Origin of the sequence: Phocaeicola fibrisolvens (genome assembly GCF_025567125.1) — a bacterium.
GTDB classification, from domain to species: domain Bacteria; phylum Bacteroidota; class Bacteroidia; order Bacteroidales; family Bacteroidaceae; genus Phocaeicola; species Phocaeicola fibrisolvens.
The window spans coordinates 1-57671 of the sequence record NZ_JAOQJI010000019.1 but is presented as its reverse complement, the minus strand read 5'-3'; the positions used below and the strand labels follow the sequence as shown (position 1 = coordinate 57671).

General features: G+C 45.5%; 47 protein-coding genes, 1 other RNA gene and 1 pseudogene (1 of these 49 running past the window's edge). 26 read left to right on the top strand and 23 right to left on the bottom strand.

Annotation, left to right across the window (positions count from 1 at the left end):
- From topA to OCV81_RS09610, 8 genes are all read left to right on the top strand, one after another.
- A protein-coding gene (gene topA / locus OCV81_RS09645; protein WP_148329824.1) for a type I DNA topoisomerase crosses the window boundary here: on the top strand, positions 1-413 show its end. It extends 1918 nt beyond the left edge of the window; only the last 413 of its 2331 coding nucleotides appear in the window; its start codon lies beyond the left edge, outside the window; it ends in the stop codon at positions 411-413.
- Complete coding sequence (locus tag OCV81_RS09640) at positions 410-934, top strand: shikimate kinase (protein WP_148329823.1); 525 nt, start codon at positions 410-412, stop codon at positions 932-934. Before topA ends, OCV81_RS09640 begins: the two co-directional genes overlap by 4 nt.
- A 31-nt stretch (positions 935-965) precedes the next feature.
- Positions 966-2858 carry a biosynthetic arginine decarboxylase gene (gene speA / locus OCV81_RS09635; protein ID WP_148329822.1) on the top strand — a complete coding sequence of 631 codons (1893 nt, stop codon included), beginning with the start codon at positions 966-968 and terminating at the stop codon, positions 2856-2858.
- Between the two features lie 15 nt (positions 2859-2873).
- A complete protein-coding gene (gene argB, locus OCV81_RS09630; protein ID WP_022354891.1) occupies positions 2874-3647 on the top strand; it encodes an acetylglutamate kinase in 774 nt (257 codons plus the stop codon).
- A 64-nt stretch (positions 3648-3711) separates the two neighbouring features.
- On the top strand, positions 3712-4221 hold the full coding sequence (locus tag OCV81_RS09625) for an RNA polymerase sigma factor (protein ID WP_148329821.1): 510 nt from the start codon (positions 3712-3714) through the stop codon (positions 4219-4221).
- A complete protein-coding gene (locus OCV81_RS09620; protein ID WP_148329820.1) occupies positions 4211-4690 on the top strand; it encodes a hypothetical protein in 480 nt (159 codons plus the stop codon). Before OCV81_RS09625 ends, OCV81_RS09620 begins: the two co-directional genes overlap by 11 nt.
- Positions 4691-4938: 248 nt before the next feature.
- A complete protein-coding gene (locus OCV81_RS09615; RefSeq protein WP_022354888.1) occupies positions 4939-5217 on the top strand; it encodes a LysO family transporter in 279 nt (92 codons plus the stop codon).
- Complete coding sequence (locus OCV81_RS09610; protein WP_148329819.1) at positions 5214-5816, top strand: lysine exporter LysO family protein; 603 nt, start codon at positions 5214-5216, stop codon at positions 5814-5816. Before OCV81_RS09615 ends, OCV81_RS09610 begins: the two co-directional genes overlap by 4 nt.
- Positions 5817-5922: 106 nt before the next feature.
- Here OCV81_RS09610 and OCV81_RS09605 read toward each other — a convergent pair whose 3' ends face one another.
- Positions 5923-8388, bottom strand: a complete 2466-nt coding sequence (locus OCV81_RS09605; protein ID WP_148329818.1) for a bifunctional UDP-N-acetylmuramoyl-tripeptide:D-alanyl-D-alanine ligase/alanine racemase — start codon at positions 8386-8388, stop codon at positions 5923-5925.
- Positions 8364-9350: a GSCFA domain-containing protein gene (locus tag OCV81_RS09600; RefSeq protein WP_148329817.1), complete on the bottom strand. Its 987-nt coding sequence runs from the start codon at positions 9348-9350 to the stop codon at positions 8364-8366. Before OCV81_RS09600 ends, OCV81_RS09605 begins: the two co-directional genes overlap by 25 nt.
- Positions 9351-9434: 84 nt before the next feature.
- Between OCV81_RS09600 and dxs the strand changes: the two genes are divergently transcribed.
- From dxs to OCV81_RS09585, 3 genes are all read left to right on the top strand, one after another.
- The gene (gene dxs / locus OCV81_RS09595; RefSeq protein WP_148329816.1) at positions 9435-11342 is read left to right on the top strand and encodes a 1-deoxy-D-xylulose-5-phosphate synthase; all 1908 of its coding nucleotides are present in this window, start codon (positions 9435-9437) and stop codon (positions 11340-11342) included.
- The gene (gene trkA / locus OCV81_RS09590) at positions 11339-12676 is read left to right on the top strand and encodes a Trk system potassium transporter TrkA (RefSeq protein ID WP_022354883.1); all 1338 of its coding nucleotides are present in this window, start codon (positions 11339-11341) and stop codon (positions 12674-12676) included. Before dxs ends, trkA begins: the two co-directional genes overlap by 4 nt.
- Positions 12677-12744: 68 nt before the next feature.
- On the top strand, positions 12745-14115 hold the full coding sequence (locus OCV81_RS09585; RefSeq protein WP_148329815.1) for a FimB/Mfa2 family fimbrial subunit: 1371 nt from the start codon (positions 12745-12747) through the stop codon (positions 14113-14115).
- Positions 14116-14176: 61 nt separating this feature from the next.
- Here the strand turns inward: OCV81_RS09585 and OCV81_RS09580 are convergent, their stop codons facing one another.
- Positions 14177-14758 carry a DUF3109 family protein gene (locus tag OCV81_RS09580; RefSeq protein WP_022354881.1) on the bottom strand — a complete coding sequence of 194 codons (582 nt, stop codon included), beginning with the start codon at positions 14756-14758 and terminating at the stop codon, positions 14177-14179.
- Between the two features lie 160 nt (positions 14759-14918).
- On the opposite strand from OCV81_RS09580, the gene OCV81_RS09575 reads away from it, so the two are divergent.
- A complete protein-coding gene (locus tag OCV81_RS09575; protein WP_148329814.1) occupies positions 14919-15521 on the top strand; it encodes a ribonuclease HII in 603 nt (200 codons plus the stop codon).
- A 72-nt stretch (positions 15522-15593) separates the two neighbouring features.
- Here the strand turns inward: OCV81_RS09575 and OCV81_RS09570 are convergent, their stop codons facing one another.
- From OCV81_RS09570 to OCV81_RS09550, 5 genes are read right to left on the bottom strand one after another with little or no spacing between them, the layout of a single operon-like run.
- Complete coding sequence (locus tag OCV81_RS09570) at positions 15594-15815, bottom strand: immunity 17 family protein (RefSeq protein ID WP_022354879.1); 222 nt, start codon at positions 15813-15815, stop codon at positions 15594-15596.
- Position 15816: 1 nt separating this feature from the next.
- Positions 15817-16245 carry a tRNA (adenosine(37)-N6)-threonylcarbamoyltransferase complex ATPase subunit type 1 TsaE gene (gene tsaE, locus OCV81_RS09565; protein WP_148329813.1) on the bottom strand — a complete coding sequence of 143 codons (429 nt, stop codon included), beginning with the start codon at positions 16243-16245 and terminating at the stop codon, positions 15817-15819.
- A gap of 55 nt (positions 16246-16300) precedes the next feature.
- Positions 16301-17122 (bottom strand): metal ABC transporter permease, encoded by an 822-nt coding sequence (locus OCV81_RS09560; protein WP_148329812.1) that lies wholly within the window; start codon positions 17120-17122, stop codon positions 16301-16303.
- Positions 17123-17139: 17 nt separating this feature from the next.
- The gene (locus OCV81_RS09555) at positions 17140-17559 is read right to left on the bottom strand and encodes a hypothetical protein (RefSeq protein WP_022354876.1); all 420 of its coding nucleotides are present in this window, start codon (positions 17557-17559) and stop codon (positions 17140-17142) included.
- Between the two features lie 7 nt (positions 17560-17566).
- Complete coding sequence (locus tag OCV81_RS09550) at positions 17567-18799, bottom strand: 3-phosphoshikimate 1-carboxyvinyltransferase (RefSeq protein ID WP_148329811.1); 1233 nt, start codon at positions 18797-18799, stop codon at positions 17567-17569.
- A 350-nt stretch (positions 18800-19149) separates the two neighbouring features.
- Between OCV81_RS09550 and OCV81_RS09545 the strand changes: the two genes are divergently transcribed.
- From OCV81_RS09545 to OCV81_RS09535, 3 genes are all read left to right on the top strand, one after another.
- Positions 19150-20319 (top strand): site-specific integrase, encoded by a 1170-nt coding sequence (locus OCV81_RS09545; RefSeq protein WP_036858670.1) that lies wholly within the window; start codon positions 19150-19152, stop codon positions 20317-20319.
- A gap of 546 nt (positions 20320-20865) precedes the next feature.
- Entirely contained in the window at positions 20866-22674 is a 1809-nt protein-coding gene (locus OCV81_RS09540; RefSeq protein WP_148329810.1) for a reverse transcriptase/maturase family protein, read from the top strand.
- Entirely contained in the window at positions 22658-25402 is a 2745-nt protein-coding gene (locus OCV81_RS09535) for a hybrid sensor histidine kinase/response regulator transcription factor (RefSeq protein WP_148329809.1), read from the top strand. Before OCV81_RS09540 ends, OCV81_RS09535 begins: the two co-directional genes overlap by 17 nt.
- Before the next feature lie 13 nt (positions 25403-25415).
- On the opposite strand, the gene OCV81_RS09530 is transcribed toward OCV81_RS09535, so the two are convergent.
- Together OCV81_RS09530 and OCV81_RS09525 are read right to left on the bottom strand one after the other, a co-directional pair.
- Positions 25416-26990, bottom strand: a complete 1575-nt coding sequence (locus tag OCV81_RS09530) for a phosphatase PAP2 family protein (protein ID WP_262640301.1) — start codon at positions 26988-26990, stop codon at positions 25416-25418.
- Between the two features lie 214 nt (positions 26991-27204).
- A complete protein-coding gene (locus tag OCV81_RS09525; RefSeq protein ID WP_148329808.1) occupies positions 27205-28206 on the bottom strand; it encodes a malate dehydrogenase in 1002 nt (333 codons plus the stop codon).
- A gap of 508 nt (positions 28207-28714) precedes the next feature.
- Between OCV81_RS09525 and cls the strand changes: the two genes are divergently transcribed.
- From cls to OCV81_RS09505, 4 genes are all read left to right on the top strand, one after another.
- Positions 28715-30007, top strand: coding sequence for a cardiolipin synthase (cls, locus tag OCV81_RS09520; protein ID WP_239464887.1), 1293 nt, complete (start codon positions 28715-28717; stop codon positions 30005-30007).
- 104 nt (positions 30008-30111) lie between these two features.
- Entirely contained in the window at positions 30112-31242 is a 1131-nt protein-coding gene (gene holB, locus OCV81_RS09515) for a DNA polymerase III subunit delta' (RefSeq protein WP_148329807.1), read from the top strand.
- 6 nt (positions 31243-31248) lie between these two features.
- On the top strand, positions 31249-32655 hold the full coding sequence (locus OCV81_RS09510) for a PSP1 domain-containing protein (RefSeq protein ID WP_022352691.1): 1407 nt from the start codon (positions 31249-31251) through the stop codon (positions 32653-32655).
- Complete coding sequence (locus OCV81_RS09505; protein WP_262640300.1) at positions 32642-33214, top strand: gliding motility lipoprotein GldH; 573 nt, start codon at positions 32642-32644, stop codon at positions 33212-33214. Before OCV81_RS09510 ends, OCV81_RS09505 begins: the two co-directional genes overlap by 14 nt.
- Here the strand turns inward: OCV81_RS09505 and rodA are convergent.
- The 6 genes and pseudogenes from rodA to OCV81_RS09475 all read right to left on the bottom strand — a co-directional run.
- Positions 33173-34627, bottom strand: coding sequence for a rod shape-determining protein RodA (rodA, locus tag OCV81_RS09500; protein WP_022352693.1), 1455 nt, complete (start codon positions 34625-34627; stop codon positions 33173-33175). The genes OCV81_RS09505 and rodA overlap by 42 nt on opposite strands.
- Positions 34608-36458, bottom strand: a complete 1851-nt coding sequence (gene mrdA, locus OCV81_RS09495) for a penicillin-binding protein 2 (protein ID WP_022352694.1) — start codon at positions 36456-36458, stop codon at positions 34608-34610. Before mrdA ends, rodA begins: the two co-directional genes overlap by 20 nt.
- Positions 36458-36955 carry a rod shape-determining protein MreD gene (gene mreD, locus OCV81_RS09490; RefSeq protein ID WP_022352695.1) on the bottom strand — a complete coding sequence of 166 codons (498 nt, stop codon included), beginning with the start codon at positions 36953-36955 and terminating at the stop codon, positions 36458-36460. The genes mrdA and mreD overlap by 1 nt, the downstream gene beginning before the upstream one ends.
- Positions 36956-36982: 27 nt before the next feature.
- Entirely contained in the window at positions 36983-37834 is an 852-nt protein-coding gene (gene mreC / locus OCV81_RS09485; protein WP_148329804.1) for a rod shape-determining protein MreC, read from the bottom strand.
- Positions 37835-37922: 88 nt separating this feature from the next.
- The gene (locus OCV81_RS09480; protein ID WP_148329803.1) at positions 37923-38945 is read right to left on the bottom strand and encodes a rod shape-determining protein; all 1023 of its coding nucleotides are present in this window, start codon (positions 38943-38945) and stop codon (positions 37923-37925) included.
- A gap of 79 nt (positions 38946-39024) precedes the next feature.
- Positions 39025-39609: pseudogene (locus OCV81_RS09475) on the bottom strand (IMP cyclohydrolase); the annotation flags it as partial.
- A gap of 241 nt (positions 39610-39850) precedes the next feature.
- On the opposite strand from OCV81_RS09475, the gene OCV81_RS09470 reads away from it, so the two are divergent.
- Positions 39851-42148, top strand: coding sequence for an inorganic phosphate transporter (locus tag OCV81_RS09470; RefSeq protein ID WP_148329801.1), 2298 nt, complete (start codon positions 39851-39853; stop codon positions 42146-42148).
- Positions 42149-42232: 84 nt separating this feature from the next.
- Here the strand turns inward: OCV81_RS09470 and OCV81_RS09465 are convergent, their stop codons facing one another.
- Positions 42233-42781: a beta-class carbonic anhydrase gene (locus OCV81_RS09465; RefSeq protein ID WP_148329800.1), complete on the bottom strand. Its 549-nt coding sequence runs from the start codon at positions 42779-42781 to the stop codon at positions 42233-42235.
- Positions 42782-42940: 159 nt separating this feature from the next.
- Here OCV81_RS09465 and OCV81_RS09460 point away from each other — a divergent pair, with 159 nt between their 5' ends.
- Positions 42941-44119 carry a phosphoribosylaminoimidazolecarboxamide formyltransferase gene (locus OCV81_RS09460; protein WP_022352701.1) on the top strand — a complete coding sequence of 393 codons (1179 nt, stop codon included), beginning with the start codon at positions 42941-42943 and terminating at the stop codon, positions 44117-44119.
- A gap of 100 nt (positions 44120-44219) precedes the next feature.
- Positions 44220-44616: a transfer-messenger RNA gene (gene ssrA / locus OCV81_RS09455) on the top strand.
- A gap of 584 nt (positions 44617-45200) precedes the next feature.
- On the opposite strand, the gene alaS is transcribed toward ssrA, so the two are convergent.
- Positions 45201-47819 carry an alanine--tRNA ligase gene (gene alaS, locus OCV81_RS09450; protein WP_148329799.1) on the bottom strand — a complete coding sequence of 873 codons (2619 nt, stop codon included), beginning with the start codon at positions 47817-47819 and terminating at the stop codon, positions 45201-45203.
- A 133-nt stretch (positions 47820-47952) separates the two neighbouring features.
- Between alaS and OCV81_RS09445 the strand changes: the two genes are divergently transcribed.
- Together OCV81_RS09445 and OCV81_RS09440 are read left to right on the top strand one after the other, a co-directional pair.
- Positions 47953-48918 carry a M23 family metallopeptidase gene (locus OCV81_RS09445; RefSeq protein ID WP_148329798.1) on the top strand — a complete coding sequence of 322 codons (966 nt, stop codon included), beginning with the start codon at positions 47953-47955 and terminating at the stop codon, positions 48916-48918.
- 16 nt (positions 48919-48934) lie between these two features.
- On the top strand, positions 48935-49282 hold the full coding sequence (locus OCV81_RS09440; RefSeq protein ID WP_022354504.1) for a MerR family transcriptional regulator: 348 nt from the start codon (positions 48935-48937) through the stop codon (positions 49280-49282).
- A gap of 64 nt (positions 49283-49346) precedes the next feature.
- Here OCV81_RS09440 and OCV81_RS09435 read toward each other — a convergent pair whose 3' ends face one another.
- From OCV81_RS09435 to OCV81_RS09415, 5 genes are all read right to left on the bottom strand, one after another.
- The gene (locus tag OCV81_RS09435) at positions 49347-51626 is read right to left on the bottom strand and encodes a RelA/SpoT family protein (RefSeq protein ID WP_148329797.1); all 2280 of its coding nucleotides are present in this window, start codon (positions 51624-51626) and stop codon (positions 49347-49349) included.
- Between the two features lie 76 nt (positions 51627-51702).
- On the bottom strand, positions 51703-52974 hold the full coding sequence (locus tag OCV81_RS09430; protein ID WP_148329796.1) for a lytic transglycosylase domain-containing protein: 1272 nt from the start codon (positions 52972-52974) through the stop codon (positions 51703-51705).
- Between the two features lie 3 nt (positions 52975-52977).
- Complete coding sequence (locus OCV81_RS09425) at positions 52978-53763, bottom strand: DUF5683 domain-containing protein (protein WP_262640299.1); 786 nt, start codon at positions 53761-53763, stop codon at positions 52978-52980.
- A gap of 12 nt (positions 53764-53775) precedes the next feature.
- The gene (locus OCV81_RS09420; RefSeq protein WP_148329795.1) at positions 53776-54672 is read right to left on the bottom strand and encodes a ParB/RepB/Spo0J family partition protein; all 897 of its coding nucleotides are present in this window, start codon (positions 54670-54672) and stop codon (positions 53776-53778) included.
- Between the two features lie 6 nt (positions 54673-54678).
- Positions 54679-55446 carry a ParA family protein gene (locus tag OCV81_RS09415; RefSeq protein ID WP_022354499.1) on the bottom strand — a complete coding sequence of 256 codons (768 nt, stop codon included), beginning with the start codon at positions 55444-55446 and terminating at the stop codon, positions 54679-54681.
- Between the two features lie 215 nt (positions 55447-55661).
- Here OCV81_RS09415 and surE point away from each other — a divergent pair, with 215 nt between their 5' ends.
- Both surE and lpxB read left to right on the top strand, forming a co-directional pair.
- A complete protein-coding gene (gene surE / locus OCV81_RS09410) occupies positions 55662-56435 on the top strand; it encodes a 5'/3'-nucleotidase SurE (RefSeq protein ID WP_148329794.1) in 774 nt (257 codons plus the stop codon).
- Positions 56432-57586, top strand: coding sequence for a lipid-A-disaccharide synthase (gene lpxB / locus OCV81_RS09405; RefSeq protein WP_148329793.1), 1155 nt, complete (start codon positions 56432-56434; stop codon positions 57584-57586). The genes surE and lpxB overlap by 4 nt, the downstream gene beginning before the upstream one ends.
- The last annotated feature ends 85 nt before the right edge of the window (positions 57587-57671 follow it).

The following is a 57671-nucleotide window of genomic DNA, read 5'->3' as shown; positions in this document are numbered from 1 at the left end:
AGGCGTTGGAATTGTTCAAACTGCCCCGCGTATTGGGTGAACTGGAGGGCAAAGCCGTATCGGTGGGCGTAGGACGTTTCGGCCCATACGTCCGTCATGACAAGGAGTACGTGTCTATCCCGAAAGGTATGGACCCGATGACTGTCACGATGGAAGAAGCAGAGCAGATGCTGCGCGAGAAAAAAGAGAAAGATGCCCAAAAGGTCATCAAGCAATTCCCGGAAAATCCCGATATGCAGGTGTTGAACGGGCGCTACGGACCTTATATCGCTTATCAGAAGAAGAACTACAAGATTCCGGAAAATGTAAATCCGGCTGACTTGAGTCTGGATGCTTGCTTTAAGGTAATTGATTTGCAGAACCAGAAAGCCGAGATGCGTAAGACGAAAACTACGGCACGGAAAAAGAAATGAAAAGAGTTTTCTTGATAGGTTACATGGGGTCGGGAAAGACTACGCTGGGAAAAGCTTACAGTGTGGCTGCCGGCCTGCAGTTTGTCGACCTCGACTGGTACATCGAAGAGCGTATGCACAAGTCCATTTCCGATTTGTTTGCGGAAAGGGGAGAGGAAGGGTTCCGGCAACTGGAGCGGAAGATGCTTCACGAAGCAGGTGAATTTGAAGATGTGCTGATTGCCTGCGGAGGAGGTACTCCCTGCTTTTTCGACAACATGGATTATATGAACAATACAGGCGAGACAGTATTTCTGGACGTATGTCCGGAGGTACTGTTCCGTCGTTTAAAGATAGCAAAGGCCAAACGTCCGTTGTTGGCGAACAAAACGGACGAAGAACTGATGCAGGTCATTGTTTCGGCATTGGAAAAGCGGCTGCCTTATTATACGAAGGCAAAGTGGCGTTTCAATGCGGAAGAACTTGAAAGTTATGCACAGATTGACAGGGCGGTAAACCGCTTGAAGAACTTGATAAATTAAAGAAGTATAAATCTAGACTTTATGTAGTGAAATGAGAAAATGGCGTATTGAAGACTCTGAAGAGCTCTACAACATCACGGGGTGGGGCGTTTCATACTTTGGTATCAATGACAAAGGTCATGTGGTAGTAACTCCACGCAAGGACGGGGTGGCCGTCGATTTGAAGGAACTGGTGGACGAGTTGCAGTTGAGAGATGTGACGGCTCCTATGCTGGTCCGTTTCCCGGATATCCTGGACAACCGGATTGAGAAAATATCCAATTGTTTTCGTCAGGCTTCGGAAGAATATGGTTACCAAGCCCAGAACTTCATCATTTATCCGATTAAGGTGAACCAGATGAGGCCGGTGGTGGAGGAAATTATCAGTCATGGAAAAAAGTTTAATCTGGGACTGGAAGCGGGTTCCAAGCCGGAACTCCATGCCGTAATTGCTATTAATACGGATTCTGATTCGCTGATTATCTGTAACGGTTATAAGGACGAGAGTTACATTGAACTGGCCTTGCTGGCACAGAAGATGGGTAAGCGGATTTTTTTGGTGGTGGAAAAGCTGAATGAGTTGCGTCTGATTGCCAAGATGGCCAAGCAGCTGAACGTGCGTCCCAATATCGGTATCCGGATTAAACTGGCTTCTTCGGGAAGTGGAAAGTGGGAGGAAAGTGGAGGTGATGCCAGCAAGTTTGGCTTGACATCCAGTGAACTGCTGGAAGCTCTCGATTTCTTGGAAAAGAAAGACTTGCAGGATTGTTTGAAGCTGATTCATTTCCACATAGGTAGTCAGGTGACTAAAATACGCCGTATCAAGACGGCTTTGCGTGAGGCGTCCCAGTTTTATGTGCAGCTGCATCAGTTGGGTTTCCCGGTAGAATTTGTGGACATCGGTGGCGGACTGGGCGTGGATTATGATGGCACCCGTTCTTCCAATAGCGAGAGCAGCGTGAACTATTCCATCCAGGAATACGTGAACGACTCCATCTCCATCATGGTGGATGCCAGCAACAAGAACAACATTCCGCATCCGAACATTATCACGGAAAGCGGCCGTTCGCTGACGGCTCATCATTCCGTCCTGATTTTTGAGGTACTGGAAACCGCTTCTTTGCCTTCCATGGACGAGGATTTCGTGGTAAGCAAGGACGACCATGAACTGGTGCAGGAACTGTATCAAATCTGGGACAACTTGAGCCAGAGCCGGATGCTGGAAGCATGGCACGATGCACAGCAGATTCGTGAGGAATCGCTCGACTTGTTCAGTCACGGCATCGTCGATTTGAAAACGCGGGCACAGATTGAACGGATGTACTGGTCGGTAACACGTGAAATCAACCAGATTGCTTCGGGACTGAAGCATGCGCCGGATGAATTCCGGAATCTGGACAAACTGCTGGCCGACAAGTATTTCTGTAACTTCTCGTTGTTCCAGTCGTTGCCAGACTCCTGGGCCATCGACCAGATTTTCCCGATTATGCCGATTCAGCGTCTGGACGAGCGTCCCGACCGTACGGCCACGCTGCAAGACATCACCTGCGACTCGGACGGAAAGATTGCCAATTTCGTGACCAGCCGGAACGTGGCCCACGATTTGCCGGTACATACCATCAAGTCGAAAGAGTCTTATTATATCGGGGTATTCCTGGTAGGAGCTTATCAGGAAATCCTGGGAGATATGCACAATCTGTTCGGGGATACGAATGCCGTACATGTGAGTGTGGACGACAAGGGTTACAGCATCGATCAGGTGATTGACGGAGAAACGGTGGCCGAGGTGCTCGACTATGTGCAGTATAATCCGAAGAAACTGGTGCGTACACTGGAAACTTGGGTCACTAAGTCGGTGAAGGAAGGACGTATTTCCTTGGAAGAAGGAAAGGAATTCCTGGCCAACTACCGTTCCGGATTGTACGGTTATACTTACTTGGAGTAAAATAGGGAGATAAATATGAAAGAGAAACTGACAGTCATAAAGGTAGGAGGAAAGATTGTAGAAGAGCCTGATACATTGAATCAGCTGTTGAACGACTTTTCTTCCATGCCCGGTTATAAGGTGCTGGTACACGGTGGAGGCCGTTCGGCTACCCGTATTGCCGCCCAATTGGGTATTGAGAGCCGGATGGTGAACGGTCGCCGTATTACCGACGCCGATACCTTGAAAGTGGTGACCATGGTCTACGGAGGCTTGGTCAACAAGAATATCGTGGCCGGTTTGCAGGCAAGAGGGGTGAATGCTGTCGGATTGACGGGAGCCGATATGAACGTCATCCGTTCTGTGAAACGTCCGGTAAAGGATATCGACTACGGGTATGTGGGCGACGTGGAAAAGGTGGACGGAGCGGCTTTGACCGACCTGATTCACCGTCAGATAGTGCCTGTCATGGCACCGTTGACGCACGACGGCCACGGCAACCTGCTGAACACGAATGCCGACACCATTGCCGGAGAAACGGCAAAGGCCCTGGCTGAGTATTTTGAGGTGACACTGGTCTATTGTTTTGAAAAGAAAGGCGTGCTGCGCGACGAGAATGACGATGACAGCGTGATTCCGGTACTGACCCCCGACTTATTCAAGCGCTACGTGGACGAGGGTGTCATACAAGGAGGCATGATTCCCAAGCTGGAAAATTCTTTTTCAGCCTTGGATGCCGGAGTGTCGCAGGTTGTAATCACCTTAGCATCAGCCATTCACAAGGACTCGGGAACCATTATCAGAAAATAATTGAAAAAAATCGACGGGTGGGTGTAACTTTTAGGTAACTCACCCGTCATTATTATAGAAAGCAATGCAAGAAATCAGTTTTCGTGACGATATCCTACCGCTGAAGGACAAGCTTTTCAGACTGGCCCTGCGCATTACGTTCAATCGGGCGGAAGCGGAAGACATTGTTCAGGATGCACTGATTAAAGTGTGGAGCAAACGCGAGGAGTGGGCGCAACTGGAATCCATCGAAGCCTATTGCCTGACGGTTGTCCGCAATCTGGCCATCGACCGGAGTCAGAAAAAAGAGGCGCAGAACTTGGAGCTGACTCCTGAAACGCAGGAAATGCCGGATGCATTGACTCCTGAAAGCCAAATGGAACGCAACGAACAGTTCCGGCTGGTGCACAGGCTGATAAACGAACTTCCTGAGAAGCAGCGAACCATCGTACAGCTCAGGGATATTGAGGGTAAGAGTTATAGAGAAATTGCGGATGTGCTGGGGGTGACAGAAGAGCAAGTGAAAGTGAACCTTTTCCGCGCTCGTCAGCGTATCAAACTAAAATACAGCGAAATTAACGATTATGGACTATAAGTACATTGAACAACTTCTGGAACGCTATTGGAACTGTGAAACTTCAGTTGAGGAAGAACAGATTCTCCGGATTTTCTTTCAGCAGAAAGAACTTCCCGCTCATTTGCGCCGTTACCGTTCTTTGTTTACTTATCAGAAGGAAGCGGGCGAGATGAAGCTGGGTGAAGATTTTGACAAGCGGGTGCTGGCAGAAATCGAACGTCCGGTAGTAAAAGCCAGACGTCTGACCTTGCATACACGTTTCATGCCGTTGTTCAAGGCAGCTGCCATGATGATTTTGCTTTTCACCTTAGGCGGTGTGGTAAAACATGCTGCGGGTGACGACGGTGCTTCAGGTATCGTATATGTACATGATCAGTTCGAGAATCGTCAGGCTGACCCACAGGTGGCTTATGAGGGCGATTCAGTAAGGACACTGATGAAAGAAACGTCTCCTAAGCCTCGGCTGGAGGAGAACAACAACAGATAAGAACATTTTCATTTGCTTTTATATAAATAGTTAGTGCTTATTAAAACTTAAAACAACAACGAGGCTGTGAAGTTTCAATTCTCTCAAAATTAAATTTACTAACTCAATAAAAAAGGATTACCGCGTGAGCAGTAATCCTTTTTTATTGGCCTTTTGTGTGGAACCTTCGGAAAGATCTGTTCTTCCGCAGGTGAGGAATAAGTCGACTTTTTTTCGTTATTTTTGCAGCAAATTTTGAGACTACTGACATGTTTACAGTGATAGGTGTGATGTTGGGCGGAATAGCCGTAGGCTCTCTGCTTCGTCGTCAGGAATTTTCATGGATAGGTAAAGTGATTACTTGCCTGATTTGGGTATTGTTGTTTCTGCTGGGAGTCGAGGTGGGAGGTAACCGCCGGCTTGTGGAAGGACTACCCACATTGGGAGGAGAAGCTTTTATCGTTGCGTTAGCTTGTGTGCTGGGCAGTTGTGTACTGGCTTGGGCATTGTGGCATTGGCTGTATAAAAGGAAAGGAGGAAACACATGAAGGGAAGTTTGATTATTGTAGGCTTCTTTGTGTTGGGAACTTTTTGCGGGGCATTTCATCTGCTTCCTTTCGATATAGGTGAGAGTCGCGTCAGCTTCTATGTGTTGTGCGGCCTGATGTTTAGTGTGGGATTGAGCATTGGGAATGATCCTCAGACATTGAAAAATTTTCGTGCATTGAATCCTAGGTTGGTTTTTCTTCCCATAGCTACGATATTGGGGACTTTGGGAGCGGCGGCATTGGTAAGCCTTCTGTTGCCTCACCGCAGTGTGGCCGATTGTATGGCGGTAGGGTCAGGCATGGGATATTATTCTTTGTCCAGTATTTTTATTACGGAGTATAAAGGTCCGGAGTTGGGCACGGTGGCCTTGTTGTCCAATATTTTCCGTGAAATCATGACGCTGTTGTGTGCCCCTTTACTGGTCCGTTGGTTTGGCAATCTGGCGCCTATAGCCTCGGGCGGAGCCACCACCATGGATACCACATTGCCTATCATTACCCGTTGCGCAGGACAGCAGTTTGTTGTAGTTTCGATTTTCCATGGCTTTGTGACCGATTTCAGTGTCCCGTTTCTGGTCACCTTCTTTTGTTCGATCTGAGCCATGGCATGAGTTCAAAATCGCTTGTAAATAAAGCACAGCCTCCGGCAAAGGAATGAAGTCCTGTGCCGGAGGCTGTATATTTTCGGTATCTATCCGATTTCAATCAGTCCTGATAGTACACTCTCTTTACACGGTTGGAAACGCTTGTCAGAATCTCATACGGAATGGTATCGAGAATATCCGACAAGACAGTGACTGGAAGCTCATCGCCGAAAATGATGGCTTTATCGCCTTCCTTGCAGTCGATGTCTGTGACATCAATCATGCACACATCCATACAGATGTTTCCCACGTAGGGTGCCTTTTGTCCGTTGACCAAGCAATAGCCATGTCCGTTGCCCAGATGACGGTTCAAGCCGTCGGCATATCCGATAGGAATGGCAGCGATGCGGGAATCGCGTGTGAGAATTCCTTTCCGGCTGTAGCCTACGGTGTCGTCAGCAGGCACATCGTGAATTTGCAGGATGGTGGTCTTCAGGGTGGTGACATTGTGCAGCATCTTGTTGGTAAACGGGTCGATGCCGTAGAGTCCGATTCCCAGACGTACCATGTCAAACTGTGCACCCGGATAACGTTCGATTCCTGCCGTGTTGCAGATATGACGGATAATCTTGTGTTTGAAACCTTGCTGAAGTACGGTAGAAGCGGCTTCGAAGGTCTCTATCTGATGACGGGTGAAGGCATCAAACCGTTCTGCGTCACTTCCTACCAGATGTGAGAATACGGAACGGGGAATGACCGCACTCTGCTTTTGCAGGCGTTGTACCAGTTGAGGCATTTCCTCAGGGGCAAATCCCAAGCGGTGCATGCCCGTATCAATCTTGATGTGAATCGGGAAATTGCTCACTCCTTCCCGTTCAGCTGCCTTAATCAGTTCCTCCAGCAGATGGAAACTGTATACTTCCGGTTCCAGGCGGTAGTCGAACATGGTCTTGAAGGCCGTAATTTCCGGGTTCATAATCATGATGGAGCTGTTGATGCCGGCTTTGCGCAAATCGGCTCCTTCATCGGCTACGGCTACAGCCAAATAATCCACTCGCTGGTCTTCCAGTGTCTTGGCAATTTCGAAAGAACCGGCTCCATAGGCTGAGGCCTTTACCATACAAACCATCTTGACTCCCGGTTTCAGCTTGTTCCGGTAATGGTTCAGGTTGTCTACCAGTGCGTTCAGGTTTATTTCCAGGATGGTTTCGTGCACTTTCAATTCGAGTGCGTCGGTAATGTCATCGAAATGGAACACACGGGCCCCTTTTATCAAAATGTCTTCGTTGTGCAATTGGTGAAGCAATCCCGAGTTCAGAAGTTCGGCGGTGTTCGGAAAGAAATCTTTTTGAATTTCAAATCGATTGGCTGCTGCGGAGATTTCTTCGCCCACTCCGATGATATGGTCTACTTTCCGGCTGTGCACCAAGTCGGCTACCTGCCTGTAGAGCAGTTTGCTGGTCTGTCCACTCTCCAGCATGTCCGACAGAATCAATGTGCGTTTGCGGTTTTTGTCCTCCGAGCGTCTCATCATGAAATCCAGAGCGATGTCGAGCGAAGCAAAGTCGGAGTTGTAGCTGTCATTAATCAGTGTACAGCCGTTTTTCCCTTCTTTCACTTCCAGACGCATGGCAATGGGTTCCAGATGGAGCATACGCTCTGCGATGGTTTCGGGTGGTACCATCAGGTAGAGGGCTACGGCCAGACAGTGGAGTGAGTTTTCGATGGAAGCATCGTCAATGAACGGAATCCGGTATTCTTTGAAGAATCCCAGGTAGCGGTATTTGATGGTAGTACCTGTATCGTCTTTCAGTATTTTTTCGATGAAGAGCGGACGTTCGGAGTCTTTGGTCGACCAGGCAATTTCACGCGCTGTAAACAATGATTTGGTGACACAGCTGGCAATGAGTTCGTTGTCGCCGTTATACACAATGACGTCACAGTCCTTAAAGAGCTGAAGCTTTTCCATGCATTTGTCTTGCAGGGAAGAGAAATTTTCCTGATGTGCACCCCCGATGTTGGTCAGGATACCGATGGTCGGTTGGATGATGGGGCGCAAGGCTTCCATCTCACCCATTTCGGAGATACCGGCTTCGAAGATGCCCAGCTCGGTGTGCTCGTTCATGAGCCATACGGAGAGAGGCACACCGATTTGGGAGTTATAGCTTCTTGGAGAACGGGTAATGACACGGTCCGGACTGAGCAGCTGGTACAGCCATTCTTTGACGACCGTTTTTCCATTACTTCCCGTGATGCCGATGACCGGCACCTGAAACTGTTCCCGGTGCTTGGAAGCCAGGCGTTGCAGACTTTTCAGTGGGTTGGGTACAATCAGAAAATTGGCATCCTGGTAGGAGGAAGCCGTTTGAGGTATTTCATTCACGACGAAATTGCGTACTCCCTTCTTGTAAAGGTCTGGGATGTATTTATGTCCGTCGTTACGTTTTGTCTTCAAGGCAAAAAACAGAGTTTCTTCCGGAAAACACAGCGACCGGCTGTCTGTAAGTATCCAGTCAATGGTGGCGGGGGCGTTTCCTTTGCGTTCAGCCCCCAGGATGGAGGTTATTTCTTCAATTGTGCTTGACATAACTTTATTTCCTTTTGAACGTCTAAGTACGGGAATTTTTCTTTTAACTCCTCTATCTTTAACAGAATTTGACTTAAAAAGGCTTGATGGGCTTCCGTTTCGGGGTTGAAAGGTCTATGAGCCAGTCCACGTCGTATTTTTTCCCATTCTTTCATGAAGGAGAAAGTGGAGGAACTGAAATAGCAATTGCCGAAGCATTCCCAAACGTATTGTATGGCAAGCGGACTAGGATGCATCATGTCGTCGGCATAGAAACGATAATCCCGCAGTTCGTCTATCAGGATTTCATAAGAAGGGAAATAGTGGCAGAAATCCAGTTCCCGGCAAATCTGGTCGGCAGCCAGCAGGAGGTTGGCTTTGCTGAGTTGGTTGCCATGCAGTCCGTCTTTGAGGTGCCGTATGGGGCTGACTGTAAACAGGCATTGCAGGTGAGGGCGGAGGGAGCGCAGTTGTTGTAGCAATGGCAGATAGGCCGTAGCGATTTCATCGGCGCTGATCATGTGTCGTTCAAACAGGCGAGCCGGCAGTTTATGGCAGTTGCCTACGATTTTTCCATCTTCTTTCCAGGTATAGACAAATGAGGAGCCCCATGTGAAGATAAGCCAGTCGGCATGAAGCAGGTGCTCGTGGCCGGACATGATGCGCTGATTGATTTTATCCAGGCATTCCGTGACATCGGCAGACGAGAAAGAACTGTGGTGCATCAGGCTGTACCATTGTCCTTGCTCCTGATGCAAATCTTGTTTCTGATACGGTAAGCCATCCAGCAGTCGTTGGATGGAAGAAGCGATGGATATCGGATTGTATAACACTCCGAAAGGATTGACGTCACAGGTAAATTTATTCTCGCTCAGCAAGTTCCCGATGTGTTCGGAAAAGCAGGAACCCCACATCATCAGCTGGTCGGCGTGATGTATTTCGGGTCCTTTGAGGGGTAGTTCTACTTTGGTTCTGAATTCCATGACAAGAGAAAATTTACTGCAAATGTAAGTACATTATATATATTTGTGCTATTTTTGTACGATTAAAGTTAATGTGGAACAAGGATGGAACAGCCAACTTCATACGATTTGCTGAATAAGATAGATAGCCCTGAAGATTTACGGAAACTTTCTGTCGAGGCGTTGCCAGAGGTCTGTAGTCAACTTCGAAATAAAATTATTGATGAATTATCGCGTAATCCTGGCCATTTCGGCTCCAGTCTGGGAGTAGTGGAACTGACCGTGGCGCTTCATTACGTGTATCAGACTCCCTACGACCGCATCGTGTGGGATGTGGGGCATCAGGCATACGGACATAAGATTCTGACAGGTCGTCGTGACCGTTTTTATACAAACCGGAAGTTGAACGGATTGTGTCCTTTCCCTTCGCCAGCCGAGAGTGAATATGATACATTCACTTGTGGGCATGCGTCTAATTCCATCTCAGCCGCATTGGGAATGGCCGTGGCAGCCGCGCGCAAAGGAGAAGAAAACCGCCATGTGGTAGCTGTCATTGGAGATGGTTCCATGAGTGGGGGACTTGCATTCGAAGGGCTGAATAATGCTTCTTCCACTCCCAATAATCTGTTGATTATTTTGAATGACAACAATATGGCCATCGACCGGAGTGTGGGAGGAATGAAGCAGTATCTGTTGAACCTGCATACTTCGGAAGGATATAACCGGTTGAGAAACGTATTGTCACAGAAGCTCTATAGCTGGGGAATCTTGAATGATGAACGTCGCAAAAGCCTGATTCGTTTTAATAACAGCCTGAAATCAATGCTGATGCAGCAGCAGAATATTTTCGAGGGACTGAATATCCGTTATTTTGGTCCTGTAGACGGACATGATGTAACGGCATTGACAAGGGTCCTGAGGGAGATAAAAGATATGAAAGGGCCGAAACTTCTGCACATTCATACCCGTAAAGGAAAGGGATTCAAGCCAGCGGAGGAGGCGGCTACTTTATGGCATGCTCCGGGAATTTTCGATAAGGAGACGGGGGAACGTATTGTTGTAGACACCAGTGGTATGCCGCCTTTGTTTCAGGATGTATTTGGCAATACGTTGCTGGAGTTGGCCCGTAAGAACGACAAAATTGTAGGAGTAACCCCTGCCATGCCTTCTGGCTGTTCGATGAATATCATGATGAAGGAGATGCCCGACCGGGTTTTCGATGTGGGTATTGCTGAAGGGCATGCCGTGACTTTCTCCGGAGGAATGGCGAAGGAAGGTCTGCTGCCGTTCTGTAATGTGTATTCTTCTTTCATGCAACGGGCCTACGACAATATCATTCACGACGTGGCTATTCAGAAACTTCATGTCGTGCTTTGTCTGGATCGTGCGGGACTGGTGGGAGAAGACGGTCCTACGCATCATGGGGCTTTCGACATGGCGTATTTGCGTCCGATACCGAATTTGGTGATTGCTTCTCCTTACGATGAACATGAACTGCGCCGGCTGATGTATACGGCTCAGCTTCCGGATATCGGACCGTTTGTGATTCGTTATCCACGCGGAAGGGGAGTGTTGGTTGACTGGAAATGTCCGCTGGAACCTGTGGAAGTAGGAAAAGGACGCCGGTTGAAAGAAGGAACAGATTTGGCTGTGATTACAATCGGACCGATAGGCAACAAAGCAGCGTCGGCGATAGCCCGTGCCGAAAAAGAACAGGGCATGAGCATTGCTCATTATGATTTGCGCTTCTTGAAACCGTTGGATGAAGATTTGTTGCATGAGGTAGGACAGAAATTCAGTCGCATTCTGACCGTAGAAGATGGAGTACGGAATGGAGGAATGGGCAGTGCCATACTTGAGTTCATGAGCGACCATGGTTACCATCCGTCTGTAAAACGACTGGGACTTCCTGACCGTTTTGTACAGCATGGTCCGGTCAACGATTTGTATGCCATCTGTGGCATTGATGAGGAAAGTATATATCACACAATCACTCAGATAATAAAGATATGAAGATTATTATTGCAGGGGCCGGAGCTGTAGGTACCCATCTGGCGAAACTGCTGTCGGGTGAGAAGCAGGATATCATCTTGATGGATGAGGACGAGAGCAAACTGAGCGCCATGGGAAGCAACCTGGACCTTATGACTGTCAATTTGTCGCCGACGTCAATCAACGGATTGAAAGAGGCCGGAGTGGCAGGAGCCGACTTGTTTATCGGGGTTATGCCCGATGAAAGCCGTAACATGACGGCGTGTATGCTTGCTACCAGTCTGGGAGCCAAGAAAACGGTGGCGCGAATAGACAATTATGAATATCTGCTTCCCAAACATAAGGAATTTTTTGCCAAGCTGGGGGTTCATTCCTTGATTTATCCGGAAATGCTGGCCGCACGTGACATTGTCGACGCTGTAAAGATGAGTTGGATTCGTCAGTGGTGGGAGTTTGCCGGAGGAGCGTTGGTGCTTTTGGGAACGAAGTTGCGTGAACAGGCAGAAATTCTGAATGTACCTTTGCATGAACTGGGAGGGCGAAATATACCGTTCCACATCGTGGCCATTAAGCGAGGGAATGAAACCATTATTCCGCGTGGAGACGATGTGATAAAGTTGAATGATATCGTTTATTTTACGACTACGAAGAAATACATTCCTTATATCCGTAAGATTTCCGGGAAGGAGAATGAGGCCGATGTGCGGAACGTGATGATCATGGGAGGAAGCCGGATTGCCGTACGTACCGTGCAGTACATGCCGGAATACATGAAGACTAAAATTATAGAAAGCGATATTGCCCGCTGTAACCGGTTGACGGAACTGGTGGACGACGGAGTGATGGTCATTAATGGCGATGGACGCGATATGCAGCTGTTGCTGGAGGAAGGCATCAAGAATACGGAAGCCTTTGTCGCGTTGACCGGTAATTCGGAAACCAATATTCTGGCATGTCTGGCAGCCAAGCGCATGGGAGTGACTAAGACGGTGGCTGAAGTAGAAAACGTGGACTACATCAGTATGGCCGAAAGTCTGGATATCGGAACAGTCATCAATAAGAAGTTTATTGCAGCCAGCCATATTTATCAGATGATGCTTGATGCAGATGTGTCGAATGTGAAATGTCTGACCTTTGCCAATGCAGATGTGGCCGAGTTCACGGTGAAGCCGGGGGCCAAGATAACCAAGCAGGCTGTAAAGGATTTGGGACTTCCCAAGGGAGCGACTATCGGAGGATTGATCCGGAATGGAGAAGGTATATTGGTAACCGGTAATACCATGATTCAGGAAAATGACCACGTTGTGGTATTCTGTCTGGGAATGATGATCAAGAAATTGGAAAAGTATTTCTAAAATGTAGTTTTTAGAAGGAAAAAAAGTGGACAAAGAAGTCTGGATACGTTATTCAAAATAAAAATGTTATGGAATTTCGTATTCAGACTTATTTGTTTATGCTTGTCACAGTGTGCTGCTCTTTTTTCGGTGCAGGATGTGGGGCTTATCATGTAGAAGAGGAAGCGGGTGGAGAAAATGCCGGCGGACCGTATGAAATGGGTGTAGAGGTGTCGAATGCCCATCTTTTTACTTCACTTTATCCTTTGGAAATGTATTTGCTGGATAAACAGGGCAAGCTGGCCCGTGAAGAACATATTTCCTTTCCGGAGGAATGGCCCGAGGTACAGCAGGAAAGTGGTGAGTATACACTTTCTCTTTTTTCCGGGCTTTCTGCTGCCTACTTACCTCCAATGGTGTTGGATGCCAAGCAATTTTTTCGTTTCTCACAAGGTAATTATGCCGACGTTCCTTTGTTGGTCGGGAAAAACATCGTCAATCTGAAAAGTGATATGAAGGTATCTGTATCAATGTCTTATGCGGTGGCTGCTGTTTATTTATCTTTGGGTGGAATTCCTGAAGGCGCCATCGCCGTAGAGGCACGTATCTCACCGGTGAGTTCCGGGATTTCTCTGGAAGGAAACTTGAGCAATGACGGACAGTTTGCAACGGTGGAATGTCGAAATGAAAAAGGAGTATGGAAAGCTGGACCTGTTTATGTGTTTCCTGCCGAGAGTACACGGACCCATCTTTCTGTCAATGTTACCACCGTATCGGGAGAAACGACGTATGGATATTTCTTTAATTGTCCGTTGGAAGCAGGAAAGCCCTATCGGCTGGTCAGTACGGGAGATGGCAATGTGTCATTGGGAGGACACTCACAGATAGAAGGATGGACCCCGGAAGTCTCTGTGGAATTTCCGTTTGAAAACATGACACAGGAGGAGGGTTGGGAAGACCCAAAGCCCGAACAGCCGGATAAAGGAGAAACGGGCGGAAGTGGAGATACCGTTACAGATGAGGATACGGAAGTGATTACGGCTACTCAGTTGCCGGAAAGTGAGAGTATATGGGGGCCTTTCTTTGTGTGGAAGGCAGAACCCTTGTCGGGCGAAGCAGTAGTTGCTACTCTGGTGTCTCCTCGTCAGTGGCTGGTAAAAAAGGCTGAGGCTGCTTCTATTTGTACTTCGTATGAGGAAGATGGCATTCGCGGTTGGCGCACTTTTACTACGGAAGAAGCCAAGGAGTTTCGGGAACAATACAGTTCTACAATCGTGTCGCTTAGTGAGATGCTCAGGAAAAATGGACTGGATGCTTTCAATAAATATGATTGTCGCTATCTATGCAATGATTGTAAATCTACCTTTTGCTTTTATAATAATAAAATTCTCAGTTCAGGGGCTACGGTGGAATATGCCTTGCGCCTGGTGAAGAGAGTTTACGTGAAAAAGACAAAATAAAAGACGGCAAAATCCCGCTACAGGTATCTTTGGAAATTCTGTGGCGGGATTATTTATCGATTTAAATCAAATGCTGGGCCTCTAATTCCTTGGCGACGTTTTCCAGCTCCTCATACCAGTCTGATCCGAATTTCCGTATCAGTGGTTCTTTCAGAAATTTGTAGACAGGAAGGTTTTCCTTCTTTCCCAGTAACACGGCAGCCTTGCATACGTCCCAACGGTGGTAATTCAAAGCTTTGTAAGGTCCGTAGTCGCTGACCCGGATGGGGTAGAGGTGACAGGAAATCGGTTTGTAGAAGTTGCATTTCCCTTCACGGAATGCTTTTTCAATGGCACAGTAGCAAAAGCCTTTTTCATCGTAGCAGGTAAATACGCAGTCTTTCCCGTTGACGATGGAAGTAACCAGGTCACCGTCTTGGTCCGTATAGACCACACCTTGGCGGTTGATGACTTCCTGTGCTTCCGGCGAAAGGCTGTCCCATATCACGGGAAGCACTTCTTCCAGTTTTTCCACTTCTTCCAGCTCTACGGGAGCACCGGCATCTCCTTCGATGCAGCATTCTCCTTTGCAGGCATTCAAGTCGCACAAGAACTTTTCCCGGAATACGTCCAGGCTCACTATTACATCATCAATCTGTACCATAGGTTTATTCTTTAATGCTGCAAAGATACGAATCTTCTGTTACATCCTGTCATGTCCGTTCGAAAATCGGTGGATAACCTCGGGATAACTTCTGTTTTCCAGAAGCGGCAGGTTGGGAAAAATGTACTACCTTTGCAGTCCGAAAAAAAAGGAGGTAGATATGCTGTTACCCTATTTGCATAAAGAATTCATTGAGGCCGGATGTGATGAGGCTGGACGTGGGTGTCTGGCTGGAGCGGTCTATGCGGCAGCTGTTGTTCTGCCTCCAGGATTTCGCAATGAGTTGCTGAACGATTCCAAGAAACTGACGGAGAAACAGCGTTATGAATTGCGTACGGTCATTGAGCAGGAAGCCACGGCTTGGGCTGTAGGCGTGGTATCGCCGGAAGAGATTGATAAAATCAACATCCTGAACGCTTCTTTCCTGGCTATGCACAGAGCCATTGCCCAGTTGAAGGTGGTTCCTCAGCACCTGTTGATTGACGGTAACCGCTTCAATCCTTACCCCGGTATCCCGCATACCACTATTGTAAAAGGAGATGGGAAATACCTGTCCATTGCGGCGGCTTCCATTCTGGCAAAGACCTATCGTGACGATTACATGAACCGTTTGCACGAAGAATACCCCATGTACGACTGGAAGAGCAACAAGGGGTATCCCACCAAAAAACACCGTGCCGCCATTGCCGCTTACGGCACTTCTCCCTATCATCGCATGAGCTTCAATTTGCTGGGCGACGGCCAGCTTTCCTTCGATTTTTGAGGTGTGGAAAACAAAACAGCCTGTTAATAACCTGTCGAAGTTATTAACAAGCTGTTGAAAACTCTGTTCGTTTTACACCATTCCCTGAATGGACAGGAAAAAGAATACGCCTGTACCTATCATCAGTAGGCCAATCAATGCATAGAACCAGCGGGCTTGTTTCCGTCCTACATTTCTTACGATAAACTGTGTGTTTTGTGCCGTGAAGAACCAGTTCCAGTTGCAGATGGCTGCCAGTAAGGACAAGAGCCCCACCAGCACAAACAAGGCTTGTATGAAATAGTGTATTTCCATATTAATCGTTGTTCTCGTCGAAGCGTACCGTGCGGGTACCGTCTTCGTTTTCGTCGATGTGTACGCTGACCGCATCGCCCGGAAGCAGTTCTTCAATCAGTTCCGGCCATTCGATGAAGCAGAGTGCGCCGCTGTAGAAGTAGTCTTCATAACCCATGTCGTACACTTCTTCCAGTTTCTTGATGCGGTAGAAGTCGAAGTGATAAATCAGCTCTCCGTTTTCATCGGAGCGGTATTCGTTGACAATGGCGAATGTCGGTGAGTTGATGACATCCGTCACACCCAGTTCTTCGCATACGGCCTTGATAAAAGTTGTCTTTCCTGCCCCCATTTTTCCATAGAAGGCAAAAACCGTGTTGTCACCCATGGCTGCGATAAACTTTTTGGCAGCTTCGTGGATGTTTTCCAGTGAATCAATTTTAGTTTCCATATACTGTGGTTTTTTAACTTGAATTCTTTTGTTACAAAATTAGGATAAATCTCCCTCAGTTCATCCGTTTTTTGCGGAGCATGCAAAATAATTTAGCTCCTACATAAATGAGGATGGACACGAAAATGATGGCCGCTCCCGAAGGCACCCGCAGTTGATAAGACAGCAGCAGGCCGCCCAAGCATCCCAGGTAACCGATGCCGATGGAAAGCCAGATGATACGTTTGAAGCTGTACGTAAAGAGGTTGGCCGTCATCTGCGGAAGGGTCAGCAGGGAAATGGCCAATACGATACCCACCATCCGGAGGCAGGCCACGATGGTCAGTGAGATGAAAGCCATCAGGGTATATTCGAAGGCGCTCACGGGAATGCGCTGGGAACGGGCAAATTCCCGGTCGAAGGCAATGGCCGTGATAGGCCGGAGAAACAAGGTGAAAAAGACGATGAGTGTCAGGCTCAATATCACCAGTAGAAGAATGTCTGCTTGCGTGATGGTCAGGATGTTACCGAACAGGAACGAAGAAAGGTCGGGCGTAAATCCGGGGGCCAGAAAGCTGAAGATGATACCCACCGCCATGCCGAATGTCCAGAACACGGCGATGGCCGAGTCTTCCCGCATGTCGCTGCGTTTGCTGAGCCATTCCACGCCGAAGGCCGACAGCACCGAGAATATAGCCGCACTCAGAATCGGTGAGATACCGGCGTAGAGTCCGATACCGATACCTCCGAACGAGGCATGCGTGATACCCCCGCTGATGAATACCAGCCTTCGCGTTACGATGTACGTACCGATGATGCCGCAGGCAATGCTGGCAAAAAGACTACCCAGCAGGGCATGCTGGAAAAAAGTATAATGCAACAATTCGAGGATATTCATGGGCAAGTGAGGGAGGGTTAATGGAAACGGCGTTCTCCGACTATCAGGAACAACTCGTCTTTCAGTTCATCGGGAATTTCCACGCCACGGAGCTGCAGGCTGCGGCACCATCCGGCCACTTCCTCTTCTTTCATGGTGTACATGATTTCCCGGAATTCATCAATCTCTTCTTCCGTATAGGTATCCGACGGATGACCCTTGAAGCGGTCCAGTTCTTCGTCGTCGTAATACTCAATCTTTTTGCTGACGGCTGCCAGCAGACTTTCTTTTTCGCAGACCTGATGCTGTCCGCAGCATTCCCCGTCCACTGTCTTGACTTCCGGGGCTTCCGTCAGTTCTCCGCGGTCAATCTTCTTTTGCACGGAACGGTTATAAAAGTATCCGGCCACCAGTCCGAAGAGAACGACTCCAATTAATATGATGACTAAAATCCACATGATACAATCAGTTTTGAGTAAGATGAAAACCTGCCTGCTGCAAATCTTCCCAGAACCGGGGATATGATTTGGAGACTACCTGTGGGTTGCGCACACACAGCGTGCCTTGGCGCAAGACTGCCGGTGCAAAGGCCATGGCCATGCGATGGTCTTCGTACGTGTCGATGACAGGTGGGTTTTGCGGTTCGCACCGTTTGCCCGTCCAGGAAAGTATAGAACCTTCGCTCTCTTCCAGCACGTAGCCCAGTTTGCGCATTTCTGCGATTAAGGCCGCCATGCGGTCAGTTTCCTTGATTTTCAGGCTTTGCAGTCCCGAAAAGCGGAAAGTGACTCCCAGCATGGCACAAGTGACCACGAAAGTCTGTGCCAGGTCGGGCTGGTTCACAAAATTGTACTCCAAGTGTTTCACGCAAGAATGTGTCTGGTAGAGCGTGACAGTCTGTCCTTCTCTTTTCGTGCCCACGCCCAGCTGTTCGAACAGTTCCGCTACCTTGGAATCACCCTGCGGACTCTGTGCGAAAAGTCCCGGGAGGCTCACCGTGGCGTCCTTTGTTGACAAGGCTACAATCTCATACCAGTAGGATGACGCACTCCAGTCGCTTTCTATATAATAAGGTAAAGCCTGATAAGCAACAGGAGCTACATGAAGGCTGCAATCGGAAGTCCATTCCACTTCTGCTCCGAAATCCCGCATCACTTTCAGTGTCAGGTTGATGTAGGGGCGTGATACGATTTCCCCGCTGAGGGTCAGGTCCAGTCCTTTCTCCAGCATCGGGCCAATCATCAGCAAGGCCGAGATGTATTGGGAACTCACGTTTCCCGGAAGAGTCAGACAATTTCCTTTCAACGTTCGTCCGGAAATCTTCAAGGGAGGATAGCCTTCGTTCTCCACGTATGCGATGTCCGCTCCCAAACTTCGCAGGGCCTCCACCAGAATCTGGATGGGGCGTTGCCGCATCCGTTCCGTACCGGTCAGGATATGGGTGCCGGGGGTAACGGAAAGATAAGCGGTCAGAAAACGCATGGCAGTTCCCGCCGCCATGATGTCAATCACTTCCGGCATGTGAGCCAGCGCTTCGGTCATGACATGCGTATCGTCGCAGTCGGACAAGTTCTCCAGTTTACACTGACTGTGAGCCAGTGCATGAATAATCAGTGCCCGGTTGCAGATACTTTTGGAGGAAGGCAACTGAATGGTAGCCTGTATGTGGTCCGGAGGGGTGATGGTTATGCACTTCATGTTGAATCAAATCTTTGAATCGCAAAGTTACTACAAAAAAGTGAAATGCGGAAAGATATAGTGATAGAATTGAGTTACAAGGGTTTTGGTTGAAGTGGCGATAATCCGTGAAGCCATTACAATCCCTGCCGAAGCCAAATCCTGACGCCGCTACGTTACTTGTTCGTAACCATGCCCGAAAATGCGACAAACGGGTACGAATAGCGAAACAAGGCTCTAAGGAATAGTGAGTTATCCATAACTCATGCGAAAAATCAGGTTACGGAAAAAGATTGCGCCGTTCCTCCCCGTTTTGCGTACCAACACCGGACTCTTCACCAACTAATTTTGAAACCCAAAAATTAAGGACAATGAAGAGTACATTTTCAGTAATCTACTACCTCAAGCGTCAGGTAGTGAAAAAGGACGGGACAGTTCCCGTCATGGGACGCATCACGGTGGACGGCAGCCAGACACAGTTCAGCTGCAAACTGACTGTCGATCCGAAACTGTGGGACACCAAAGGTGGACGTGTCACGGGCAGAAGCACGGCGGCACTCGAAACGAACCGTATGCTTGACAAGATGCGGGTACGCATCAACAGGCATTATCAGGAAATCATGGAGCGTGACAACTTCGTCACGGCGGAGAAGGTGAAGAACGCCTTTCTCGGACTGGAACACCGCTACCACACGCTGATGCAGGTGTTCCGCCAGCACAACGAGGACTACGAGAAGCAGGTGGAGGCAGGCATGAAAGCCAAAGGCACGCTGCTGAAGTACCGCACCGTTTACAAGCACATGCAAGAGTTCCTCGACATCCGCTACCATGTGAAGGACATCGCCCTAAAAGAGCTTACCCCGGCTTTCATCTCCGACTTCGAGATGTTCCTGCGCACGGACAAGCACTGCTGCACCAATACCGTGTGGCTGTACGTCTGCCCGTTACGGACGATGGTATTCATCGCCATCAACAACGAGTGGCTGACGCGCGACCCGTTCCGCGAGTATGAAATCAAGAAGGAGGAAACAACACGCAGTTTCCTGACCAAAGATGAGATCCGCCTGCTGATGGAGGGGAAACTGAAAAACGCCAAACAGGAATTGTACCGCGACCTCTACCTGTTCTGCGCCTTCACGGGGCTGTCGTTCGCGGATATGCGCAACCTTACGGAAGAGAATATCCGCACCTACTTCGACGAACACGAGTGGATAAACATCAACCGCCAGAAAACGGGCGTGGTGTCCAACATCCGCCTGCTCGACATCGCCAACCGCATAATCGGCAAATACCGGGGACTGTGCGGGGACGGCAGGATATTTCCCGTTCCGCATTATAACACGTGCCTTGCCGGTATCCGTGCCGTCGCCAAGCGTTGCGGCATCACCAAGCATATCACGTGGCATCAGAGCCGCCACACGGCAGCCACGACGATATTCCTCTCCAACGGTGTTCCCATCGAAACGGTCAGCTCCATGCTCGGACACAAGAGCATAAAGACGACGCAGATTTACGCAAGTGCGCCCAGATTGGTCGCTTGATAAATACTTCTGTAGTAAGAAGTTAGGATTGGGTTCAATATAATCCTATCGTCAATCAGCTTATCCGACGGGGAAACCTAACGGGGAGTGTAGCATGCTGATTAAAGCCCTGAGTCTACTAATAGCCAAGTAGCGACTGAAGGGCAAGACGAAACGACATATATAAGGATGAAGCCTTGATTGGTTGAACGATAGTTCGGTGGTACCACATCTTGCAATAGCGGAAGGCTTTTATATACGCTATTTCATAGTACTCTGGCTATTTTGTGCGTTAGTGCAGAGCATTAAGAACCGACTATGACACAGCCGCAATAAGCGGACAAGAACGAAAGTCGCATCCGACAATATGTCACGATAATAGTTATCAAGTGAAACTAACTGGGGATTGCCTAAGTCAGAACGCCTCAAAGGCTATGAGAGCTGGTCTCTGAATATCTGATATGGCAACGGAGTTCCCATAGTAGTCCGAGCAAGTTAACGGCTTGTACATGGCGAAGGGGAACAGTCCATAACTTTAGTACAAACAAAGGAAAACGTGAGAGACGTATGAGAAATCCCGAGCAAGTATTAAACATTTTAGCTGAACACAGCAACGAGTCAGGTTACAAATACGAACGACTCTATCGTATTCTGTTCAATGAGCAGATGTTCTTAGTCGCATATCAGCGCATTCATGCAAAACCAGGCAATATGACACCCGGTACTGATGGACAGACGGAGGACGGCATGAGCATTGACAAGATACACGCATTAATAGACAGTCTCAAAAGCGAAGTCTATAGGCCTAAACCGGCAAAGAGGGTTTACATACCGAAGAAGAGCGGAAAGTTACGTCCGCTCGGTATCCCTACGTTTGCAGATAAATTAGTGCAAGAGGTAGTGAGAATGGTTCTCGAAGCCATATACGAAGGATATTTTGAACGGACTTCACATGGTTTCAGACCACACAAAAGCTGCCACACGGCACTTAAGAGTCTACAGAATAATTTCAACGGAACAAAGTGGTTCATTGAGGGAGACATAAAAGGTTTCTTTGACAATATCAACCATGGCGTGATGATAGAAATTCTGAGGGAACGCATATCTGACGAGCGTTTCCTTCGGTTAATACGTAAATTTCTCAACGCTGGATATTTGGAAGAATGGCACTTCAATAGAACTTATTCGGGTACGCCTCAAGGTGGAATTATCAGTCCAATACTGGCTAATATCTACTTGGACAAGTTCGATAAGTATATGAAGAAGTATGCACAAGATTTCCATAAGGGTAAAGTTAGACACCGCAACAAGGATATCGGCAGACTGAACAATCGAGTTCACTATCTAAAGAAGAGAATGAAGGAGGTGACGGACGTTGATAAATTGGAAGCAATGCGGGAGGAAGTTCGTAATAAGCAACAGCAAATACTGACTATGCCGAGCGGTAACGATATGGATGAGAATTTCCGTAGATTGAATTATGTACGCTACGCTGATGATTTCCTTATAGGGGTCATTGGAAATAAAGCAGAGTGCGAGAAAATCAAGGCGGATGTCACACAATTTATGCAAAAGAAGCTAAAATTGGAAATGTCACAAGAAAAGACCTTGATAACCAACGCACAAGACAGTGCAAAATTTCTCGGCTATGAAATATCAGTCCGTAAAGATTACACAACGCAGAAAAATGCAAGAGGAGAAACTCGTAGACATCGTAATGGTAATGTGATACTACACGTATCACGAGAAGTAATAAAGAAGAAGTTACTGAGTCTTGAAGCCATGAATGTGAAAACACAAAATGGCAAAGAAGTGTGGAGGTCTAAAGGTAGAACATACCTGATAGACAATGAGCCACAAGACATAGTAGCACGTTTCAACACAGAAATCAGAGGATTCTACAACTACTACTCCATTGCAAACAATGCATCGGCACTTGGACGTTCATTTGGATGTATCATGAGGTTCAGTATGCTAAAGACATTTGCGCAAAAACTTAACAGTTCCGTCAGAACCATAACAGACAAGTATCGTGAAGATGATAAATTTGTGGTGTGGTATACGGACAAGAAAGGCGAACGCAAACCAAGGGTGTTTTACAATGAGGGCTTCAAGCGTATTACCGACTTGGGAACTCAAAAATGTGATAACTTGCCCTACCTGTTCAACACTCCATCTATGAGTCTGGTCGAAAGACTGACTGCAAATAAGTGTGAGTTGTGCGGAAAAGAAGGAAATGTTGTGTCACACCACGTCAGGAAACTCTCAGATTTAAGAGGCAAAACCGAATGGGAACGTAAAATGCTCAAAATGCATAGAAAATCTTTAATCGTCTGTGCAGAATGTCATAACATGATTCATGCGGAGAATAGCTAAAATGCCGTTATGGGCGGAGAGCCGTATACATGGAGACGTGTACGTACGGTTCGGAGGCAGGCTGTCGGAAACCTACCACCGTAAGGTGGCATGGCGCCGACAGCCGAGCCTACTTTATAAAGATTCCAGACAGAAAATATGGATTGGTACTACTGCCGGATTGAATTGTTACAATTCGCAAACGGATGATTTTGAACGAATATATGAGCTGCATGGAGCCAGAATTTCGTATATATTTGAGGAAAAAGGGGAAAAGTTGTGGGTATGTTCGCTTAACCGAGGAGTATATTGTCTGGATTATCAGTCTGGGAAATGGATGCATTATTTTCATCAATTGAAAAATGAAGAAAGTACTTTGCTGACGAATCAAATCATTACCGGTTGTTTGGATATGCAGGGATGTCTTTGGCTCGGTACGGATGGAGACGGCTTACTTAGGTATGATCGGAAAAAGGATGTATTCGTACGTGAAGGATTGCCGGAGCACATACGTGTGATTTATAAGATATTACCGGATAAAGATAAATTGTGGTTTACTACCAATAATGGCATGTATTGTTATCAGCCTCTTACTTCTTCTTTGAAGTTTTATAATAAGAAAGATGGTTTACAAGAAAATTTGTTTCTTCCTAATTCCGGAATCCAGTTGTCTGACGGAACAATAATGGTGGGAGGAGTAAATGGATTCAATGAGTTCCGTCCTGATAAGATACAAGTTGATACACAGATTCCTACCGTCATTCTGACTGATTTTCAGCTATTCAATAAACCGGTGGTTATTGGAAGTGAAGACTCTCCATTAAAAGTTTCCATCACTTATGCAGACCGTCTGGTGTTGGACTATTCTCATTCCATGTTTAGTTTTTCGGTAGCTGCCTTGAGTTATATTAATACCTCAAAGAACAAGTATCGCTATCGTTTGGAGGGGTTTGAAAAAGATTGGACGGAAACGAATGATGCTCCTCATGTGACGTACACAAATTTACCTGCCGGGGATTATGTATTTCAGGTGAGTGCGTCTAATTCTGATGGGATGTGGAATGAAAATGCCATAGCCTTTCCTATTAAAGTGCTGCCTCCTTGGTGGGCTTCTTCATATATGATTGCTGGATATATATTGTTAGGGATAGCAGGTCTGGTTTATGCTTATTATCGGATGAATAAAATACATCGTCGGCGCATGACCTTATTGACAATTAAAAAAGACCGTGAGATTTATCAGAGTAAGATTGAGTTCTTCACGGGCATCATGCATGAAATACGTACTCCGTTGACATTGATTTTGGCACCACTGGAAAATGTGATGAAGAGTTCTGGAACAGTGAAGGATGTACTTCCTCAATTACAGGTAATAGAACGAAACGGGAAACGTTTGCTTACGTTGGTGAATCAGTTGATGGATTTTCGGAAGGCTGAATCGGGAGGAATGAATGTGATATTGGCTGAAACTAATATCAAAACTTTATTGATGAATGTATATCAGCGTTTTCAACTTTCAGCAGATATAAAGCATATAAAAATTAGTCTGACTATGCCGGAAGAATCTTGTTATGCCCGTGTCGATCAGGAGGCCTTTACGAAGGTGGTCAGCAATTTATTATCAAATGCATTGAAGTTTACAGACACTTGCATTTGGATTGATTTGTTGATAGCTGGTGATAAGAAACTGGAGGTACGGGTGAGAGATAACGGGCAGGGTATCGATGTAAAGGAGCAGGAAAAGATATTTACTCCTTTCTATCAGGTCCTGGATAAGGCATCTTCCGGACGTATTGGAACTGGAGTCGGACTTTCGTTGGTCAAGAAACTGGTTGATTTGATGCATGGCGGTTTGAACTTGGAAAGTGAACTGGGGGTTGGTTCTACATTCATTGTCAGCTTTGATAGACTTGAGCATAAAGAAGGGCAGGTGGTTGAACAGGCACCCTCTCAAGATATACAGGCTGAGGATAAGGCCGACATCCCTGAAGGGCAATATCGTATTCTGATAGTAGATGATAACCAAGATTTGAGGGAGTATTTACATCAACTATTGTCTGTTCGTTATCAAGTGTCGTGTGCAGAAAACGGGAAAGAAGCCTGGGATAGAATTTTACAGAATATGCCAGACCTGGTAGTCAGTGATGTGATGATGCCTGTGATGGATGGTATACAGCTTTGTCGGAATATTAAACAGAATCTTTTTACCAGCCATATTCCAGTAATCTTGCTTACGGCAAAGGCTGCTTCCGAAGACTACGTGGAGGGACTTGAAAGTGGAGCTGATGTATACTTGGAAAAACCATTTTCGGGTGATGTGATAAATGCACAGATTGCAAGTATTTTCAGAAATAGAGAAGGCATGAAGAAAGATTTCAAGACTAAACCGATGGTCTCTTCTGTTTCTATTTCTAAGTTGGATACACTTTTGATGGATAAAATCTCAAAGATTATAGAAAAACGAATGACAGACTCTGATTTTACAGTGGATGTGTTGGCTCAAGAAGTCGGGATTTCAAGGTCGGGGCTATTCGCAAAAATCAAGGCTATATCGGGAATGACTCCTAATGATTATATCCGTCTGATTCGTTTAAAAAAGGCTGCATATTTATTGGCGGAGGAAGAAGTGTCCAGTAGTGAAGCATGTTTCAGGGTCGGTTTTTCTTCTCCTTCTTATTTTGCGAAATGTTTCCAGGCACAGTTCGGCATTGCTCCGGCAGAATTCAGACGGAAAGGTGGTAAAGATTGAGGGTACTTAGCCGTTAGAACATGAACGCGATGGAAGTTCCGAAAGTAAAATTATGCATAGGCGTTCTTTTACTATACGAACGGACTTCGCGGTTACCGTCTTCGTCTGCCCAGGAGTTCTTCAGGTCGTATGTCAGTCGGGGGGAGGCAAAGTCATAGTCGCAATAGAGACGCAGGGCCGCATTTTCCTTGTAGCGGTAGGCGAGAGAAAGTTCGGTTCCTAATTTGAATGTAGAACTTTTACGAATGTGAAGAAATTCCTCATCAATGAAAGTACCCTGTAGCATTTCCTGAACGCTGAGACCTTCCTGCTGGATATAGTAATCTACGTCGGCTTTATAGAATTGGTCGTAAGCTTCCTGGCTCACTTTCTGGCGGTCGAAAATGGCTGGATTAATCCGTGAAATAGAGTTTAAGGTAAAGTTTGCATTAGTGCGTCGTCCAGCTAACAGCTTGCTTCCTATCAGGAAGCGGCTGCTGAGCGGATAAGAAAAGTAAAGTCCTAAATCGATGTCACACATGCCTAAATGGTCAGATTCCAGTCCGTCCAGCAGGTACATGTTGACAGGGGCTCCTTCCTTTAGGTCATTGTCCAGGTCAAAATGCTTTTTGTTCTCTTCGGGAATGTCGGCAATAACAGGAACGGTAGCTACTCTCAGTCGCCCTCCCAAGCCGATATACGCATTGAAAAAGTAAGCTCCTTCTGCGCTGACAACGGTCGATGTACCCGTATGCAGGCGCATGCCCAAAGGAGTTCCTTCTTCTGTGTCATAGAGGTCGGCGGTGCGTAAAGTGGAAGGTCCTGTGGCAAATCCCATGTTGAGGCTCAGAAATGAAGGTGCATCGTAGCGGTTGAAATGGTGTGTTGACCGCGTTCCGGTAGCATTCTTGTGAAAAATCAGGTCAGAAAATAAATAGCCTAAGTCCGTTGAAATCATGCCGATTCCAGCTCCTACCAGCACATCGCCAATCCAGTGACGGTTGTTCAGCTGGCGTGTTATACCGGTTATTCCCGCTAAGGTATATCCTCCGATGCTGTACCACGGGCTGAGCATGCCGTATTCTTTATGCAGGATTGTGGCACACATAAAAGCCGTGGCCGTATGTCCGGAAGGAAATGAATTGTTTGATGAATTGTCCGGACGCATTTCTTTGGTCGTATATTTCAGGGTGTTGACAAAGCCGGCCATCAAGGCTGCTGAGAAAATATTGCTGACTGTGAGTTCCTTCCATGAACTGCGGCTTTCTACTCCAGCTAATTTCATGCCCCATGTGGCAACTAACGGGACATATTGTGTATAATTGTCATATTCGTGGTGAAAAGTCGGCTGGAAGCGATTGCGCAGTGTACGGAAATCCTGGTTTTGTTTTTTGACGATTAATCCGGAAACGATAAAAGGAATTCCCATGTACGAAAAGTTTTGCTGGAAAAGTTCCTTTGTTTTCTTTGGCTTCGCAGGAAGAGCCGATGAGGTGAGAGAAGACGTAGAGTCTTGTGTCAGGAAGTAATGTCCCGTCGGATTATGTGCACATAGCGGGTGACAGGTCAGTGCTGAAATAAAGAAAAATAATAAAGTGCATATTCTCATTGCTGCCCGTAGTTTTAGAAATACATGGTAAAGAGAGCGGCAAAGATAGTGCTTTTAATAAAGAGACTGAAAGTTTTCAGATGTACATTGGGAAAATGTAAATGTATGAAGATGAGATTTTTATGATTTTATATGATGTACAGGTACGTTGGAATTTGGCATAAAAAAAGGAGACCGATGATTCAGTCTCCTTTTATATTAATGGAAAATCCGATTATTTAATGTTCGGGTTCAGTTTGTTCCATTCAGAGATAGCAGGAAGAACGCCCATAGCGATTACTTCGTCACGCAGGTCGCACAAGTGAGCGTAGCTCTTGTCCAAAGCAGCCTGTTCTTCCGGAGTACCCTTCAGTTCAGCGCAGTGGCAACCGTCAGCTGTGATTGAAGTTTCCCAAGCCATCATGATGTGATCGTACTTATCATTTGAGATATAAGTACCAGCCGGCCAACGGAAAGCTTTACCGCCCATAGCAGCACCGATCATTTCGATAGAAACGTATGCCGGGCTCTGGAATGAAGAACGGCCACGCAAGTTGATGATGTTGGCACCACCTTTTGTTACTTTCTGCTGGATTTCAGCCCACTGTTCTTTAGTCAAAGCGTCAGTACCAATCATGTCGATCAACGGTTTGCCGTTTACTTTTGCAGTTGAAGCAAATACAGCCATCTGTTCACCGTGACCACCGTAAGTACGGCAGTTTTCAACAGCGTCCATAGATACGCCGAAGTGTTTTGCCAATTCGCTGCGCAGACGAGTAGAGTCAAGAGCAGCCAAAGTAGTAACCTGGCTCGGTTTCAAACCAGAGTACAGCAAAGTGATCAAACCAGTGATATCAGCCGGGTTGAAGATGATAACGATGTGTTTTACATCCGGGCAGTACTGTTTAACGTTCTTACCGAATTCTTCAGCGATGGCAGCGTTACCTTTCAACAGGTCTTCACGAGTCATACCAGCTTTACGAGCAGCACCACCTGAGTTAACGATATATTTAGCACCAGTCAGCGCTTCTTTGATATCTGAAGTGAAAGTGACATTCACACCTTCGAAACCGCAGTGGAACAATTCTTCAGCAACACCTTCCAAACCTGGAGCGTACGGGTCGTACAAGCAGATGTTAGGAGTTAAGCCCATCATGATTGCAGTCTGAGCCATGTTAGAACCGATCATACCGGCAGCACCAACAATAGTAAGTTTTTCGTTTGTTACAAATTCCATAATTCTTATGTATTTAAGTTATGTATAAAAGTGTATAGTCTTCGTTTTTTCTTTCGATGCAAAGATAGGAAAGTTCTCATTGAAAAACGAATCTTTGTTCCGGGAAAAATGGGGGTGGAAGAAAGTATTTCCGGCAATTACGGAAAAATTTCACTATTTTTAGAAGTCACACCCTGATTTTGCAAAGAGTAGGTTGCATTTTTGTCTTTGGGTGTATGTGCTTTGTCCTTTTCTTTTTTCTGTGGACATTTTCTGAGGATCTTCAAAGTGTATAATTCGAAATTATCCGGTAAATTCTCTGTCCCACACTGTGGGATATGAAAACCACAGTGTGGGATACATATTTCACACTGTGGGATATGAAAACCATACTGTGGTACAAAGAATATGAAAGGCCGGAAGAAACTAGGAATAAGGCGATTTAGTAGAATAGCTGGTCATTCTTTCAATTCTGCATTGCAAACTCATTGTGGTTTCTGAAATATTCCATATTTTTGCCCCAATGACCATGAAGAAGATGAATTTGAAACTGTATATATTATGGTGGATGCTGGCCGTATGTTGTATCTTCCCGCTGGAGGCGCAGGAACAGGAAGAACCTGCCTTTCAGGAAGTAACCGATACAGCCGATGTGTATTTGCCATCTGATTCCTTGTTTGCCCGTTTCCTGGAAAAAAAGCATATTCCAGTGACAGCTTGCAATCGGATGACGTTGTTGAAGAGTGGCCGCAGCAAGTTTGAGCATCTGTTTGCGGACATTAAAAAGGCTCAAAACTATATTCATCTTGAGTATTTCAATTTTAGGAGTGACTCCATTGCCAAAGAGTTGTTCACCTTACTGGCCGAGAAGGCGAAGGAGGGGGTGACGATAAAGGCACTCTTTGATGATTTCGGCAATCTGTCAAACAGCCGTCCGCTGCGGAAAGAGCATCTGAAGATGCTGGCAGACAGAGGCATCGAAATGGCCCGTTTCAGTCCCATCCGTTTCCCTTATATCAATCATGTATTTTGTCGTGACCATCAGAAGATTGTGGTCATCGATGGAAAAGTGGGGTATACAGGCGGAATGAACATTGCCGATTATTATATTAATGGGTTGCCGGAAGTAGGCCCGTGGCATGATATGCACATTCGCATAGAAGGACCGGCGGTACAATATTTGGAGAAAGCATTTCTCGGGGTGTGGAATAAGGAAACCCATCAAGAGTTGAAAGAAATGAAGGTGGTGCCGGATAGTGTTTGCCAAGGTTCCGGGCGGAGGGTCGCTATTGTGCAGCGCATTCCGAAGGTCTGTCCGGAAATCATGCGGGAGGCTTACATTACCGCCTTGGATGCAGCAGAACGTAAGGTGCAGATTATCAATCCTTATTTTACGCCTACCCGTAAGGTGCGGAAGGCTATCAAGCGGGCTGCCAAGCGTGGGGTCCGGGTAGAAATCATGATTCCCGGCAAATCGGATATCCCGTTTACGCCCGATGCAGGCTTTTATATAGCCAACAAACTGCGCAAAGCCGGTGCGCATATTTATGTGTTCAACGGAGGATTCCATCATTCCAAAATCATGATGGTAGACGAACGATTCTGTACGGTGGGAAGTACCAATTTGAACAGCCGGAGTTTGCGTTATGATTATGAAATCAATGCCTTTATTCTGGATTTGCCGACTACGGCCGAACTGGGGGAGGTGTTTCAGAATGACAAACTCAACAGCACGATTATGACGCGTGAAGAGTATAAAAAACGCGGAGTGTGGCGACGCTTTGTCGGCTGGTTTGCACATTTGTTCACTCCGGTTATATAATAATAAGGGAGAATATGCCCTGAAACTACGATTTTTTTCTTATTTTTGTCCGATTATATGGAAGTAATTGCCTTAAAAGGAACCTAATTTTTTACCGGAACAGCATGTCGTTTTTTAAGGATGTAATCGGACAAGAAGAAGTAAAACAACTTCTCATTTACAGTGTGCGCAGTGGCAAGATGCCCCATGCTTTGTTGCTTACAGGACCTGCGGGTAGTGGAAAGCTGCCTATGGCCCTGGCGGTGTCGCGCTATTTGCTCTGCCGGCATCCAGGAGAGGACGATGCGTGCGGACAATGCAGTTCGTGCAAGATGATGGATCATCTGGCACATCCTGACATGCATTTTGTCTTTCCGGTGGTGAAAAAGAAAGCGGGGCGGGATGTTGTATGCGATGAGTTTTTGCCCCAGTGGCGTGAGATGCTGGGACGAAATCCGTATGCTGATCTTCAGGAGTGGATGCGAACCATTGATGCCGGTAATCAGCAACCGCAGATTTATGTGCGTGAGAGTGATGAGATTCAACGTAAATTGTCGTTGAAAGCCAGTCAGGGTGGATATAAGGTGATGCTTATCTGGCTGCCGGAGAAAATGAATGTGGAGTGTGCAAACAAACTGCTGAAACTGTTGGAAGAACCTCCTTTGAAAACGGTTTTTCTGCTGGTCAGTGAAGAGCCGGACTTGCTATTGCCTACCATTGTGAGCCGTACGCAGCGCATTCATTTGAAACCTTTGCCGGAAACCGATATTGCGCGTTACCTGAAAGAACGTTATATGCTTCCTCAGGAAGATGCTCGTGACATTGCGCACCGTTCTGCGGGTAGCTTGATAAGGGCCGTAGAAAATGTGCATTTAGGAGAAGAACACAAACTTTGCTTTGAACTTTTTGTGAGTTTGATGCGTACGGCCTACAAGCGTGATATCCGTAGTTTGAAAGCCTGGAGTGAACAGGTGGCAGGCATGGGGCGTGAACGTCAGAAGAATCTGTTGGAATATTGTCAGCGGATGGTGCGTGAGAATTTCATCTGCAATTTCCGTCAAGCGGATATGGTGTATCTGAGTCCGGAAGAAATGCAGTTTGCCACTCGTTTTGCCCCTTACATTAACGAACGGAATATTTTTTCGGTAACCGGATTGCTGGAGGAGGCGCAAATGCATATCGAACAGAACGTGAATCCGAAGATGGTTTTTTTTGACATGGCACTGAGAATGATTGTAGAAATGAAACAACAATAATAATATATGGACGATTTCAAGCTTAAAAACGGAAGTGGCCGACTCTGCTGTGGAGGCTGCGGACGACAGAATAATAAACTGAACACTTACGACTGGTTGGCCGACATTCCGGGAAATGCCGACGAACAGGAAATGGTGGAGGTTCAGTTCAAGAATACCCGGAAAGGATATTATAAAAACAGCAACGGACTGCACTTGGAAAAGGGGGACATCGTGGCGGTTGAGGCCAGTCCGGGACACGACATCGGTACGGTAACCCTGACTGGACGGCTGGTACCGTTGCAGATGCGGAAAGCCAACCTGAAACCGGATGTGGAAATTCGCCGTATTTACCGGAAGGTAAAGCCAGTGGATATGGAAAAATACGAAGAGGCCAAGTCGCGCGAACACGATACCATGATTCGTTCTCGCAAGATTGCGGAGAGTCTGGGGCTTCAGATGAAAATCGGTGACGTGGAATACCAGGGTGACGGCAACAAGGCTATTTTCTATTACATTGCCGACGAACGTGTGGATTTCCGTCAGCTGATCAAGGTGCTGGCCGAAACGTTCCGGGTGCGAATCGAGATGAAACAGATTGGTGCCCGTCAGGAAGCCGGACGTATCGGAGGAATTGGCCCTTGCGGGAGGGAACTGTGCTGTGCTACGTGGATGACGAACTTTGTGTCTGTGTCTACCAGTGCGGCGCGTTTCCAGGACATTTCGTTGAATCCGCAGAAACTGGCCGGACAGTGTGCCAAGCTGAAATGTTGCTTGAATTATGAGGTGGATGCATACGTGGAATGTCAGAAGCGCTTGCCGAGTAAAGAAATTACGCTTGAAACACTGGATAACGTGTATTATTATTTCAAAGCAGATATTCTGAAAGGAATGATTACTTACAGTACAGACAAGAGTTTCCTGGCCAACGAGGTAACTATTTCAGCGCGTCGGGCTTTTGAGGTACTGAATATGAACAAGCGGGGAGAAAAACCTGAAAAACTGGATGAGGACTTCTCCGGACGTGAACCGCAACGGTCGAAGGACTTGCTGGAACAGGAAAGTCTGACGCGTTTTGATAAAACGAAGGCGGGAAAGAACCGGAAAAAGAAACCGAAATCTTCTGCTCAACCAATGAACGCTCCCGTTCCGGCAGAAGCGGGTAATAGTAATAATGTGCAGACTCCTGAAACAACAAAAGAAAGAGAGAGAAAAGCTCCTCAGGCGAGGAATAATCGTCCGCAGCGTCCGAAAGGTAATTCCTCTTCGGAGGTACCGCAGGTTTCGGCTACAGCCGGGAGTGCGGCGCAGGCGAAAACGGGACAGGAACCTCGTCCCAGCCGTAATAATCGGAAAAATTTCCGCCGGAACAATAACGGTAACAATGAAGGAAAACGTCCGGAACGTAATACAAATACAGATGTTCAGGCTTAAAAAATGGATGAAAGGCATACCGGCATTTCCGTGTATGCCTCTCTTTTATCGTGGTATGCGGTGTGCAGGGCTGGCAGGAATTTGTCTGTTCTTGTTGGGTGCCTGTCATACAGATACGTTGTATCATGTGTATCAGGCTGTTCCTGGAGAAAAAGGTTGGAATAAGTCCGATTCTTTGGTATTTACTCTTCCTCCGGAAGTTGCTGCTGGGACGTATGGAATGGAAATTGGCATCCGTCACACGGGTAGATATCCATACCGGGATATCTGGCTTTCTGTGACACAGGTGGAGGGAGAAGACTCGTTGGCATCGCATACGGATACGCTGCATATTTATCTGGCCGATGAAAAAGGGGCCTGGGAACAGCATGAAGGTGCTATCGGCGGCTTGTATCAGCGGGCCTATACATGTGAAAAACCAGTTGTATGGCTCACGGATTCTGTGGGGCACAGTTTGAGGATTACCCATCTGATGAGACAGAATCCGTTGCCTGGAGTTTTGGATGTGGGAGTCCGTTTATTTTTCACGAGCCGCGTCAATACGGAGAAAGACAAATAACAGAATTGTGAAGCCCCAGAGCGATGAACCTCCATAGCTGAAAAAAGGGAGGGGGATACCGATGACGGGGGTCAGTCCGAGTACCATTCCGACATTGATAAACAGGTGGAAGAAGAAAATGCCCAGGACGCAGTAGCCGTAGACTCTTCCAAAGCGGGTTTCCTGTCGCTCGGAGAGGACGATGAGACGCAGGATGAGTGCCATGAACAGAGAGATGACAATGGCAGAACCCACAAACCCTTGTTCTTCACCGATGGTACAGAAAATGAAGTCGGTATCCTGTTCCGGCACATATTTCAGTTTTGTCTGGGTCCCGTTGAGAAAGCCTTTCCCGAAAAGTCCGCCTGAACCGATGGCGATTTTGCTTTGATTGACGTTATAGCCAGCTCCTGTCGGGTCGTCTTTCATTCCCAGCAATACTTCAATACGTATTTTTTGATGAGGCTCAAGCACCTGATTGAATACATAATCGGTAGAAAAGAAAAAAACGCCGGAACCGATGACAAAGAGGATGACATAAAGATAATTTCTTAGCCGTTCGCGAAGGTAAAAATAGAAGAGGGTGAGCACGATGGCCCCGCAGAGCACCAGTTGAAGATGGCATACGTTGAACGGGATGACATAGCATGAAAACAGGCTTCCCAGCAAGATGCCACCTCCTCCAATACCAAGAATATAGGGAGATACTTTGGGAAACTGTTCACAGTATCTGCGTACCAGGAAGGCACTGAGCAGGATGATGAGGGTGAGGACCGAAAATTCTCCCCAGGATGTGGTGCCGTCGGGCATGATATCAGTGCTGAACCGTAGACCTACAATAAAGAAAATGACGGCACAAATGCCCGAAAACAATACGGTGCCGGTCATGCCTTCACGATAAAGCATCAGAAAGAAGGACAGATATACCAGTGCTGAACCTGTTTCCTTTTGGAGGATGATCAATGCCATGGGCAACAGGATGATGCCTAGTACGGTAACCAAATTACGGGTACGCTGCATGTGAAAAGTATATTCGTTCATATATTTTCCTAAGGCTAAGGCTGTGGCAAACTTGGCAAATTCAGCTGGCTGCAGGCTGACAGGTCCCAGCACAATCCATGAGCGTGATCCTTTGATTTCATGTGGATTGAAGATGGTTCCAAAAAGTAGCAGAAGCATAATTCCATAAATCAGATAGGCGTATGTATCGTAAATGCGGTCTTCCAGCATGAGTATGACAAACCCCAGTCCCAGTGAACAGCCAATCCACATCAGCTGCTTTCCGGCACGCGTCGTGATGTCGAAGAAATTCGGTTCTCCGTAGTCATAGCTGGCCCCACATACGCTGAACCAGCCGCAGGTGACCAGTACCAGATAAAGTCCGATAGTCCACCAGTCTATATTTTTCCATACACTACCTCTCGTGTATCCCATAATCAATCCTCCTGTTTTGAATTTCTGTTGCCATCGCTTCATCTTCGGGCGAGAGCTGTCCTTTTAGATATTTTTCAATCATGAGCCGTCCGATAGGTACACCGTATACGGCACCAAATCCACCGTTTTCCACATAAACAGCAATTGCTATTTTAGGGTCGTTCATCGGGGCAAATCCCATGAAGGCGGAGTGGTCTTTTCCTCTGTTCTGGGCGGTACCGGTTTTGCCACAGACTTCTATGTCGGGCAGGTTGGCTCCCCGGCAAGTTCCGCCGAGTACAGCGGCACGCATACCTTGCACCACTTCATCGTAATGCGAACGGTCGACCATGGTATAGCGTCTCTTGGAATAGAGTGTATCGAGTGCTTCACCTTCCACTTCCTTCACCACATGTGGAGTGATAAAGTAACCTCTGTTGGCGATGGTAGCTCCCAGGTTGGCAATTTGTAGCGGAGTCAGGGTTACTTCGCCCTGTCCGATAGAAATACTGATGATGGTCAATCCATTCCATGAACCGCGATAGGCTTTGTCGTAGACACTGGCATTGGGGATAAACCCTCTTTTTTCGCCGGGAAGGTCAATTCCGAGCGGGTAGCCGAATCCCATGGACACCATATAGTCTCTCCATGTATTCAAGGCTTTTTGTACAGACCCATATTTCTGGCGGGCTCCAATCATGTGGTAAAGGCCCCAGCAGAAATAACCGTTGCATGAAGTCGCTATGGCCGGTATCAGGGAAAGTGGGGAGGGGTGTGAGTGGCAACCCACATGAAGTCCTCTGTAGTTGAACCCTCCGTTGCAAGGGTAACTGGTTCCCGTGGTGATAATGCCTTCTTGCAGGTAGGTCAGTGCCTGTGAGGTTTTGAAAGTCGATCCAGGTGGATAAGTTCCCATAATGGCACGGTTCAGCAAGGGTTTCCAAGGGTCACGTGCCAGTATCAGGTGGTTTTTTCCACGGTTTCTTCCTACCATTTGGCGTGGGTCGTACGATGGAGAGGAAACCAGACAGAGGACTTCGCCGGTAGCAGGCTCGATGGCGACGATGCTGCCAATTTTTCCTTCCAGCAGTCGCTCACCCAGTTGTTGAAGTTCAATGTCCAGGCTTAGTCTCAAGTTCTTACCCGCCACGGGAGCCTTGTCGAATTTTCCGTCCATGTAGTTGCCCTGGATGCGTCCACGGGCATCACGTAATAAAATCTCGATACCTTTTTCGCCTCGTAACTGCTTCTCATAAGAACGCTCTACTCCCAGTTTCCCGATAAAGTCGCCAGGGATGTAGTAGTCATCTTTTTCCATGTCGGATTTTGATACCTCTGCGATATCCCCTAAAATATGTGCTCCAGCGTTGTAATTATACTGGCGGATGGTTCGGCGTTGGATGTAGAAACCTGGAAATTTGAACAGTTTTTCTTGAAACACTCCGCAGTCTTCTGCTGAAAGTTGTGTCAGAAATACTTGATTGGTATAGGGTGAATATCCCGGATTCAGCCGTCGGTCTTTCAAATCGCGGAATTTCTTGCGTAAGAATTCTGGAGTGATGTGTAGCGTCTGGCATAAATCAAGCGTGTCCAGTTCCGTGATTTCCTTCATGATGACCGTAATGTCATAAGCTGGTTGGTTGTATACTAGCAGTTTATCGTTGCGGTCGTAGATGACTCCCCGGCTAGGATACTGTATCTTTTTGAGGAAGGCATTGCTGTCGGCGTTTTTCTTGTAGTCTTCGCTCATGATTTGCAGGGAAAGCAGACGTATCAGGAAAATGGCCACAATGGCAATGACCGCTCCGGCAATGACATATTTTCGTCTTTCAAGATCGTAATTTCTTTCCACTATCTTTTCCTCCTGACAGAATCAATGCATAAAATGAAGATAAGGGTGATGCAAGCATCGCTTAGGATTTTCAACAGCAAGGTTTGGAATCTGGCCAGCGAAAAGGTGTCGAGCAGGTTCAGCGTAAGTGAATGCAGCAAGACAATGACCAGAGCATACCGGAAAAAGGCTGTAAACCCCATTTGATAGATGCCGGGCTCAAAATTTTCGGTTGTATCACGTAGGGAAAGTACCCGTAATATCCAAGGGCGGCAGAATGCGGTGAGTACGGAGGCTGCCGCATTCAGTCCGGGAGTATTACTGAATATGTCTATGCAGAGTCCCATAGAAAAAGCCCATAGCATGAGACCTTTTCGACTGTTTCCTGAGTTGATTTTCAGCAGGAAATAGATGTAGAGCAAAGGGGTGGCATATTGTTCGAAGTGGACATGGTTGAGCACCAGTGCCTGAAGCAGGACCAGTATGACGAACCATTCAAGACGTATGATGTGTTGCATAATTTCCCTGAATTTCTGTGTTGTTGTTTAGTGTGTCATGGAGCGTACGCTGTCTTCCAGTTGTATCTGTTCTGCTCCATTGAAAGATCCTAGTACCCGTACGTCATTCAGTCGTGCAAAGTCGGTAAATAGTTTAACTTTGAGCAGGTAGGATAAACCATCGTGACTGTCGGTCATGTCGTCGACTGTTCCTACCGGTATTCCAGCAGGGAAAACTGCGCTATGTCCGCTGGTAACAATGGTGTCACCCAATGAAAATTCCGAATGTCGGGGTAAATCTTTTACATAAGCGTATTGCGAGGATCCTCCGTCCCATTTCAGAAAACCGAAATACGATGTCCTCTTGATTTTGCAACTGATGCTGCTTTTTGAATTCAGCACCGGCAGGACGATGGCGTGATGACGTCCTGTGAGATACACAATGCCTACTACGCCGTTTCCGCAAACCACTCCCATTTCGGTGCGTATCCCGTCAGCTTCTCCTTTGTCAATGGTAATGAAGTTATCCGGGTGAGTCACACTGTTATTGATGACTTTTGCATCGTATAATACGTAATCTTTCAATGCTTCTTTGCGCAGGTTGGCTATTCCGGTAGTATCTTGAGTATATTGCTCCAGCGCCTGTGAAAGACGTTCCACTTCAATTTCCAGCTCGACATTTCGTGCAGTCAGGTTTTTGTTGACTTCTGTCAGTCCGAAGTAACGGGTCACTTGGTTGGATGCTTCGTATACCAGTCCGGCCACATAATTGGCAGAGGTGAAGAAAGCACTTCCCTGATAGTTGTTGAATCGGAACAACAAGGTGAGTGAAATGATTTCCAAAAGTACGAAAAGAAACCAGTGATTATATTTCAGCAGAAAATTGATCAGATTTCGCATGTCAAAGAATCCGAAATGATGGGTGAACGAAAAATGAAAATTGAAAATGAAGAAACTCTTGGTTTCTTCATTTTCAATTTTATATGTTTTATCTCATCAGGAATGAGAAACGGTCTACATTCTTTAAGGCAATGCCTGTTCCTTTGGCTACGCTCAGCAAGGGGTCTTCGGCAATATGGAAAGGAATGTTGATTTTGTCTGTCAGACGTTTGTCGAGTCCGCGCAACAGTGCACCACCTCCCGCAAGATAGATTCCGTTATTAACAATGTCGGCATACAGTTCTGGAGGAGTATTTTCCAATGCACTCAGGATGGCTGTTTCAATTTTGGCAATGCTTTTTTCCATGCAGTGTGCAATTTCCTGATAGCATACCGGAACTTCCATGGGAAGGGCAGTGATACGATTCGGGCCACGCACGATGTAGTCTTCCGGAGCGTTGTCTCCCAAGTCGGTGATGGCAGCTCCTACATGAATTTTGATACGTTCGGCCATTCTCTCACTGACTTTGACATTGTGCTGTCGGCTCATGTATTCTTGAATATCTGCTGTCAGGTCGTCGCCTGCTACACGGATAGAGTTATTGGAAACAATACCTCCCAGTGAGATTACGGCAATTTCCGTAGAGCCTCCACCTATATCGACTACCATGTTGCCTTCCGGAGCTTCCACATCCAGTCCGATACCGATAGCAGCCGCCATTGGTTCAAATATCAGGTAGACATCACGTCCTCCTGCATGTTCCGCACTGTCACGTACGGCACGAAGTTCTACTTCAGTCGACCCCGATGGTACACCGATAACCATACGCAGGGAAGGAGTAAAAAGATGACGTCCGGTATTTACTTTCTTTATCAATCCACGCATCATCTGTTCGCAGGCATTGAAGTCGGCAATGACTCCATCACGAAGCGGACGTACGGTACGGATATTCGGATTTTCTTTTTCGTACATCATCTTTGCACGTTCACCTACAGCAATCATTTTGTCTGTACGGCGATCCAGCGCAACGACGGAGGGTTCATCTACCACAATTTTGTCGTTGCTGATAATGATGGTATTGGCTGTGCCAAGGTCCATCGCTATGTTTTGTGTAAAGGAGAATAATCCCATTCCTTTAATATAAGTCTAGATTGAAAATTAATAAATCCATTGAGGAAGACAGGACGTTTGCTCTTTGCGATTATTTCTTGAAATAATCGCGGATGGCAGAATCGTAGTGTGAAGAAACAGTAAAGGCTTCACCTGCAAACCAACGACGCTGTTCGCGGGTTGTGACGGCTCCTTGCTGGTTCAGGATGTCCAATAGAGGCTGGTATTGGTGCTTACTTGCTACGATGACTACGTCATTGAAGTTTTTGGCTCCGGCGCGAATCAATGAAATACCGCCTATATCAATTTTTTCGATGATGTCTTGTTCGGCAGCACCGCTGGCTACAGTATCTTCAAATGGATATAAGTCCACAATTACCAGGTCGATTTCTGGAATTTCATATTGTGCAACCTGTTTTTGGTCGCTTTCCAATTCTCTACGGCAGAGGATACCTCCAAAGATTTTAGGGTGTAATGTCTTTACGCGTCCCCCCAAGATAGAAGGATAAGTAGTAATGTCTTCTACAGCTTTGCAAGGATAACCCAGTGATTCGATGAAGTGACGTGTTCCTCCAGTTGACAGGAACTCAACTCCTTCAGCGTGAAGTTTAGCTAAAATAGCATCCAAGCCGTCTTTATGGTAAACTGAAACCAATGCGGTCTTTATTTTCTTTGATTCTGACATAATTTTGAGATTTTGAATTCAGCCGCAAAATTACGAATTTTCAAGTGATAAACACAGCATACGGAAAATAAAATATCTTTTTTTTACATTATCACTGAAAGTTTTAGGTCTGACCCTCTTGTGAATAGGCGGTTTGTTTTGGATGTTTTCCGGATTTTGTAACATGATTGTAATATATATGACATTTGTTTATAACAAGAATGAAATATTTTTGCACCCGGAAAAACTTAACAAAACAAATATGGAAACTATTTATCTGGGAATTGTTATTTTCCTGTTTATGCTGGCAATTTTTGATTTGCTGGTAGGTGTCAGCAACGATGCTGTGAACTTCATGAATTCGGCAGTGGGTGCAAAGGTCGCAAAGTTTAAAACCATTATCATTGTGGCTGCTGTCGGAGTTTTTGCTGGAGCAGTGTTGAGCAATGGTATGATGGATATTGCCCGTCATGGTATTTTTCAACCGGTGAATTTCAGCTTTTATGAGATTATGTGTATCTTGTTGGCTGTAATGGTAACAGATGTGGTATTGCTGGATGTTTTCAATACATTGGGACTGCCTACTTCAACCACGGTGTCCATGGTGTTTGAACTATTGGGAGGTACATTTATTCTGGCCATTCTGAAGATTATCGGAGATGAAACTGGCATGTTGAGCCTAGGGGACATGATGAATACGGAAAAGGCTCTGTCGGTCATTATGGGTATTTTCCTTTCTGTGGCAGTTGCTTTCATTGCGGGTACCATTGTACAATATGTGTCTCGACTTATTTTCAGTTTCAATTATAAGAAACATCTTTCATGGACCATCGGTGTGTTCGGTGGAATTGCCGTGACAGCCTTGGGGTATTTCATTATTATACAGGGATTGAAGAGTGCTTCGTTCATGACGCCTGAAGCTCTACAATGGATTCAGGACAATACCCCGATATTGGTGGGTGGATGTTTCGTGGTGTTTACGGTCATCATGCAAATCTTGCACTGGTGTAAAGTAAATGTGTTTAAGATTATTGTGTTGCTGGGAACTTTCTCTTTGGCTTTGGCTTTTGCCGGTAATGACTTGGTGAACTTCATCGGTGTGCCTTTGGCGGGCTTTTCTGCGTATACGGATTATGTAGCTAATGCAAATGGAGCTGGCATTCACGATTTTATGATGTCTTCTCTGATGTCTTCGGCTAAGACTCCGGCCATCTTCCTGATAGCTTCTGGTATCGTTATGGTTTATGCGCTGGCTACTTCCAAAAAGGCGAAGAATGTAATCAAGACTTCGGTCGATCTGGCCCGTCAGGAAGAAGGGGATGAGATGTTTGGCTCTTCTGCTTTGGCTCGTGTCATTGTGCGTCGTGCAACCAATATTAATGATTTTTTGGTTCGGGTGATTCCGGTGGGGATGCGTCGTTGGATTGACAGTCGTTTCAACAAGGATGAAGTGATTCTGAACGATGGGGCTGCATTTGATATGGTGCGTGCTTCGGTGAACTTGGTGTTGTCTGGATTGTTGATTATCATCGGTACTACCATGAAATTGCCGTTGTCTACTACTTATGTGACATTTATTGTAGCGATGGGTAGTTCATTGGCCGACCGTGCTTGGAGCCGGGAAAGTGCCGTGTATCGTATTACGGGTATGCTTTCCGTGATTGGTGGTTGGTTTATCACTGCATTTGTCGCATTTACGATTTGTGCGCTGGTTACTTTCATAATGTTCTATACCAGTTTCGTTGGCATGTTCATCTTTATTGTGGTAGCCGTAGTGCTTTTGGTACGCAGCAATATCCAATATAAGAAGAAAGAGGAAAAAGTGGAGGGGCAGGATGATATATTCAAACGGATGATGAGCAGCAAGGATAAGAGCGAAACCTTGGCATTGCTTCGTCGGCATGTACAGGAAACCTTGGCAAGCTACGTCGATTTCAGTGAGAAGACCTATGTACAGGTAACTGACGGATTCATCAATGAGGACTTGCGTAGTCTGCGGAAGGCCATGAATGCCACGGATGATCAGAAGAAGATGCTCAAGAAACGTCGTCGGAAAGAGATTTTGGGATTGCGTCGTCTTCCTATGACCGTAGCGATAGAAAAGAATACATGGTTTCACTTGGGAAGCAACAGCTGTGAGCAAATGCTTTACTGTCTGAAGCGAATCTGTGAACCTTGCAAGGAGCATGTGGATAATAACTTTAATCCGATATCTCCGGATTGCGTGAAGGAATTCCTTCCAGTGCGTGAACAGCTTTGTAGTTTGATGGAGCGTACAAAAGAGGTTATCAGTACGGGAAACTATGCAGATGCTGATGATATTCTGAAGAAAGGAGATGATTTGAAAAACAGCATATCGGCCTTGCGTAAGCAGCAGATGAACCGTATGCAGGAATCTGACAATGCGGGTTTAAAGGCTGCAATGGTTTATTTGAATATCCTTCAGGAATCTCAGGAATTGGTGAGTATCTGGCGTCATCTGCTGCGTGCCAGCCGTTTCTTCCAGGGAGATTACGTGCCTCAAGAGGTCTCTATACTGGCTTTGGCGGAAGACCGTTGAGGCTGATCAGTCTTGAATTGATAAAAAGGCCGGCAGGAAATTTTTCTCTTTCTTGCCGGCCTTTCTTTTAGGGTTTTATGTAGGTTAGTCTTCTTGTACCTCGGTGAGGTTTCCTGTGGTAGAGTCCATAATAAATCCTCTTACCCGTATATCTTGTGGTACTAACGGGTGGTGGCGCACGATGTGCACACTTTTCTGTACAGCTTCTTCTGTGTCATTGAATCCGCTAAGCCAGGAATTTAAGTCAATGTCGCAATATTGCATCATTTCGATGTGGTCTTGTGAGATTCCTCTTTCGCGCATGTGACGCAGCATGACCTGGCTGTCCATGTGCTGTACTCCACAATCTGTGTGTCCGATAATCATGACTTCTTCTACTCCTAGCTCATATATGGCTACCAGCAGGCTTCGCATGGCGCTTCCAAAGGGGTGAGTAATTGTACCTCCGGCATTCTTGATAATTTTGACATCTCCGTTCTTGATGCCTAATGCAGCTGGCAATAGTTCTGTCAATCGGGTATCCATGCAAGTGACAATGGCAATTTTTTTGTCAGGGTATTTGTTTGTGATATACTTTTCGTATCCTTTCGTTTCTACGAATGTCCTGTTGTAGTGTAATAATTCGTCTATCATGGTTCTTTATATTTTGTGTAGAATATGGACAAAAATACAGATTTATTTTTTGATTTTCCAGTAGCTTTCTGTGGGATTTCCTAAAATCATGTACTAATCGTGAAATATGCTTCTGTTTTTTTCGTACTTTTGTAGAAAATTCAACCAAACTATTAAAATATGGCTAAAGAACTCGAACTCAAGTACGGCTGCAACCCTAATCAGAAGCCGGCCCGCATTTTCATGCAGGAGGGAGAACTGCCTATTGAAGTGTTGAACGGACGTCCCGGTTATATCAACTTTTTGGATGCGTTCAACGGATGGCAGTTAGTGAAAGAACTGAAAGAAGCTACCGGTATGCCGGCTGCCACTTCGTTCAAACACGTGAGTCCTGCCGGGGCCGCGATTGGTCTGGAACTGGATGAAACCATGAAGAAAATTTATTTTGTGGATAACTTGCCTTTGTCACCGTTGGCTAATGCGTATGTGCGTGCCCGTGGTGCCGACCGTATGTCATCTTATGGTGATTTTATTGCTTTGAGTGATGTGTGCGACGAGGAAACAGCCCGTTTCATCAATCGTGAGGTGTCCGACGGTGTCATTGCTCCGGGATATACAGATGCAGCTTTGGAAATTTTGAAGAATAAGCGGAAGGGTACCTATAATGTCATCAAGATTGATCCGGCATATCGTCCGAATCCGATTGAACATAAGGATGTGTTTGGTATTACTTTTGAACAAGGACGTAATGAGGTGAAGTTGAATGGACCGGAACTGTTTGCAAATATTCCGACACAGAATAAGAACTTCCCGGAATCGGCCAAGCGTGATTTGATGATTGCATTGATTACGTTGAAATATACGCAGTCTAATTCTGTTTGTTACGTGAAAGACGGACAGGCTATCGGTATTGGTGCCGGACAGCAGAGCCGCATCCATTGTACTCGTCTGGCTGGAAATAAGGCTGACATTTGGTATTTGCGCCAACATCCGAAAGTATTGAATTTGCCTTGGGTAGAAAAGATTCGTCGTGCCGATCGTGACAATACCATTGATATTTATATCAGCGAAGATCACGATGACGTATTAGCCGATGGTGTATGGCAGCAGTTCTTTACTGAGAAGCCGGAAGTGTTGACTCGTGAAGAGAAGCGTGCATGGCTGGATACACAGAAGGGAGTATCTTTAGGCTCTGATGCATTCTTCCCGTTTGGAGACAATATTGAACGTGCCCATAAGAGTGGGGTAGAGTATATTGCGCAGGCCGGAGGCTCTGTACGGGATGATAATGTGATTGAAACATGTGATAAGTACGGTATCGCAATGGCATTTACCGGCATTCGCTTGTTCCATCATTAATATAAGGCGAAAGAAAAAGAGGAGAGGTGCAAATTTGCACCTCTTTTTTTGTAGATAGGGGAAGATTTGTTATCTTTGTAGTCAGTTTAATACTAATCTTGGGCTTGTTTGGTTTTGACAGCGAGAGATGTGGTATGTAAGCATGCAGTGCGTCAGTGATTTGCACTATAATCTCAGTTACTGAACAATTATCTGGCAACGAAAATTATGCTCTCGCTGCTTAATCGAAGTATAGTAGATTAGCTTTATTTCCGTCACAGTGATGGAAACGAGACATCGCTCAAAAGCTCTTGTTCCGAAGCGTTTGGTTTAGCGGTGCAGCAAATTCGGGAATAGTTTCAGTCTTGTTCCGCGGCTGAAATGAAATTTTAGGAACTAAGGCATAAGTGGGTGGCTCTGGTCTTGCTTGTGCACGAAAACCGAAGGCAGAGATAAGCATGTAGAAAGCATATGGCTTCCTTGTTTGGACGAGGGTTCGACTCCCTCCAGGTCCACGGAAAGAATTTGAAGAGGGCGTCTCAGAATAATATGGGACGCTCTCCATTTTTTATGAGAGCGAACAAATAGGGATATACACATAGATATATAAGAGAAGAGTTTTCTCGCCTTTGTTGTTACTTCCTTGTTAAAAATTGATTTCATCTTTATTTTTGAAACTTCAGTGGAGGAAAGGATATTTTAAGTTGACCACAAGAAATGCAATGAGGGCATTGATGTGATAATTATACTCTGAAATTACATGGTTATTTGTAGATTCCAATAAAACTATATTTCGTCACTTTTCACCAATAAGAGTTGTCTAAAAGTATCTGACAAGAATTTTATATTACGTAAGTTATCTCTTTAACCTTTGAGAAATATTTAAAAGAAGAGGTATGGAAAAGGGATATAGGATAATAATTTGAGAATATTGAGGTATTGATCCTTTAAGGTTTGTGGTGTAGAATTTAAAAATGAACAAATAAAGATTATCTGTTTCTGATCGAATATGAACTTTCTATAAAAAGAATCTCCCCTTATATGCTTTATTGCGAATAAGGGGAGATGAAAAGTGTCTTTTGTGTAGAGGATTTAATTTAAATTAGAATCCAGCTAGTTCAATGACTTTATCTACAGCAGCATTTAATCCGTCAGGATTTTTTCCTCCGGCTGTAGCGAAGTGAGGCTGTCCACCGCCACCACCTTGAATCAGTTTGGCAGCTTCGCGAACCAATTGTCCTGCATTCAATCCGGCTTTCACCTGGTCATCGCTCATGGTGACAGTCAGCAACGGTTTGTTTTCGAATACACTGCCGATTACCACAAACAGGTTTTCTGTGAACTGTCCTTTCAATTGGAAGGCGATGTTCTTCACTGCATCGGCTGGCATCGGAAGTACGGCTTTAATCACTTTTACACCGTTGATTTCCTTGGCGTTTTCAATCAGCTTGTTCTTTACAGAGGCCTCTTTCTCTTTCATGAATTCTTCCATCTGTTTCTTCAGGCCGGCATTCTCATCGATGTACTTGGTAATGGCAGCTTTCAGGTCCGGAGCGTTGTTGAACAAGGCTTTCAGGTCGTTGATGGTATCCTGTACGGTATCGAACATTTCTTCTACCTTGGCACCGGTTACGGCTTCGATACGGCGTACGCCTGCAGCTACAGAGCTTTCAGACAGGATTTTTACCATACCAATCTTTCCGGTAGCAGATACGTGTGTACCTCCACAGAACTCGATAGAGGAACCGAACTGTACGACACGCACTTCGTCTCCGTATTTTTCACCGAACAGGGCAATGGCACCCAGTTCCTTGGCTTTTTCAATCGGCAAGTTACGGTATTCTGTCAAAGGAATGTCTGCGCGAATCTTGGCATTTACCAGGTGTTCCACTTCACGCAGCTGTTCCGGAGTCACTTTCTGGAAGTGAGAGAAGTCGAAACGCAGAGAGTCTGGAGTAACCAAAGAACCTTTCTGTTCTACGTGGGTACCCAGCACCTGGCGGAGGGCTTCATCCAGCAAGTGCGTACAAGAGTGGTTGGCGGCACAAGCGGCACGTTTGTCGGTATCCACACAAGCCATCATCGGTGCATCCAGATGTTCCGGCAATTTCTTGGCGATATGGATTGGAAGATTGTTTTCCTTCTTGGTATCAATGATGTCGATGGTTTCGAATTCGCTGACCAGTACACCGGTATCACCTACCTGACCACCGCTTTCTGCATAGAACGGGGTTTCGCTTAAAACAATCTGGTAGAGTGTCTGGTTTTTCTGTTTGATTTGGCGGTAACGCAAGATGCTGGTTTCGTATTCCGTGTAATCGTAGCCTACAAATTTGGTTTCACCTTCTTTCAGGGTTACCCAGTCACCGGTTTCTACGGCAGCGGCATTACGAGCACGCTGTTTCTGTTTTTGCATTTCTGCTTCGAAACCTTTCACGTCGGCAGTCAGACCATTTTCACGAAGAATCAGTTCAGTCAAGTCGAACGGGAATCCGAAGGTATCATATAATGTAAAGGCATCTACTCCACTGATTTCAGTTTTTCCGGCAGCTTTTGTTTCGTTCATCGTCTTATCGAGCAGGCGGATACCTGTTTCCAGTGTGCGGAGGAAAGATTCTTCTTCTTCCTTCATCACTTTCTCAATCAGCGGCTGCTGGGCTTTCAGTTCAGGATAAGCACCTCCCATATTTTCAACCAGTACCGGAACCAGTTTGTACATGAAAGCTTGTTTCTGCCCCAGGAAAGTATAGGCATAACGTACGGCACGGCGCAGGATACGACGGATTACATAACCAGCCTTGGCATTCGATGGCAGCTGTCCGTCGGTGATAGAAAAGGCGATGGTACGAATATGGTCGGCTACCACACGCATGGCTACATCCACTTTCGGGTCATCACCATATTTCTTGCCAGACAAATCGCCAATCACTTTGATGATAGGCTGGAATACGTCTGTATCGTAGTTGGAAGTCTTTCCTTGCAGGGTACGTACCAAACGTTCGAATCCCATTCCGGTATCGATAACCTTTGCAGGAAGCGGTTCCAATGTTCCGTCGGCTTTGCGGTTGTATTGCATGAACACAAGGTTCCAGATTTCAATTACCTGAGGATGGTCTTTGTTTACCAGTTCGCGTCCCGGAACGGCTGCTTTTTCTTCGGCTGAACGAGAGTCGATATGAATTTCAGAGCACGGACCACAAGGACCTGTATCACCCATTTCCCAGAAGTTGTCGTGCTTGTTTCCATTGATGATATGGTCTGCAGGGAAATACTGTGCCCAGTAACCGGCAGCTTCATCGTCACGAGCCAGGCCTTCTTCCGGACTTCCTTCAAAGACAGTAACATACAAGTCTTTTGGGTCCAGCTTCAGTACCTCTACCAGGTATTCGTAAGCCCAACCAATCACTTCTTTCTTGAAGTAGTCGCCAAATGACCAGTTACCCAACATCTCAAACATGGTATGGTGGTACGTATCGTGACCTACCTCTTCCAGGTCATTATGTTTTCCGCTCACACGCAAACATTTTTGTGAGTCGGTTACACGTTTGTATTTAGCAGGATGGTTTCCAAGTATGATATCCTTGAATTGGTTCATACCGGCGTTGGTAAACATCAGGGTCGGGTCGTCTTTGATGACCATTGGTGCAGAAGGCACAATCTGATGTCCTTTTGACTCAAAGAACTTGACGAATGAGTCGCGGATTTCATTTGCTGTCAACATAGTCGTTATATTGTCTTGTAGTTAATATTCTCAAAATTGATTTGCAAAGATAATCGCTTTTATTATTTTTGTCTGTATGTTTGGTGCAAAAACTTGATGTTTTGTTGCTTAAATTTTTCCAAAATCGAACCACATGCGTAAAGTCTATTATGTTTATAATCCGAAAACACGTACTTACGACCGTATTTATCCTACCATGCGACAGCGGGCATTGAGTTATCTCAGACAGTTGTTTGTAGGTATGGGGCTGGGTGCCGGAAGTTTTATTTTGTTAATATGGATTTTTGGTTCACCTTCAGAAAAGGATCTTCGTACAGAGAATTCACGGTTGTTGTCGCAATATGCCATTTTATCTTCTCGTTTGGATGAGGCTGAAGGGGTGATGCTGCGTTTGCAACAACGTGATGACAATATCTATCGGGTGATGATGCAGGCTGATCCGTTGCCCGATGAACAGCGATCTGGGAAAGCCAGCAGTGCGCGTTACAATGAGTTGATGGATATGGCGAACAGCCGTCTGGTAATTCATACCTTACAGAAAATGGACGGTTTGGAGCAAAAAATTTATGCGCAGTCTAAATCTTTTGATGAAGTCGTAGCGCTTTGCAAGCAGCACGATAAGATGCTTGCTTGCATCCCTGCTATACAGCCGGTGTCGAATAAAAATTTAAAGCAGACTGCCTCGGGGTATGGCATGCGTATAGACCCCATTTATAAGACTGTGAAATTCCATGCAGGAATGGATTTTTCGGCAAATATCGGAACACCGGTATATGCTACGGGAGATGGTCGAGTGAAGCAAGCTGGATGGGACGGACTCTATGGGAATTGTATTATTATAGACCATGGTTTTGGGTATGTGACTCGTTATGCACATTTGAATGCCATTAAGGTACGGGTAGGCCAGAATGTGACCCGTGGAGAAGTTATCGGGGAAGTGGGTTCTACCGGGAAAAGTACAGGGCCACATTTGCACTATGAAGTACGTGTAAAAGGAAAGATTGTGAATCCTGTGAACTATTACTTCATGGATTTAAACGCAGACGATTATGAAAAGATGATTGAGATAGCTGCCAATCACGGTAGAGTATTCGATTAAAAAAAGGAGATTTTGTATGGCTTTAAAGGCAGAAAAAGAATTGAAATTGTATTATTCCATTAGTGAAGTGGCTCGGATGTTTGGCGTGAATGAATCGTTGTTGAGGTATTGGGAAAAGGAATTTCCCATGATTTCTCCTAAAAAGGCAGGTGGTAACATTCGTCAATATCGTAAAGAAGATATAGAGAATATCCGTTTGGTATATCATTTAGTGAAAGAAAAAGGGATGACATTGGCTGGGGCTAAGCAGCGTTTGAAGCAGAATCGGGAGGAAACTTTGCAGACAGCTAATGTCGTGGAGCGTTTGAAACGTATCCGGGAAGAGTTGGTGAGCATGCGTAACGAACTAGACTATTTAACGTAATGGCAAGAATAAATTCGGCCGAGAATCTTTTCCCCGGCCGAATTTTGTGTGAATCGTATATTTTTTAGTCGGTAATTTTGTCATCAAAACTTTCGATGCGAGTTACTTTTTTGATACTTTCCAGTTTCTTTAAGTTTTCACAAATCGTATTTACATCGTCTACATCGTGTACGAAAAGCTGGATTCGTCCTTCAAAAATTCCATCATTGGATTCGATGTTCAACTTGTGGATGTTGACATTTAACTGCTGGGAGATAATCTGGGTTACCTGATTCAATACTCCGATTCCATCAATACCTTTTATATATACATTAACAGGGAAGTTAAGGGCTTTTCCAGTTTCCCATTGTACAGCAAGTAATCTGTTCCCAAAACTGGTTTTCAGTTGGGCTGCAATTGGGCATTGTCGTTTGTGAATGATGATACGGTTGTTGTCATCAATATAGCCTAACACATCATCTCCTGGTATCGGTTTACAACAATCAGCGATGATATAGTGCTTTTGAATTTCGTCAGGAGTGAGTCGCACCACTTTCTTTTTGTCAATATTTAATTGTGGCGTGCTTTCCTTGGGTTGTTCATTGGATTGTGTCTTCGATTTACTCCCTCCAAAGGCAAAAGCAATATATTTTTTCCAGTTGGTTGGTGTAGGCTTTTCTTTTAATTCGTTTTTATCCAAATCACCTAGTACGAAGACCTTTTGTCCAATCTGATACATTAAATCCTCAGGTGTTTTCAATTTGTGAAGTGTGCATAATTTCTGAATATTTGTATCATTGGCTTCAATGCCTTCCTTTTGGAAGAAATCATGTAACATGTCTTCCCCTTGTTGCTGTGTTTCTTTTCGTTCTCGTTTCAGGATAGAAAGTATTTTAGCTTTCGCTTTTGCTGTAGTCGCAAAATTTATCCATGAGGGCTGTACTTTCTGTGATTTGGAAGTCAGAATTTCCACTTGGTCTCCACTTTGCAATTTATGACTTAGTGGAACCAGTTTATGGTTTACCTTTGCTCCGATACAATGGCTCCCAAGGAAAGTGTGGATAGAAAAAGCAAAATCGAGTGCCGTGGCGTTTTGAGGCATGGTTTTGATTTCACCTTTTGGAGTGAAAACAAATATTTCAGATGCAAAAAGGTTAAGTTTGATGGTATCCAAAAAGTCAATGGCATCCGGTTGTGGGTCATCCAGGATTTCTTTGATTGTTTTCAGCCATTTGCTGAGCTCTCCTTCGTCTTCACTACCTCCGCCTTCTTTATATTTCCAATGAGCGGCAAAACCCTGTTCTGCCACATCATTCATTCGTTCACTTCGAATCTGTACTTCAATCCATTGTCCTTTATTACTCATCAATGTTACATGAAGAGCTTGATAACCATTGGCTTTCGGGTGACTGACCCAGTCGCGCAGACGGTCTGGATGAGGTTTGTAGATGCGTGAAATAGCTACATAAATATTGAAGCAATCATTTAGCTCTTCTTCTTCATTTTTAGGTGTAAAGATAATTCTTACAGCTAGAATGTCATAGATTTCTTCGAAAGTAATATGCTTGTTCTGCATCTTATTCCAAATGGAATAAGGTGATTTGACACGTGCCAGAATTCGATAAGGAAGCCCCATTTTGTCGAGTTGTGCCCGTATGGGAGCAGTAAACTCTTCAAACAAACTATCTCTTTCAGCTTGTGTGGCTTTTAATTTATCTTCTATTTTTTGGTAGGCTTCAGGATGTTCATATTTGAAACTCAAATCTTCAAGTTCTGTCTTGATACGGTTGAGTCCCAAACGGTTGGCTAATGGCGCATAGATATAAAGGGTTTCTCCTGCAATTTTGTATTGTTTGCTGGGAAGCATGGAACCAAGGGTACGCATGTTGTGCAGGCGGTCGGCTATTTTGATGAGGATGACTCGGATATCATCATTCATCGTGAGAAGCAGTTTCTTGAAGTTTTCTGCTTGTGCCGAAGCTCGGTCTCCGAAGATACCTCCTGAGATTTTTGTCAGTCCGTCTACAATTTGGGCAATTTTAGGACCGAACAGATTTTCAATGTCTTCTACAGTATAATCTGTATCTTCTACTACGTCGTGAAGTAAGGCCGAACAGATGGACGTAGATCCCAAGCCTATTTCCACACATGCAATGCGTGCGACGGCTATAGGATGTAAGATATAAGGTTCGCCCGAACGTCGGCGCACTCCTTTGTGCGCCTGTCGGGCGAAATTAAAGGCTTTCGTAATAATTTCAACTTTTTTCCGGTGTTTGCTTTCTAGATATCGGTCCAGAAGTTCCTGGAATGCATCGTCAATCAGTTTTTCATCTGCCTGTTCCTGCGTAAGTTTCTCCTCAGTCATAATTCTCTCCCTTCTTTGAATCAATAATGCAAAAATAGGGAAAAATACGAATCTAACAAGCAAACGGTTACTTTTCTTATCGGATGCGCAGTGATTTGCCGGCACGGATATTGCTTCCCTTTATGCCGTTCAGACGCCGGAGCTGTTTCACACTTACTCCATATTTTGCGGCAATACTGCCCAATGTTTCTCCATTTCGAATGCGGTGGTATACTGCCTTTTTGTTACTCTGTTTTTGAGTAGTGGTGTTGCTTACAGCTACTACTGTACTTCTTCGAGTCTGATAGATTTCTGGCTTGTAGTTGTATATGCTATCTTCATGGTCAATGAAACAGCTCATCATATCAGTTGGGAGTCGCAGGGCATACGGTTTCTCATTTCCAGGGATAATGTCTTTTTTGAACTCCGGATTGAGGGCGCGCAACTGGTCGATGTCAATTTTACATACTCCAGCTATTTGATTTAAATTCAGAGGGCGGTTGATATGAACGGTGTCGGTACTTTCCGGCATGTTCATTTCCATTGGACTGATGTAGTGCTCGCAATAATATGTCATGATATAATTGGCGGCGACAAAAGCCGGCACATACCCTCTTGTTTCTTTGGGCAGATAATTGTAGATTTTCCAGAAGTCCGTTTCTCCTCCAGCCCGGCGAATGGCTTTGTTGATGGTGCCAGGTCCGCAATTGTAGGCTGCTAATACCAGGTTCCAGTCATGATAAATGTCATACAAATCCTTCAGATAGCGTGCTGCAGCTCGTGTGGATTTCACCGGATCTCTTCGTTCGTCTACCAATGAGTTGACTTTTAGTCCATATACCTGTCCTGTGCGGAGCATAAATTGCCATAATCCCACAGCCCCTTGTGAAGATGTAGCGGTAGGATTGAGTGCTGATTCAATGACAGGGAGGTATTTCAATTCCAACGGAAGGTCGTATAAGTCGAGTGCTTCCTCAAAAATCGGCATGTAGAGGTTGTTGGCACTTAACATAAAGGACACTTTTTGTCGAAGCCGGGTGGCATACATGTCGATAAATTTGCGAATAATGTCGTTGTAAGGCATTTCAATAATGGCAGGGATGCGTTGCAAGCGGTCCATATAAATGGAATCGCTGACTTCCGGGTTTTGGGTACTCATGGTACAATTTTCTGCCGGATTTATATAGTGTTTGGATATCCAGTCAAGATAAAGACTGTCTGTGGTAGATATCATTCCTTCCGGCAAATCTATTACATCCTCCTGTCCGTTGGCCGCTTGTATAGTAATGGTCTTTTCTGTCTGCTGTGCGAAAATAGAAGAGGCACTACAGAAAGTAGCGGTCAGTAAACTGAAAATTAGCTTTCTCATTTTTTAAAATTTAATACAGCATTGTACTCCGACTCCTTGCGGACGGTTACGAAATGCATCGTTGAAAACTGTGGGCTCCCATTTCATGCTCAAGTCCTTGCTGATATCGAAATCAGACAATTCGGCATCTACATAGGCATCAATCACTGATAATAAATATACACCAATGAATGCAAATATACTCAAATCGCGTTGACGGCGATAAAGGTCTTTTCGTTTACGGAGGATTTCTTGCCAGTACTCCAAGCGGTCGTTTACGTTTGTGCCAGGAGGCAGGAAATCTTCGTAGCTTTTGTTGTTCGGGTTGTTACTCATGATGTCCTGATAGGCTTGTGAGTAATCTTTATACATTTGTCCGTTCCATGTCAAGGCGTATGCACAGCCTACAAAACCTCCATAAATAAGAGGAAGTTTCCAGTATTTACGGTTGTATATCTGTCCTGCTCCAGGGATAATCAAGCCTAGCCATACCGTGCGATTGGAATTGGGTATCCAGCGTTTTTTCTCTTGTGGAGCAGGTATACTGTTTTGTATGGAGTCATTTTGTCGTGCCAGCAGGGCTGTATCTACAGGAGCTTCCAGCGTTTCCAGTTTCAATTGTCGCTGTAGGTCAGTTGTATCGGCTAAAGCCAGACTGTCTGTCTGATTTTTTGTCCGGATAGAATCTGCAGTGAGCACTCCTTCCCGGTGTTTCTTGGCCCGTTGGGCATGGGCTTCCGTGCAGTTCAGTAGAGACATGCATAGTAGCAGGACAAACGACAGGATATATGTAAATATATGTGGTTTCAACTCGCTTTTTGTTTATTCTGTTTTTTTCAAAGAGTCCAAAATCTCCATGATTCTTTCCAAATCTGCTTCACTGTTGAATGGAATACTGATTTTTCCTTTTCCTTTGTTTGTACAAGAAAGTTGTACTTTAGTACCAAAGAAGCTGCAAAGATGATTTTGCAGTATCGAGTATTCTTCCGATAGTTGCGTGCTTTTGGGGGTAATTGTTTTTCCTCCGCTTTTTACGCTCTCTCCATTTGACAGTGCTTTTACAATTTCTTCTACCTTACGTACGGAGTAGCCTTGACTTACCGTTTCATTGAAGATGCGTATTTGGGTTTTCGGATCTTCCAAGGTCAATAGAGCCCGTGCATGTCCCATGTCGATTTCCTTGTTCTTCAAGGCCATCTGAATTGGAGCAGGCAGTTTTAGTAGGCGTAGATAATTGGCGATGGTGGTACGTTTTTTCCCCACTCGTTCACTGAGCCGTTCCTGGGTCAGTTCGTATTGTTCAATCAGGTGCTGGTAAGCCAGTGCGATTTCCAGTGAATTCAGGTCTTCGCGCTGTATATTTTCTATCAACGCCATTTCCATGACATTTTCGTCATCGGCTGTTCGGATATAAGCCGGAATGGTCTTCAAACCGGCCAGTATGGAGGCTCTGTAGCGTCGTTCCCCTGCAATAATCTGATAAGAATCCTCGCTTAGCTGGCGTAAGGTAATAGGCTGTATGATGCCAATTTCAGCAATGGAGTCAGCCAGTTCCTGTAGAGCGATAGGATCAAATTCACGACGAGGTTGGTTGGGATTGACAGATATCTTGCTTAATTCTATTTCATTAATAGATGATGATCCGGAGGTCTTCACCTCTTCGTTGGATATCAGGGCATCCAGTCCTCGTCCTAATGCAAATTTTTTCTGTACTGCCATATACTTTTATTTGCTGTTTTTTGTTATAATTTCGTTGGCCAAGGCCAGATGATTTTTTGCTCCGGTAGATTCTGCATCATAGAGAATAGCCGGAATGCCATGGCTGGGTGCTTCGCTTAGTTTGACATTGCGCTGAATAATGGTTTTGAACACCAGTTCCTGGAAGTGTCGTTTCACTTCATCGTAAATCTGGTTGGCCAGGCGCAGGCGTGAGTCAAACATGGTTAGCAGAAATCCTTCAATTTCCAATGAAGGATTGAGTTTTGTCTTGATGATTTTGATGGTATTTAAAAGTTTGCTGATCCCTTCCAATGCGAAATATTCACATTGTACGGGAATAATCACCGAGTCAGCAGCTGTCAATGCATTGATGGTAATCAATCCAAGTGAAGGAGAACAGTCTATTAAGATGTAGTCGTATTCGTCTTTCATCGGTTCCAATGCGTGCCGCATGATTTTCTCACGATTTTCCAGGTTCAGCATTTCGATTTCAGCACCTACCAGGTCAATGTGAGAAGGTATGATGTCTAATCCGTCAATATCGGTTGTATAAATAGCTTCCCGGATGTCTGCTTGATTGATTAAACATTCGTAGATTGAACAGTCGATATCTTTCAAGTCCACACCTAGACCGGATGAGGCATTTGCCTGAGGGTCAGCGTCAATCACTAGTACTTTCTTCTCGAGAGTAGCTAAAGATGCAGCCAAGTTAATAGTCGTGGTAGTTTTACCTACTCCTCCTTTTTGATTGGCTAAAGCAATAATTTTTCCCATATTAATCAGTTTATTCTGATTGCGAAGTAACTAATAAATGATGACAGTGTCAATTAAATTTCAATGACTTTTTTGAAAGTGTTGAAAACTCACCTTATCTGTTAATAACTTCACGCGGGCAAAGATATATATTTTTGGTTAATTGCATGGCCCGGTTTGGTAAGATTAAGATTTGTTGTAACTTTACACACTTAAAAAAGATTGGATAATAAAATATGATGAAAGAGAAACCGTTTTTGCTGTTGTCGAATGATGATGGCTTTGCTGCAAAAGGCATTCAGGAATTGATAAAGGTTTTGCGGCCGATAGCTGATTTAATGGTAGTTGCACCTTCAGGTCCTCGCTCAGGAGCTTCGGGTTCCATTACTTCTGAACATCCTCTTCGCTGTACGCAATTGAAGTCTGAGCCTGGTTTCACGTTGTATAGTTGCACGGGGACTCCAGTTGATTGTGTGAAATTGGCTTTGCATGATTTGGTGCCTCGAGTACCCGATATGGTAATTGGCGGAATAAATCATGGGGATAATTCTTCGGTGAATGTGCATTACTCAGGAACGATGGGGGTTGTAATTGAAGGGTGTTTAAAAGGCATTCCGTCAGTGGGATTTTCTCTTTGTAATCATGATCCTGAGGCTGATTTTACGCCCACTTTTCCCTACATACAACGTTTGGTGGAGGAAGTCTTGTTGCATGGCCTTCCTTTGGGAACTTGCTTGAATGTGAATTTCCCGGCTGTAAAGGAATTGAAAGGTGTACGCGTTTGCCGACAGACGAACGGGATGTGGACCAATGAGTTCGTGAAAGCAGTACATCCAAGAGGCGGTTATTATTATTGGCTTACGGGTTCTTATAAGAACAATGAACCGGATGCGGAAGATACAGATCATTGGGCTCTTGAGCATGGATATGTAGCTGTGACTCCTACCCAAATTGATGTGACGGCATACGCGTTGAAAGAAGAGTTGAATCACTGGAATCTTCAGGTATGAAATATTATTTGATTGTAGGAGAAGCTTCAGGCGATTTGCATGCTTCTAACTTGATGAAGGCTTTGCAGAAGGCTGATCCGCAGGCAGAGTTCCGTTTTTTCGGAGGCGATTTGATGGCGGCAGTGGGAGGTTCGTTGGTCAAGCATTACAAGGACATGGCCTATATGGGATTTATTCCAGTCTTACTTCATTTGCGGACGATTTTCCGAAATATGGACTATTGTAAGGAAGACATTGTCCGTTGGCAGCCGGATGTGCTGATTCTGGTTGATTATCCCGGCTTTAACTTGAAAATAGCAGAATATATCAAGGGGCATACTCATATTCCGATATTTTATTATATTTCACCTAAGATATGGGCTTGGAAAGAATATCGTATCAAGAATATTAAGCGTGATGTGGATGAACTGTTTTCCATCTTGCCTTTTGAAGTAGATTTTTTTCAGAAACATTCATATCCGATTCATTACATAGGCAACCCGTGTGTGGATGCAGTTGATTGTTTCCAACAGGAATATACAGAGGATTTTATACATTTTGTCTCTCGTAACCATCTGGAGAATAGGCCAATCGTGGCTTTGTTGGCGGGTAGCCGGAAGCAGGAGATAAAGGATAATCTTTCGCGTATGATAGAAGCCTCCCGTGCGTTTCCGGAGTATCAGTTTGTTATTGCGGGGGCTCCAGGTATTGCTCCTGAGTTTTATCAGATTTACACTGAAGGTAATGCAAAGATTGTTTTTGGGCAGACTTATGATTTGCTTTCGCATGCGGTAGCCGCTTTAGTAACAAGTGGTACGGCCACTTTGGAAACAGCTCTGTTTTGTGTGCCTCAGGTGGTGTGTTATTATACGGCCTGTGGAAAGCTGGTTTCATTTTTAAGAAGGCATATTTTAAAAGTGAAATATATTTCACTGGTTAATCTGATTGCGGGGAAAGAAGTGGTGTCTGAGTTAGTAGCCGATGGAATGACGGTAAGTAATGTGAAGGAACAGCTTGCAAAGATTCTTCCAGGCGGTGAAGGCCGGAGTCGGATGCAAAAAGAGTACGAGTCGTTGATTCGTATATTGGGTGAGTCGGGTGCTTCTGACAGAGCCGCAGTCCAGATTGTGGAATTGTTGCGGCAAAAATATAACGAGGATGTGTCAAAATGATGCATCCTCTTTTCGTTATATAATCATCGTTTTGCCATTTTTCATAGAGTATGATTTATGTTTTTCCTATGTCCATGCCTTTTGG

Coding starts and splice junctions, on each gene's coding strand:
- OCV81_RS09620 (WP_148329820.1), top strand. CDS start 4,211: ATGGACTATAAGTACATTGAACAACTTCTGGAACGCTATTGGAACTGT.
- OCV81_RS09615 (WP_022354888.1), top strand. CDS start 4,939: ATGTTTACAGTGATAGGTGTGATGTTGGGCGGAATAGCCGTAGGCTCT.
- OCV81_RS09460 (WP_022352701.1), top strand. CDS start 42,941: ATGGCTAAAGAACTCGAACTCAAGTACGGCTGCAACCCTAATCAGAAG.
- OCV81_RS09445 (WP_148329798.1), top strand. CDS start 47,953: ATGCGTAAAGTCTATTATGTTTATAATCCGAAAACACGTACTTACGAC.
- OCV81_RS09440 (WP_022354504.1), top strand. CDS start 48,935: ATGGCTTTAAAGGCAGAAAAAGAATTGAAATTGTATTATTCCATTAGT.
- OCV81_RS09470 (WP_148329801.1), top strand. CDS start 39,851: ATGGAAACTATTTATCTGGGAATTGTTATTTTCCTGTTTATGCTGGCA.
- OCV81_RS09550 (WP_148329811.1), bottom strand. CDS start 18,799: ATGAAGTGCATAACCATCACCCCTCCGGACCACATACAGGCTACCATT.
- OCV81_RS09530 (WP_262640301.1), bottom strand. CDS start 26,990: ATGAGAATATGCACTTTATTATTTTTCTTTATTTCAGCACTGACCTGT.
- OCV81_RS09510 (WP_022352691.1), top strand. CDS start 31,249: ATGGACGATTTCAAGCTTAAAAACGGAAGTGGCCGACTCTGCTGTGGA.
- OCV81_RS09575 (WP_148329814.1), top strand. CDS start 14,919: ATGCTGTTACCCTATTTGCATAAAGAATTCATTGAGGCCGGATGTGAT.
- trkA (WP_022354883.1), top strand. CDS start 11,339: ATGAAGATTATTATTGCAGGGGCCGGAGCTGTAGGTACCCATCTGGCG.
- OCV81_RS09535 (WP_148329809.1), top strand. CDS start 22,658: ATGCGGAGAATAGCTAAAATGCCGTTATGGGCGGAGAGCCGTATACAT.
- OCV81_RS09465 (WP_148329800.1), bottom strand. CDS start 42,781: ATGATAGACGAATTATTACACTACAACAGGACATTCGTAGAAACGAAA.
- mreD (WP_022352695.1), bottom strand. CDS start 36,955: ATGCAACACATCATACGTCTTGAATGGTTCGTCATACTGGTCCTGCTT.
- holB (WP_148329807.1), top strand. CDS start 30,112: ATGTCGTTTTTTAAGGATGTAATCGGACAAGAAGAAGTAAAACAACTT.
- OCV81_RS09525 (WP_148329808.1), bottom strand. CDS start 28,206: ATGGAATTTGTAACAAACGAAAAACTTACTATTGTTGGTGCTGCCGGT.
- OCV81_RS09600 (WP_148329817.1), bottom strand. CDS start 9,350: ATGGAATTCAGAACCAAAGTAGAACTACCCCTCAAAGGACCCGAAATA.
- OCV81_RS09415 (WP_022354499.1), bottom strand. CDS start 55,446: ATGGGAAAAATTATTGCTTTAGCCAATCAAAAAGGAGGAGTAGGTAAA.
- OCV81_RS09505 (WP_262640300.1), top strand. CDS start 32,642: ATGTTCAGGCTTAAAAAATGGATGAAAGGCATACCGGCATTTCCGTGT.
- OCV81_RS09610 (WP_148329819.1), top strand. CDS start 5,214: ATGAAGGGAAGTTTGATTATTGTAGGCTTCTTTGTGTTGGGAACTTTT.
- tsaE (WP_148329813.1), bottom strand. CDS start 16,245: ATGGAAACTAAAATTGATTCACTGGAAAACATCCACGAAGCTGCCAAA.
- OCV81_RS09560 (WP_148329812.1), bottom strand. CDS start 17,122: ATGAATATCCTCGAATTGTTGCATTATACTTTTTTCCAGCATGCCCTG.
- OCV81_RS09570 (WP_022354879.1), bottom strand. CDS start 15,815: ATGGAAATACACTATTTCATACAAGCCTTGTTTGTGCTGGTGGGGCTC.
- dxs (WP_148329816.1), top strand. CDS start 9,435: ATGGAACAGCCAACTTCATACGATTTGCTGAATAAGATAGATAGCCCT.
- mreC (WP_148329804.1), bottom strand. CDS start 37,834: ATGCGAAATCTGATCAATTTTCTGCTGAAATATAATCACTGGTTTCTT.
- OCV81_RS09640 (WP_148329823.1), top strand. CDS start 410: ATGAAAAGAGTTTTCTTGATAGGTTACATGGGGTCGGGAAAGACTACG.
- OCV81_RS09605 (WP_148329818.1), bottom strand. CDS start 8,388: ATGTCAAGCACAATTGAAGAAATAACCTCCATCCTGGGGGCTGAACGC.
- OCV81_RS09580 (WP_022354881.1), bottom strand. CDS start 14,758: ATGGTACAGATTGATGATGTAATAGTGAGCCTGGACGTATTCCGGGAA.
- OCV81_RS09545 (WP_036858670.1), top strand. CDS start 19,150: ATGAAGAGTACATTTTCAGTAATCTACTACCTCAAGCGTCAGGTAGTG.
- OCV81_RS09435 (WP_148329797.1), bottom strand. CDS start 51,626: ATGACTGAGGAGAAACTTACGCAGGAACAGGCAGATGAAAAACTGATT.
- OCV81_RS09540 (WP_148329810.1), top strand. CDS start 20,866: ATGAGAAATCCCGAGCAAGTATTAAACATTTTAGCTGAACACAGCAAC.
- rodA (WP_022352693.1), bottom strand. CDS start 34,627: ATGGGATACACGAGAGGTAGTGTATGGAAAAATATAGACTGGTGGACT.
- argB (WP_022354891.1), top strand. CDS start 2,874: ATGAAAGAGAAACTGACAGTCATAAAGGTAGGAGGAAAGATTGTAGAA.
- OCV81_RS09430 (WP_148329796.1), bottom strand. CDS start 52,974: ATGAGAAAGCTAATTTTCAGTTTACTGACCGCTACTTTCTGTAGTGCC.
- OCV81_RS09585 (WP_148329815.1), top strand. CDS start 12,745: ATGGAATTTCGTATTCAGACTTATTTGTTTATGCTTGTCACAGTGTGC.
- OCV81_RS09625 (WP_148329821.1), top strand. CDS start 3,712: ATGCAAGAAATCAGTTTTCGTGACGATATCCTACCGCTGAAGGACAAG.
- alaS (WP_148329799.1), bottom strand. CDS start 47,819: ATGTTGACAGCAAATGAAATCCGCGACTCATTCGTCAAGTTCTTTGAG.
- surE (WP_148329794.1), top strand. CDS start 55,662: ATGATGAAAGAGAAACCGTTTTTGCTGTTGTCGAATGATGATGGCTTT.
- speA (WP_148329822.1), top strand. CDS start 966: ATGAGAAAATGGCGTATTGAAGACTCTGAAGAGCTCTACAACATCACG.
- OCV81_RS09480 (WP_148329803.1), bottom strand. CDS start 38,945: ATGGGATTATTCTCCTTTACACAAAACATAGCGATGGACCTTGGCACA.
- OCV81_RS09555 (WP_022354876.1), bottom strand. CDS start 17,559: ATGTGGATTTTAGTCATCATATTAATTGGAGTCGTTCTCTTCGGACTG.
- OCV81_RS09420 (WP_148329795.1), bottom strand. CDS start 54,672: ATGGCAGTACAGAAAAAATTTGCATTAGGACGAGGACTGGATGCCCTG.
- cls (WP_239464887.1), top strand. CDS start 28,715: ATGAAGAAGATGAATTTGAAACTGTATATATTATGGTGGATGCTGGCC.
- lpxB (WP_148329793.1), top strand. CDS start 56,432: ATGAAATATTATTTGATTGTAGGAGAAGCTTCAGGCGATTTGCATGCT.